This window comes from Actinoplanes sp. NPDC051494, from assembly GCF_044454705.1.
Taxonomy (GTDB): Bacteria; Actinomycetota; Actinomycetes; order Mycobacteriales; family Micromonosporaceae; genus Actinoplanes.
Genome location: NZ_JBITDZ010000007.1, coordinates 227348 through 285018 on the forward strand (window position 1 = coordinate 227348; position 57671 = coordinate 285018).

48 protein-coding genes and 2 pseudogenes (2 of these 50 running past the window's edge) are annotated in these 57671 nt (G+C 72.5%); 23 read left to right on the forward strand and 27 right to left on the reverse strand.

Annotated features, from left to right (window positions below; all coding sequences use genetic code 11):
• Together ACIA6A_RS24550 and ACIA6A_RS24555 are read left to right on the forward strand one after the other, a co-directional pair.
• Window positions 1-427 carry the 3' portion of a putative bifunctional diguanylate cyclase/phosphodiesterase gene (locus ACIA6A_RS24550; RefSeq protein ID WP_396100176.1) on the forward strand. Its footprint begins 1811 nt before the window's first position, so 427 of the gene's 2238 nt are visible here — the last part of the coding sequence; its start codon lies beyond the left edge, outside the window; its stop codon occupies window positions 425-427.
• A gap of 1 nt (window position 428) precedes the next feature.
• Entirely contained in the window at window positions 429-2702 is a 2274-nt protein-coding gene (locus tag ACIA6A_RS24555; protein ID WP_396100177.1) for a putative bifunctional diguanylate cyclase/phosphodiesterase, read from the forward strand.
• On the opposite strand, the gene ACIA6A_RS24560 is transcribed toward ACIA6A_RS24555, so the two are convergent.
• Window positions 2632-3909, reverse strand: a complete 1278-nt coding sequence (locus ACIA6A_RS24560; RefSeq protein WP_396100178.1) for an aspartate aminotransferase family protein — start codon at window positions 3907-3909, stop codon at window positions 2632-2634. The two genes, ACIA6A_RS24555 and ACIA6A_RS24560, sit on opposite strands and share 71 nt — an antisense overlap.
• Window positions 3910-3974: 65 nt before the next feature.
• Between ACIA6A_RS24560 and ACIA6A_RS24565 the strand changes: the two genes are divergently transcribed.
• Together ACIA6A_RS24565 and ACIA6A_RS24570 are read left to right on the forward strand one after the other, a co-directional pair.
• Window positions 3975-4892, forward strand: a complete 918-nt coding sequence (locus ACIA6A_RS24565) for a LysR family transcriptional regulator (protein ID WP_396100179.1) — start codon at window positions 3975-3977, stop codon at window positions 4890-4892.
• 7 nt (window positions 4893-4899) lie between these two features.
• Window positions 4900-5064, forward strand: a complete 165-nt coding sequence (locus ACIA6A_RS24570; protein ID WP_396100180.1) for a hypothetical protein — start codon at window positions 4900-4902, stop codon at window positions 5062-5064.
• A 4-nt stretch (window positions 5065-5068) separates the two neighbouring features.
• Here the strand turns inward: ACIA6A_RS24570 and ACIA6A_RS24575 are convergent, their stop codons facing one another.
• The gene (locus ACIA6A_RS24575) at window positions 5069-5731 is read right to left on the reverse strand and encodes an alpha/beta fold hydrolase (protein ID WP_396100181.1); all 663 of its coding nucleotides are present in this window, start codon (window positions 5729-5731) and stop codon (window positions 5069-5071) included.
• 18 nt (window positions 5732-5749) lie between these two features.
• On the opposite strand from ACIA6A_RS24575, the gene ACIA6A_RS24580 reads away from it, so the two are divergent.
• Window positions 5750-6811 carry a DNA glycosylase AlkZ-like family protein gene (locus ACIA6A_RS24580; protein ID WP_396100182.1) on the forward strand — a complete coding sequence of 354 codons (1062 nt, stop codon included), beginning with the start codon at window positions 5750-5752 and terminating at the stop codon, window positions 6809-6811.
• Here ACIA6A_RS24580 and ACIA6A_RS24585 read toward each other — a convergent pair.
• Window positions 6808-8277, reverse strand: coding sequence for an ATP-binding protein (locus ACIA6A_RS24585; protein WP_396100183.1), 1470 nt, complete (start codon window positions 8275-8277; stop codon window positions 6808-6810). The two genes, ACIA6A_RS24580 and ACIA6A_RS24585, sit on opposite strands and share 4 nt — an antisense overlap.
• A 50-nt stretch (window positions 8278-8327) precedes the next feature.
• Between ACIA6A_RS24585 and ACIA6A_RS24590 the strand changes: the two genes are divergently transcribed.
• The gene (locus ACIA6A_RS24590; protein ID WP_396100184.1) at window positions 8328-9746 is read left to right on the forward strand and encodes a sulfatase; all 1419 of its coding nucleotides are present in this window, start codon (window positions 8328-8330) and stop codon (window positions 9744-9746) included.
• Window positions 9747-9841: 95 nt separating this feature from the next.
• Here ACIA6A_RS24590 and ACIA6A_RS24595 read toward each other — a convergent pair whose 3' ends face one another.
• Window positions 9842-10555, reverse strand: coding sequence for a class I SAM-dependent methyltransferase (locus ACIA6A_RS24595; protein ID WP_396100185.1), 714 nt, complete (start codon window positions 10553-10555; stop codon window positions 9842-9844).
• A gap of 160 nt (window positions 10556-10715) precedes the next feature.
• Between ACIA6A_RS24595 and ACIA6A_RS24600 the strand changes: the two genes are divergently transcribed.
• A complete protein-coding gene (locus ACIA6A_RS24600; protein WP_396100186.1) occupies window positions 10716-11504 on the forward strand; it encodes a serine hydrolase domain-containing protein in 789 nt (262 codons plus the stop codon).
• 16 nt (window positions 11505-11520) lie between these two features.
• On the opposite strand, the gene ACIA6A_RS24605 is transcribed toward ACIA6A_RS24600, so the two are convergent.
• From ACIA6A_RS24605 to ACIA6A_RS24665, 13 genes are all read right to left on the reverse strand, one after another.
• The gene (locus ACIA6A_RS24605; protein WP_396100187.1) at window positions 11521-12561 is read right to left on the reverse strand and encodes an MSMEG_0565 family glycosyltransferase; all 1041 of its coding nucleotides are present in this window, start codon (window positions 12559-12561) and stop codon (window positions 11521-11523) included.
• The gene (locus tag ACIA6A_RS24610; protein ID WP_396100188.1) at window positions 12558-13394 is read right to left on the reverse strand and encodes a carbon-nitrogen hydrolase family protein; all 837 of its coding nucleotides are present in this window, start codon (window positions 13392-13394) and stop codon (window positions 12558-12560) included. The genes ACIA6A_RS24605 and ACIA6A_RS24610 overlap by 4 nt, the downstream gene beginning before the upstream one ends.
• Before the next feature lie 3 nt (window positions 13395-13397).
• Window positions 13398-14237, reverse strand: a complete 840-nt coding sequence (locus ACIA6A_RS24615; RefSeq protein WP_396100189.1) for a carbon-nitrogen hydrolase family protein — start codon at window positions 14235-14237, stop codon at window positions 13398-13400.
• Between the two features lie 27 nt (window positions 14238-14264).
• Window positions 14265-15620: an MSMEG_0567/sll0787 family protein gene (locus ACIA6A_RS24620; RefSeq protein ID WP_396100190.1), complete on the reverse strand. Its 1356-nt coding sequence runs from the start codon at window positions 15618-15620 to the stop codon at window positions 14265-14267.
• Window positions 15617-16669 (reverse strand): MSMEG_0568 family radical SAM protein, encoded by a 1053-nt coding sequence (locus ACIA6A_RS24625; RefSeq protein ID WP_396100191.1) that lies wholly within the window; start codon window positions 16667-16669, stop codon window positions 15617-15619. Before ACIA6A_RS24625 ends, ACIA6A_RS24620 begins: the two co-directional genes overlap by 4 nt.
• A 1-nt stretch (window position 16670) precedes the next feature.
• A complete protein-coding gene (locus ACIA6A_RS24630) occupies window positions 16671-17183 on the reverse strand; it encodes an MSMEG_0572/Sll0783 family nitrogen starvation response protein (protein WP_396100192.1) in 513 nt (170 codons plus the stop codon).
• 12 nt (window positions 17184-17195) lie between these two features.
• Window positions 17196-17996 carry an amidohydrolase family protein gene (locus tag ACIA6A_RS24635; protein WP_396100193.1) on the reverse strand — a complete coding sequence of 267 codons (801 nt, stop codon included), beginning with the start codon at window positions 17994-17996 and terminating at the stop codon, window positions 17196-17198.
• A complete protein-coding gene (locus ACIA6A_RS24640) occupies window positions 17989-19236 on the reverse strand; it encodes an MSMEG_0569 family flavin-dependent oxidoreductase (RefSeq protein WP_396100194.1) in 1248 nt (415 codons plus the stop codon). Before ACIA6A_RS24640 ends, ACIA6A_RS24635 begins: the two co-directional genes overlap by 8 nt.
• Window positions 19233-19511, reverse strand: a complete 279-nt coding sequence (locus tag ACIA6A_RS24645; protein ID WP_396100195.1) for an MSMEG_0570 family nitrogen starvation response protein — start codon at window positions 19509-19511, stop codon at window positions 19233-19235. Before ACIA6A_RS24645 ends, ACIA6A_RS24640 begins: the two co-directional genes overlap by 4 nt.
• A 195-nt stretch (window positions 19512-19706) precedes the next feature.
• Entirely contained in the window at window positions 19707-19970 is a 264-nt protein-coding gene (locus ACIA6A_RS24650) for a GlsB/YeaQ/YmgE family stress response membrane protein (protein WP_396100196.1), read from the reverse strand.
• 93 nt (window positions 19971-20063) lie between these two features.
• Complete coding sequence (locus tag ACIA6A_RS24655) at window positions 20064-20975, reverse strand: lysostaphin resistance A-like protein (RefSeq protein ID WP_396100197.1); 912 nt, start codon at window positions 20973-20975, stop codon at window positions 20064-20066.
• A 13-nt stretch (window positions 20976-20988) separates the two neighbouring features.
• Complete coding sequence (locus ACIA6A_RS24660) at window positions 20989-21924, reverse strand: alpha/beta fold hydrolase (RefSeq protein ID WP_396100198.1); 936 nt, start codon at window positions 21922-21924, stop codon at window positions 20989-20991.
• Window positions 21921-22070 carry a hypothetical protein gene (locus tag ACIA6A_RS24665; RefSeq protein ID WP_396100199.1) on the reverse strand — a complete coding sequence of 50 codons (150 nt, stop codon included), beginning with the start codon at window positions 22068-22070 and terminating at the stop codon, window positions 21921-21923. Before ACIA6A_RS24665 ends, ACIA6A_RS24660 begins: the two co-directional genes overlap by 4 nt.
• Before the next feature lie 521 nt (window positions 22071-22591).
• On the opposite strand from ACIA6A_RS24665, the gene ACIA6A_RS24670 reads away from it, so the two are divergent.
• From ACIA6A_RS24670 to ACIA6A_RS24695, 6 genes are all read left to right on the forward strand, one after another.
• A complete protein-coding gene (locus tag ACIA6A_RS24670) occupies window positions 22592-23467 on the forward strand; it encodes a helix-turn-helix domain-containing protein (RefSeq protein ID WP_396100200.1) in 876 nt (291 codons plus the stop codon).
• Window positions 23464-23871 carry a hypothetical protein gene (locus ACIA6A_RS24675; RefSeq protein ID WP_396100201.1) on the forward strand — a complete coding sequence of 136 codons (408 nt, stop codon included), beginning with the start codon at window positions 23464-23466 and terminating at the stop codon, window positions 23869-23871. The genes ACIA6A_RS24670 and ACIA6A_RS24675 overlap by 4 nt, the downstream gene beginning before the upstream one ends.
• 62 nt (window positions 23872-23933) lie before the next feature.
• Entirely contained in the window at window positions 23934-25193 is a 1260-nt protein-coding gene (locus tag ACIA6A_RS24680; protein ID WP_396100202.1) for a DUF222 domain-containing protein, read from the forward strand.
• A gap of 1479 nt (window positions 25194-26672) precedes the next feature.
• The gene (locus ACIA6A_RS24685) at window positions 26673-28832 is read left to right on the forward strand and encodes an MMPL family transporter (protein WP_396100203.1); all 2160 of its coding nucleotides are present in this window, start codon (window positions 26673-26675) and stop codon (window positions 28830-28832) included.
• Between the two features lie 8 nt (window positions 28833-28840).
• The gene (locus ACIA6A_RS24690; protein ID WP_396100204.1) at window positions 28841-29539 is read left to right on the forward strand and encodes a response regulator transcription factor; all 699 of its coding nucleotides are present in this window, start codon (window positions 28841-28843) and stop codon (window positions 29537-29539) included.
• Window positions 29536-30993, forward strand: a complete 1458-nt coding sequence (locus tag ACIA6A_RS24695) for an ATP-binding protein (RefSeq protein ID WP_396100205.1) — start codon at window positions 29536-29538, stop codon at window positions 30991-30993. The genes ACIA6A_RS24690 and ACIA6A_RS24695 overlap by 4 nt, the downstream gene beginning before the upstream one ends.
• Here the strand turns inward: ACIA6A_RS24695 and ACIA6A_RS24700 are convergent.
• Both ACIA6A_RS24700 and ACIA6A_RS24705 read right to left on the reverse strand, forming a co-directional pair.
• Window positions 30908-31591, reverse strand: a complete 684-nt coding sequence (locus tag ACIA6A_RS24700; protein WP_396100206.1) for a response regulator — start codon at window positions 31589-31591, stop codon at window positions 30908-30910. The genes ACIA6A_RS24695 and ACIA6A_RS24700 overlap by 86 nt on opposite strands.
• Window positions 31592-31904: 313 nt before the next feature.
• On the reverse strand, window positions 31905-33449 hold the full coding sequence (locus ACIA6A_RS24705) for a histidine kinase (protein ID WP_396100207.1): 1545 nt from the start codon (window positions 33447-33449) through the stop codon (window positions 31905-31907).
• Window positions 33450-33591: 142 nt separating this feature from the next.
• On the opposite strand from ACIA6A_RS24705, the gene ACIA6A_RS24710 reads away from it, so the two are divergent.
• The 4 genes from ACIA6A_RS24710 to ACIA6A_RS24725 all read left to right on the forward strand — a co-directional run bounded on the left by ACIA6A_RS24710 (window position 33592) and on the right by ACIA6A_RS24725 (window position 45182).
• Window positions 33592-35739: an MMPL family transporter gene (locus ACIA6A_RS24710; protein ID WP_396100208.1), complete on the forward strand. Its 2148-nt coding sequence runs from the start codon at window positions 33592-33594 to the stop codon at window positions 35737-35739.
• A 100-nt stretch (window positions 35740-35839) separates the two neighbouring features.
• Window positions 35840-38518, forward strand: coding sequence for a DUF2786 domain-containing protein (locus ACIA6A_RS24715; protein WP_396100209.1), 2679 nt, complete (start codon window positions 35840-35842; stop codon window positions 38516-38518).
• 218 nt (window positions 38519-38736) lie between these two features.
• Entirely contained in the window at window positions 38737-44895 is a 6159-nt protein-coding gene (locus ACIA6A_RS24720; RefSeq protein ID WP_396100210.1) for an RHS repeat-associated core domain-containing protein, read from the forward strand.
• Window positions 44895-45182, forward strand: a complete 288-nt coding sequence (locus ACIA6A_RS24725; RefSeq protein ID WP_396100211.1) for a hypothetical protein — start codon at window positions 44895-44897, stop codon at window positions 45180-45182. The genes ACIA6A_RS24720 and ACIA6A_RS24725 overlap by 1 nt, the downstream gene beginning before the upstream one ends.
• Window positions 45183-45264: 82 nt before the next feature.
• Here ACIA6A_RS24725 and ACIA6A_RS24730 read toward each other — a convergent pair whose 3' ends face one another.
• Window positions 45265-46815 carry a M1 family metallopeptidase gene (locus ACIA6A_RS24730; protein WP_396100212.1) on the reverse strand — a complete coding sequence of 517 codons (1551 nt, stop codon included), beginning with the start codon at window positions 46813-46815 and terminating at the stop codon, window positions 45265-45267.
• A 277-nt stretch (window positions 46816-47092) separates the two neighbouring features.
• Between ACIA6A_RS24730 and ACIA6A_RS24735 the strand changes: the two genes are divergently transcribed.
• From ACIA6A_RS24735 to ACIA6A_RS24745, 3 genes and pseudogenes are all read left to right on the forward strand, one after another.
• Complete coding sequence (locus tag ACIA6A_RS24735; RefSeq protein ID WP_396100213.1) at window positions 47093-47986, forward strand: acetyltransferase; 894 nt, start codon at window positions 47093-47095, stop codon at window positions 47984-47986.
• Between the two features lie 119 nt (window positions 47987-48105).
• A complete protein-coding gene (gene araD, locus ACIA6A_RS24740; RefSeq protein WP_396100214.1) occupies window positions 48106-48816 on the forward strand; it encodes an L-ribulose-5-phosphate 4-epimerase AraD in 711 nt (236 codons plus the stop codon).
• A gap of 178 nt (window positions 48817-48994) precedes the next feature.
• Window positions 48995-49679 (forward strand): annotated as a pseudogene (locus ACIA6A_RS24745) (class I SAM-dependent methyltransferase).
• Here the strand turns inward: ACIA6A_RS24745 and ACIA6A_RS24750 are convergent.
• Window positions 49654-50514: a DUF1932 domain-containing protein gene (locus ACIA6A_RS24750; protein WP_396100215.1), complete on the reverse strand. Its 861-nt coding sequence runs from the start codon at window positions 50512-50514 to the stop codon at window positions 49654-49656. The pseudogene ACIA6A_RS24745 and the gene ACIA6A_RS24750 sit on opposite strands and share 26 nt — an antisense overlap.
• 46 nt (window positions 50515-50560) lie before the next feature.
• On the opposite strand from ACIA6A_RS24750, the gene ACIA6A_RS24755 reads away from it, so the two are divergent.
• Window positions 50561-51346, forward strand: a complete 786-nt coding sequence (locus ACIA6A_RS24755; protein ID WP_396100216.1) for a phosphotransferase — start codon at window positions 50561-50563, stop codon at window positions 51344-51346.
• On the opposite strand, the gene ACIA6A_RS24760 is transcribed toward ACIA6A_RS24755, so the two are convergent.
• Together ACIA6A_RS24760 and ACIA6A_RS24765 are read right to left on the reverse strand one after the other, a co-directional pair.
• Window positions 51321-52445 carry a DinB family protein gene (locus ACIA6A_RS24760; protein ID WP_396100217.1) on the reverse strand — a complete coding sequence of 375 codons (1125 nt, stop codon included), beginning with the start codon at window positions 52443-52445 and terminating at the stop codon, window positions 51321-51323. The two genes, ACIA6A_RS24755 and ACIA6A_RS24760, sit on opposite strands and share 26 nt — an antisense overlap.
• 218 nt (window positions 52446-52663) lie before the next feature.
• A pseudogene (locus tag ACIA6A_RS24765) lies at window positions 52664-53497 on the reverse strand (DUF1028 domain-containing protein).
• 445 nt (window positions 53498-53942) lie between these two features.
• On the opposite strand from ACIA6A_RS24765, the gene ACIA6A_RS24770 reads away from it, so the two are divergent.
• Window positions 53943-54296: a hypothetical protein gene (locus tag ACIA6A_RS24770; protein WP_396100218.1), complete on the forward strand. Its 354-nt coding sequence runs from the start codon at window positions 53943-53945 to the stop codon at window positions 54294-54296.
• Here the strand turns inward: ACIA6A_RS24770 and ACIA6A_RS24775 are convergent.
• From ACIA6A_RS24775 to ACIA6A_RS24790, 4 genes are all read right to left on the reverse strand, one after another.
• Window positions 54243-54626 (reverse strand): hypothetical protein, encoded by a 384-nt coding sequence (locus ACIA6A_RS24775; RefSeq protein WP_396100219.1) that lies wholly within the window; start codon window positions 54624-54626, stop codon window positions 54243-54245. The two genes, ACIA6A_RS24770 and ACIA6A_RS24775, sit on opposite strands and share 54 nt — an antisense overlap.
• Entirely contained in the window at window positions 54623-55231 is a 609-nt protein-coding gene (locus ACIA6A_RS24780) for a GrpB family protein (protein ID WP_396100220.1), read from the reverse strand. The genes ACIA6A_RS24775 and ACIA6A_RS24780 overlap by 4 nt, the downstream gene beginning before the upstream one ends.
• A gap of 73 nt (window positions 55232-55304) precedes the next feature.
• On the reverse strand, window positions 55305-55895 hold the full coding sequence (locus tag ACIA6A_RS24785) for a LuxR C-terminal-related transcriptional regulator (RefSeq protein ID WP_396100358.1): 591 nt from the start codon (window positions 55893-55895) through the stop codon (window positions 55305-55307).
• A gap of 44 nt (window positions 55896-55939) precedes the next feature.
• Window positions 55940-57175 carry a sensor histidine kinase gene (locus ACIA6A_RS24790; protein ID WP_396100221.1) on the reverse strand — a complete coding sequence of 412 codons (1236 nt, stop codon included), beginning with the start codon at window positions 57173-57175 and terminating at the stop codon, window positions 55940-55942.
• A gap of 109 nt (window positions 57176-57284) precedes the next feature.
• On the opposite strand from ACIA6A_RS24790, the gene ACIA6A_RS24795 reads away from it, so the two are divergent.
• Window positions 57285-57671, forward strand: partial view of an ABC transporter ATP-binding protein gene (locus tag ACIA6A_RS24795; RefSeq protein WP_396100222.1) — the 5' portion only. 360 nt of this gene lie beyond the right edge of the window; 387 of the gene's 747 nt are visible here — the first part of the coding sequence; the start codon lies at window positions 57285-57287; its stop codon lies off the right edge, out of view.

Here is a 57671-nt window from a genome sequence, read left to right on the forward strand (position 1 = left end):
GCTCGCCTGGACCGGCCTGGGCGCCCGGCACCTGATCGTCGAGGTCACCGAGACCGCGGTGTTCGGCGGCGGCCAGGCCGTGCAGACCGTGCAGGAGCTGCACGACCTCGGGGTCCGGATCGCCCTCGACGATTTCGGCACCGGGCACTCGTCGCTCGGCCTGCTGCAGACCGTTCCGGTCGACATCCTCAAGGTCGACAAGTCGTTCGTCGACACCATCACCATGGCCGGCCGGCACGCGGTCATCGCCACCGCGCTGATCCAGGTCAGCAACGGGCTCGGGCTGATGGCGGTGGCCGAGGGCGTGGAGACCGCCGAACAGGCCGCCGAGCTGTACCGGCTCGGGTACCGCCTCGCGCAGGGCTACCACTTCGGCCGGCCGGTGGCGGAGCCGGACTTCCTCGGCGTACCCACCGTGGTGCGCTGAGGTGTGGCGGGAGCGGATCTGGCGCTGGTGGCTGGTCGTGGGCGCGGTCGCGGCGGGCTCGTACTACCTGCTGCCCCGCGACACCCTGCCGTCCCAGCTCGCCTACGACGCCATCGGCCTGACCTCGTCCGTCCTGATCGTGGCCGGGATCCGCCTGCACCGGGCCCACCGGCCGGCGCTGTGGTACTGGTTCGCCGCCGGACAGGTCACGTGGGTAGCCGGGGACCTGGTCTTCGAGTATCACAAGTACGTCCTGCACGACGATCCTTACCCGTCCGCGGCGGACATCTTCTACCTCAGCGCGTACCCGATGCTCGTGGCCGGGATGCTGCTGCTGATGCGCGGCAGGGACCGGAGCGGGCGCGACCTCGCGGCCCTGGCCGACGCGGCCGTCGTGGCGGTCGGGCTGGGCCTGACGTTCTGGGTGTTCGTGATGCACCCGGTCGCGACCAGCGCCACCGCGTCGCCCGCCGAGCGGATCGTCGGGGTGGCCTACCCGGCCGCCGACGCCCTGCTGCTGGCGATGCTGGCCCGCTTCTACACCACGTCGGGGCGCCGCCCGGCCAGCGTGCGGCTGCTCGGGATCGCGGTGGCGCTGCTGCTCTCGTCGGACATCAGCTACTCGCTGGTCGAGCTCTACGCCGAGACCACCGGCAGCATCCTCGACGCCGGCTGGCTGCTCTCGTACGTGTGCTGGGGTGCCGCCGCCCTGCACCCCTCGATGCGCACCGCCGGGACCCTGGTCCCGGAACGCGCCGGGGCCCGGGTCGGCCGGTCCCGGCTCATCCTGCTCGCCACCTGCACGCTGCTCGCCCCGGCCCTGCTGCTCGTACCCGGCATCGGCGGTGACCCGGTCGACCGGCTCGCGATCGCCGGCGGTGCGGCGCTGCTGTTCCTGCTCGTCCTGTTCCGCATGTCGGGCTTCGTCGGCCAGGTCCAGCGCCAGGCCGACCAGCTCGCCGGGCTCGCCATGACCGACGACCTCACCGGGCTGGCCAACCGCCGGCGCTTCGAGCAGGCGCTGGCCGGCGCGCTGGCCGAGGGCCCGGTCGAGGTGGCGCTGCTCGACCTGGACAACTTCAAGGGCGTCAACGACCGGCTCGGCCACGCCGTCGGTGACCGGCTCCTCGCGGTGGTCGCCGGCCGGCTGCGCGGCGCACTGCACGAGGACGTGCTGGTGGCCCGGATGGGCGGCGACGAGTTCGCGCTGCTGCTGCCCGCGGCGTCCGGCGCGGCCGCCGACCAGACGATGGCCCGCCTTGCCGAGACGCTGCGCGCGCCGGTCGTCGCCCAGGGCCACGAACTGCTGGTCGGCGCCAGCATCGGCGTGGCCGACAGCACGGGCACCACCGATCCGTACGAGGTCCTGCGGCGCGCCGACGTCGCCATGTACGCGGCCAAGGGCACCAGTGACGGGCGCCGCCGCTACCGGCCCGAACTGGACGAGACCGGCGAGCAGCAGGCGCGGATGGGCGCGGACCTGCGCACCGCCCTCGACGAGGGGCAGTTCCGGGTCGTGTACCAGCCGATCGTCGAACTGGCCTCCGGGCGCACCGTGGCGGTCGAGGCACTGGTGCGCTGGGACCACCCGGCGCACGGCCCGGTCCCGCCCGACCGGTTCATCCCGGCGGCCGAGCACACCGGGCTGATCGTCGAGCTCGGCGCCTGGATCCTGCACACCGCCTGCACCCAGGCGGTGGCCTGGCACGACGACCCGGACGCGGAGGCACCCGCCCGGATGTCAGTCAACGTGTCGGCCCGCCAGCTCGCCGAACCCGGTCTCGCCGGCACGGTCGCCGCGGTGCTGGCCTCGACCGGGCTGTCACCCGGCCGGCTGACCGTCGAGGTCACCGAGACCGCGGTGTTCGGCCGCGGCCAGGCCGTACAGACGGTCAAGGACCTGCACGCGCTGGGCGTGGCGATCGCCCTCGACGATTTCGGCACCGGCCACTCGTCACTGGGCCTGCTGCAGACCGTCCCGGTCGACATCCTCAAGGTCGACAAATCGTTCGTCGACACCATCACCATGGCCGGCCGGCACGCGGTCATCGCCACCGCCCTGATCCAGGTCAGCGACGGACTCGGCCTGGAAGCGGTCGCGGAGGGAGTCGAGACCGCCGAGCAGGCCGCGGAACTGCTGCGCCTGGGCTACCGATACGCCCAGGGCTACCACTTCGGCCGCCCAGCCGACCCGGCCGACCTGGTCAGGCCACCTCGCCGAGCGCCTGGTCGAGGATCTCCAGACCGAGCCCCAGTTCCTCGCGCGTCGCGGTGAGGGGTGGGGCGATGCGGAACGTGCCGCCCATGCCGGGCAGCTGAACAACGTTCATGTGCAGGCCCAGCTCCAGGCAGCGGGTGGTGACCGCCGCGCCGGCGCGTTCCTTGTCGCCGGTCAGTTCGACGCCCTGCATGAGGCCGCGGCCGCGGACGTCGCCGACGATCGGGTGGCGGCTCTGGATGGACAGCAGGCCGGCGCGCAGGAACTCGCCGTTCTCGGCCGCGCGTACCTCCATCTTGTCCTGCTGGAGCACGTCGAGCACGGTGTTGCCGACGGCCGCGACCAGGGGGTCGGAGACGTGCGTGGTGTAGAAGAGGAAGCCCCGGTCGTGGGCCCGCTGCTCGATCTCGGCGCTGGTGACGACCGCGGCGAGCGGCAGGCCGGCGCCGAGCGTCTTGGACAGGGTGAGGATGTCCGGCACGATGCCGTCGCGTTCGAACGCGTACCACGCGCCGGTGCGGCACAGCCCGGTCTGCGCCTCGTCGACGATCAGCAGCATGCCGCGCTCCCGGCACTTCCCGGCCAGTGCGGCGAAGTAGCCCGGCGGCGGTTCGATGATGCCGCCGGAGCTCAGGATCGGCTCGACGATGCAGGCCGCGAGGCTGCCCGACGACTGGGCGTCGATCAGGGCGAAGCCGAAGTCGAGCTGCTTGCGCCAGTCGAACTCACCGTCGGCGGTGGTGAAGTCCGGGTGGTACGCGTCCGGCGTGGGCAGGACGAAGTTGCCGGGCGGCGTGGGGCCGTAACCTTGGTGGCCCGCGCTGTAGGTGGCCGCCGCCGCGGCGTGGGTCATGCCGTGCCAGGACCGGGCGAACGCCACGATCTCGTGCTTGCCGGTCACCAGTTTGGCCATCCGGATCGCGGCCTCGTTCGACTCGGCGCCGGTGGTCAGCAGCAGCACCTTGCTCAGCTGCTCGGGCAGGGTCTCGGCCAGCCGGCGGGCGAGATCCACCACCGGGCGCGACAGCATGCCGCTGAACAGGTGGTCCAGGCCGGCGATGCCGCGCTGGACGGTCGCCACGATCGCCGGGTGGCAGTGCCCGAGGATCGCGCTCATCTGCCCCGACGTGAAGTCGAGCAGTTTGCGGCCGCCGGCGGTGTACACGAAGCTGCCCTCGGCCCGCTCGATGATCTCGGGCGTGAACGGGGCGCCGTAACGCACCAGGTGGCGGTCGGCGTCGGCCCAGAACTGTTCGGCGGTCATCCCCTCACCCTAGGGAGCCGTCGTTGTGCGTGAAAAGCTGCAATTCTTGTCTACGCTGTGCGGCTATGCCGCTCAACACCGCCCGCCTGGAGATGCTGAGCCTGCTCGACAACCTCGGCACGGTCCGGGCCGTCGCGGCGGCGCTGCACCTGAGCCCGTCCGCGGTCTCCGCCCAGCTGGCGGTGCTCGAGACGGAGGCGCACGCCGAGCTGCTGCGTCGCACCGGCCGCCGGGTCCGCCTCACCGACGCCGGCCACGCGCTCGCCCGGCACGCCCGGATCATCCTCGACCAGATCGACACGGCCCAGGACGAGCTGCGCGGCCTCACCGGACGACCCACCGGACGGGTACGGGTGGCCGCGTTCTCCAGCGCCGTCCGCCGCCTCGTCATCCCGCTCGGCACCCGCCTGCGCACCACGCACCCGTCGATCGACCTGGTCGTCACCGAACTCGACCCGCAGGCCGCCCAGCCCGCCCTGCGCCGTGGCGACCACGACCTCGTGGTGACCGCGGACTTCCTCGACGGCGCGCTGCCGGTGGACCCCGGCATCCGTACGGTCCCGCTGCTCACCGACGAGATCGTGCTGGTCACCCGGCCCGGGCTGCTCGCAACCGGCGCCCCCGCCGACCTCGCCGCCCTGGCCGGGTCCGCCTGGTCGATGGACCTGCCCGGCACCTACCTGGCCCACCTCGTGACCACGGCCTGCCGCCGGGCCGGCTTCGAACCGGCGGTGTCGGGCCGCTTCCCCAGCTACGAACTCCTGCTCGCCCACGTCGAGGCCGGCCTGTCGGTGTCGCTGCTGCCCGGCCTCGCCGTGGACGACCGCTACGACGTCGCGACCCACCCGCTGAGCCCACCGCTGACCCGCCGCGTCCACGCCGCGGTCCGCGGCCACTCCCCGCTGTCCACGGCCACCCGGATCGTCCTCGACGAGCTGCGCATCCTCGCGGATGACGACACAGCCGGGACGCGGGGTCCATAATTCAGCCATGCCCGTGGAGCAGCAGCAGGTCGTCACCGAGGTCCGCCCGGCCACCGAGCAGTGGCGCCGCCTGCCGGAGCGCGCCCGGCCCGAGCAACTGACCGAGACCGTCCCGCAGAGCCCGCCCTCGCCGCACGCCGTCTACACCGGGGACCCCGAGACCGCGGGCTGAGTGCCTACCGGGTGAGCAGGGCGGCCAGCTCGGCCGGGCGGCTCAGGGCGACCAGGTGGCCGCCGGGCAGCGTCTCCGGCGTGGCGCCGAGGCGTTCGCGGGCGATCCGGGCTTGGAAGCCGAGCGGGAAGAATCGGTCGTCACGGCCGCTCAGGACCCGGGTCGGCACGTCCGGCCAGGCGGGCAGCGGCCACGGGTCGCCGAACGGGGTGCCGGACTGCGGCAGGTCCACGGCCAGGGCCTGCTCGGTGACGTCGGCCGGGACGTCGTGGAAGAAGTGGGTGCGCAGGTCGAAACCGGTGCGGCCCGCGCGCTCGTCGAGCTCGCGCAGCGCTTCCGGTTGGCCGGTGTTCGGCCACCACTGGCCGCCGGTCTCGCCCGGGACCGGGATCATGGCGTTGAGCAGGACGAGGGCGGTCACCGGGAGCCGGCCGCAGACCAGTGGCGCGCTGAGGCCGCCCATGGACTGGGCGACCACCACCAGCTCCGGTCGCCCGGCCGCGGCGGTGACGATCGTTTCCGCGTACGCGTCGAGGCCCGCACCGTCGTCGGTGGCCGGCAGGTCCACGGCGACCGCGTCGTGGCCGTGGCGGTGCAGCTCAGGAACCAGCCGGTGCCAGTACCAGGCGCTGCCGCCGGCGCCGGGGACCAGCACGAAGGTCGTCATCACGGCAATATAGCCAGGATGGACGTCATCTCCCGGGAGCAGGCGCGGCGGATCGCCGTACGGGCGCAGTTGCTGGACCGGGCCCGTCCCGCCGGGCTGCACGAGGTGGTGCGGCACCTGACGATGCTGCAGGTCGAGCCGACGAGCGCGGTCGCCCCGAGCGCCGATGTCGTGGTGTGGAGCCGGCTCGGGTCGTCGTACCGTCCGGGGGAACTGGTGTCCGCGCTGGAGCGGGGGTCGCTGATCGAGCTCCGCGGCCGGGTCAGGCCGCGGGAGGATCTTGGGTTGTACCGCGCGGAGATGGCGGCCTGGCTGGACCGGGCGGACCTGACGGAGTGGGAGGAGGACCAGCGTGAGTGGATGTCGGCCAACGACGACTGCCGGCGCGACATCCTGGCGCGGATCCAGGCGCAGGGGCCGCTGACGCTGGCCGAGCTGCCGGACACCACCAATCTCCCGTGGCGGTCGTCGGGGTGGAACAACAACAAGAACGTGGACCGGCTGCTCGATCTGATGGTGCGCTGCGGGCAGGTCGCGGTCGCCGGGCGGCGCGGGCCGAAACGGCTGTTCGACCTGGCCGAGCGGGTGTACCCGGACGAGATCGTACCCGCGGACACGGCGCTGCGGCTGCGCGCCGAACGGTTGCTGGCCGCCCAGGGGATCATGCGCGGCGGCCCGGCCGGTGAGACCGTCACCGTCGACGGGGTCCGGGGCACGTGGCAGGTCGATCCGGCACAGCGGGACCAGCCGTTCGAGCCCCGGGTGGCGCTGCTGTCCCCGCTGGACCAGCTGATCTTCGACCGCAAGCGGATGGCGGAGATCTTCACGTTCGACTACACGCTGGAGATGTACAAGCCCGCCGCGAAACGCCGGTGGGGTTACTGGGCGATGCCGATCCTGGACGGTGACCGGCTCGTCGGCAAGCTCGACGCCACCGCCGACCGGAAAGCCGGGGTGCTGCGGGTCGACGCGATCCACGAGGACGCGCCGTTGCGCCGGGCGACCGCCGCCGCTGTGCGCCGGGAGATCCAGGACCTGGCCCGCTGGTTGCGGCTCGACCTGGACCTCCCGGGAGGCTAGCCGCGCAGGTCGGCGATGCTGGCCACCAGGTCGGCCTGGCTGATCGGGTCGACCAGGCCGCCGGTCCGGGCGTCCTGCATCGCCTTGGCCAGCTGGACCCGGCGCAGCACCTCCTTGATGTCGGCGCCGGTCATGCCGTGGCTGAGCCCGCCGAGAGCGGCCAGGTCGATGCCGTCGGCGAACATCGTGAAGCCGGGCCGTTCGTGCACGGCCGCGAGCTGCGCGATCATCTTGCGGAAGATCTCGGTACGGCTCGTGTCGTCGGGTTTGGGCACCGAGATCTTGACGTCGAAGCGGCCCGAGCGGATCAGCGAGTCGTCGACCCGGTGCGGGAAGTTCGTCGTGGCCACCACGATCACGTTCGGGTTGGCCTCGATCAGGTCGTTCATCTCCTGTTTGAAGATGCCCGCGACCGCGTTGATGGCCTGGCTGGCGGCGTCCCCGCCGGACCCGGCGTAACTGATGATCGAGTCGAACTCGTCGAACAGCATCAGCGTGGGCACCCGGTAGCGCCGGGCGTCGCGGAAGATCTGCTTGATGTTGCGTTCCGAGCCGCCCAGCCACTTGTCGAGGATCTCCGGCGTGCGGATCTCGCGGAAGTCGGCGCCGATCTCGTTGGCCAGGGCCCGGGACAGCATCGTCTTGCCGGTGCCGGGCGGGCCGTACATGAGGATGCCCTGCGGTCGCCGCGCCCCCCAGCGGGCCATCGCCTCCGGGTGCCGGAACGAGACCGCGATCTGGCGCAGCTCGCCGACCACCGCGGCGAGCCCGCCTACCTGGTCGAGCGTGACCTCCTGGGTGGTGGTGGCGACCTTGGGGATCGTCTCGCGGGCGACGACGAAACGGCGGCCGGCCAGCGGTTCCTCACCCAGCGTCGCCTCGCCCGGCGGCTGCAGGTCGACAACCGCCTGCAGCAGCAGTTTCACCATCGCCGCGAGGTGCTCCGGGGTGACGTCGTCGCGCGGGACCTCGGCGCGCAGCCGCACCAGCGTGCCACCGGCGTCGTAGCTCACGGTGGCCTGCAGGCCCGCGGCCGCGTCGGCGAGCACGCCGGGGCGCGCCTCCCGCTGCGGCGGTGGGTCGTTCGGACGGTCAAGACCGAGTTTCTTGTACGCGGCGACGGCCGCCGTTCCCACCCCGTCCACGATGCGGGTGGTGATCGGGTCGCCGGCCGCGATCCGCTTGGCCAACAGGACGCCGACCGGGTCGTTGCCGAGCACGACCGCCCGGATCCGGTCCCGTTGCGGCAGGTCGTCGCCGGCGACGGTGCTGATCTCCGCGGCGAAGACGTGCACCGGCCCGTCCGGGGTCTCCGCGCTGCTCACGGTCAGTCCGGCGCGGCGCACCGGCTCCGGGAACGTCGCCCGGCGCAGCAACTCCACCGGGTTCACCCGCGCCGCGGCGAGGATGGTGCCGGGCTCCACGATCTCGACCGTGGCGCCGGCGAACTGGAAAGAATCAGTCATCACTGCCTCACCTCCCGCCCCAAGAGTGACACGCGTTCTATGGTCGACGCATGGGTCGTCGCTCACTGATGGTGTTCATGGCGCTACTCGCGCTCGGCGGGTGCACCTCGATGTCCTCTCCTACCCCGGTAGCCCCGCGCGACACCCGGCCGAACATCGTGTTCGTGCTCACCGACGACCTGACCGAGAGCCTGCTGGCCTACATGCCGCAGGTCAGGGCGATGCGCCGGGCCGGGACGAGCTTTACGAACTACACCGTCACCGACTCGCTGTGCTGCCCGTCGCGGGCCTCGATGCTGACCGGGAAGTTCCCGCACAACACCGGCGTGTTCACCAACAGCGGGCCGGACGGCGGGCTCGGCGCGTTCAACCGGCACGGCAACCACCGTTCGACGTTCGCCACCGACCTGCAGAGCGCCGGGTACCGCACCGCGCTGATGGGCAAGTACCTCAACCGGTACCACCCGAGGGCCGGGCAGGCGGTGCCGCCGGGCTGGAGCGAGTGGGCGGTGGCCGGCAGCGCCTACTCCCAGTACGACTACGACCTGGCCGAGAACGACCGGATCGTGCACTACGGGCACCGGCCCGCCGACTACCTGACCGACGTCATCTCCCGCAAGGCACAGAGCTTCATCACGCGGTCGGCCGCCTCGGGCAGCCCGTTCCTGCTGGAGGTGGCGACGTACGCGCCGCACAGTCCGTACACTCCGGCGCCGCGCGACGCCCGCCGGTTCCCCGGGCTCAAAGCGCCACGGAACCGGGCGTTCGACGTGCTGCCCACCGGCGCGCCGGCCTGGCTCGCCGCCCGGACCCCGCTGACCGCGGCCAACCAGGCCCGGCTCGACGCGGTGCACCGGCTGCGGGCACAGTCCGTGCTGTCGGTGGACCGGATGATCGGCGCGCTGCGGGTGAGCCTGGCCCGGGCCGGGGTGGCCGGGAACACCCTGCTCGTCTTCGCCTCCGACAACGGCTACCACCTGGGAGAACACCGGCTTCGGCCGGGCAAGCAGACCGCTTTCGACCATGACGTACGGGTGCCTCTGGTGGTCTCCGGTCCGGGTGTGCGGGCCGGCGCTCGGGTCACCCGGCCGACCGAGAACATCGACCTGCGCCCCACGTTCGGCGACTTCGCGGGCGCGCGCGTCCCGGACGACGTCGACGGCCGGAGCCTGCGGCCGCTGCTGGCCGGCACGGTCCCCCGGGACTGGAAGACCGCCGCGCTGATCGAGCACCACGGCCCGGACGCCGACCGCGCCGACCCCGACTACGCGCCGGCGAGCTCCGGCAACCCGCGCACGTACGTCGCGATCCGGACCGCCGACTACACCTACATCGAGTACAACGACGGGTTCCGGGAGTTCTACGACCGGCGGATCGACCCGTACCAGCTGCGCAACACCGCGTCCCGGCTCCGGCCGGCGACCGCCGCCGCGCTGCACGCCCGCCTGAAGGCGCTGACCCTGTCCTGAGCCGGCGGTCTCCTTCACCGGGGTCGCGACGGTGCTCAACCGGGCGGGCGGTGTGGCTGCTCGCCCATCCGGGTGCGGTGCCGGTGGCGGACGCCTCACCGGTCCGCGGTGTCGCGGGCCCGGACCGCGGTGCCGCGGACGTGGGGTCCCGACGGCCACATGAACGGGGCGCGGGTGAACCAGCCGTGCTCCACCTCGAGCCAGCGGAACCCGGCTCCGGCCAGCCGCGCCTCGGTGTCGCGGGAGACATGGCAACCGCCGAAGAACCGCGGCCAGCCGCACCGGTCGGCGAGCCGCTGCAGTGCGGCCAGCACCCGGTTCCCCGACAGCGTGTGTTCCAGGACGCGGAGCTGTCCGCCGGTGCGCAGAATGCGGTCGATCTCGCGGACCATCTGAGCGGGATCGGCCGCACTGCAGAGCACCGCCGGGCAGACCACGAAATCCGCGGCGTCGTCGGCTATCGGCAGCACTCCCCCGGCACCGCCGTCGACGACCTCGACCGGCTGCGGCAACCCGGCCGCCACCGACCGGGCCTGCAACCGGCTGGCCCGGTCGGGCTCGATCGCGATGACCCGGCCGACCGTCGGCGGGTAGTAGCGGAACAGCAGACCCACCCCGCACCCTATTTCGACCACCTGGCCCCCGGTGCCGTCCACAAGAGAGCGGAACCACCGGTCGACGGTAGGGTTCCGCCCCAGCCGAGCGCGCCGGACGAGCCACTTCTGGACGATCGTCACCCCCTGGATTCTCGGCCGCCCCGCGCGCGGCGGGCAAGACCTTCGCCGGCATCGGGGTGGTGCTGTCTCCACCCGCCCTCCGGGGGTCAGCGGGATGGGAACCCGGCCGGTGTCTTCGTAGCGTCAAGGGCATGCGAAAACACCTTGTAGCCACCGTTCTGGCCGCCTCTCTCGTCGCCGGGAGCGCCGGGCCCGCCGCCGCTGCCACCATCGGGCATCGTGGCCGGGACCGGTGATCTCGAGCGGGCGGCAGGTGCTGCAGCACACCAGTGGTCTGCACAATTTCACCGACGACATGGCGGCGCTCGGGTCGTACGAGGAATTCCTGGTCCATCGATTCGACCACTACGACGCGGCCGCCCTGCTCGCGGCGGCGTTGGAGCACGAGCCCGGCTTCGCGCCCGGCACGCACTGGGACTATTCCAACACCAACTACGTCGTCGCCGGGATGATCATCGAGCGGGTGACCGGGCGGCCGTGGGCCACCGAGGTCCGCGACCGGGTCCTGCGGCCGCTCGGGCTGCGGCACACGTCGGCGCCGGGTGACCGGGCGGCCCTGCCGGACCCGCACGCCAAGGGCTACCAGCAGTGGGCGCCGGGCGGCGGGCTGACCGACACCACCGCGTTCAACCCGACCGCGGCGGACGCGGCCGGCAGCATGGTCACCACACCGTCCGACCTGGCCCGGTTCTGGCAGGCGCTGCAGCGGGGCCGGCTCCTGAAACCGCGGCAGATGGCCCAGCTGCACGAGACGGTGCTCGCCGAGACGTTCCAGCAGGACATGCCCGGAGCACGGTACGGCCTGGGCATCATGTTCGTCCCGAACCGCTGCGGTGGCTACTGGGCGCACGGCGGCGACGTGCCCGGCACGAGCACCGCGAACGCGGTGAGCGCTGACGGGTCCCGGGTGGCCGTGCTGTCGCTGACCACCCAGCTGGCCGATCAGGCGGCCGCGGCCGCCGTGCAGCGGCGCGCGTCGCGGCTCATGGATGACGTGATCTGCGGCCCGGTCGGCCGATGATCCGGGTGAGCGCCGGCTACGGGGTGAGGGTCGCGTAGAAGGCCAGGTGTGCCCGGGCCGCCGCTTCCCAGGTGTGGGCGGCGGCCAGTGCCCGGCCCGCGGCGGTGCGGGCCGGGTCGGGTTCCTCGACGGCCCGGTGCAGCGCCGCGGCGAGCGTTGCCGCGTCGGTGCCGTAGCCGACCGTGTCGCCGAACACCTCGCGCAGCACCGGGAGATCGCGGACCACCACCGGGACGCCGGCGGCCAGCGCTTCCATGGCGGCCAGGCCGAAACCCTCCTTGGTGGACGGGAACGCGAACGCCGCCGCGCCGGCCATGATGCCGGGCAGCTCGTCGTGGCCGACCGGGCCGAGCACGACCGGGGAGATGCCCAGCTCGGCGGCGCGGGCCTGCCAAGCGGCCCGGTAGTCGCGGTAGTCGAACAGCGTCTCGCCGCCGGCGATGACCAGCTTCAGGTCCGGCAGATCGAGCTTCGCGTACGCGTCGAGCAGCTCGATGGATCCTTTGCGGGGCTCGATACCGCCGACCGACAGCAGGTACGAGCCGTGCCGGGTGTCCGGGACGGCGGTGGCGAAGCGGGTGGCGTCCACCCCGTTGGGGATCACCGCCGGGGTCAGGCCCCAGCCGGCGGTGACCTCCGCCGCGACGGCCGCCGAGACGCAGAGATGGGCGTACGGCCGCACGATCGCCCGTTCGTGACAGGCCGCGAGCTCCGGGGTGGTGAACCGGTCGAGGTGGTGGATCGTGCGCACGCACCGGTCGGCCGCGTTGGCGCTGATGCAGTCCTGGGCGTGCACGATGTCGTACTCGCCCGGGGTGAACGCCTCGCGCAGCGCGTCGATCGAGCGCAGGATCCGCTCGCCGACCCCGGGCACGTCGGGGAACGGGACCACTTCCACCCGTACCGATGGATGCACGGGCCGGAAGAAACCGCCGCCGCGACCGAGCGTCCAGACCGTGACGTCCTGGCCCTGGGCCGCGAGGGCCTCGGCGAGCGCGAGCGTGTGCACCACTCCCCCGCGCGGCCGGGTCGAGTACGTGAGCAGCGCGATCCTCATGGCGCCGCGGTCCGGTAGCTGGCGGGTTTGAGTTCGTCGAGGTGGCGCAGCACCCGGCGGGCGGCGGTGACCTCGGCGGCGATGTCGAGCTCGGCCACCGCGAGGCCGGCCTTGGCCCAGGTGCGGGCCAGGATGTTGCCGCCCGGACCGACCACTTTGGCCTGGCCGAGGAAGCGCATGCCGCCGACCGCGCCGGTCTGGTTGGACGAGACGACCACGATCTGGTTCTCCGCCGCGCGGGCGCAGTCGTAGAGGTCGAACAGGCGGGACTGGCGGTCCTGGGACAGTTTCGGCGCCTGGTTGGTGATGCTGGCCGGCCAGGCGGACAGGCAGGCCACGATCTGGGCGCCGTCGAGCGCGAGGGTGCGCGCCGATTCCGGGAACGTCTTGTCGTAGTCGATCAGCATGCCCAGCCTTCCCACCGGGGTGTCGAACGCCGCGAACGTGTCCCCGGCGGTGTACGCGGTGACCTCGGCGGCCGGCAGGTGGACCTTGCGATGCCGGCCCAGCACCCCGTCGCCGGTGACGCAGACCGCCGCGTTGTACCGGTCGTCGCCGTCGGCCTCGCAGTAGCCGACGCAGACGACCATGTCCCGGGCCATGTGCACGATCCGGCCCAGCACCGGGTCGTCCACGGCGAACGCGGGCGGCAGCGCGTCCGGGTCGGGGCGCCGCAGGTCCGCCAGGTAGCCGCCGACCGCCGCGTCCGGGAGCACGAGCAGGCCCGCGCCCGCGTCCCGGGCGTCGGCGATGAGCTTGCCGATCCGCCCGAGGTCGTAGTCGAGGTCGCGGCCGAAATGGGCCGCGGCGGCGGCCAACCGGGTGACAGGCATGGGTTAGATGGTGGCCGATGCCAGCATCGGGTACGCGTCCGGGCGGCGGTCGCGCAGGTGGCCCATCGAACGACGTGCGGTGGTCAGTGCCTCGGTGACCGCGAGCTCCGCGACGGCCATGCCCGGGGCGGTGCCGGTGGTGGCGAGCACGTCGCCGCCCGGGTCGACGACCTTGGCGCTGCACACGAACCGCAGCGAGCCGAACGTGCCGGACTGGTTGGCCGACAGCCAGACGACCTGGTTCTCCAGCGCGCGGGCCCGGTCGAACAGGTCGAAGCGGCGGGTCCAGCGGTCGTCGGCCAGGTCGGCGGGGGCGTCGGTACGGCTGCCCGGCCAGGCCGAGACGCAGACGATGATCTCGGCGCCGTCCAGGGCCAGCGACCGGGCCGATTCCGGGAACGCCTTGTCGTAACAGATCAGCAGCCCGAGCCGGCCGACCGGGGTGTCGAACGCGGCGAACCCGTCACCGGAGTCGTAGCTGGCGTTCTCCCGCAGCGGCTGGTGCACCTTGCGGTGGTTGCCGAGCACCTCGCCACCGCCGACGCAGACCACGCTGTTGTAGCGGCGGTCGCCGTCGGCCTCGCAGAACCCGGCGCAGACCACCATGTCGCCGGCCAGATCCACGAGCCGGGCGATCTCCGGGCCGTCGAGGCGCAGTGCGGGCGGCTGCTCGGCGGCCCCGTCGAGGTCGGCGAGGTAGCCGCCGAGCGCCGCCTCGGGCAGCGCCAGCAGCTGGACCCCATCGGCGCGGGCGGCGGCGATCAGCGTCTCGACGCGGGCGAAGTCACCCTCGAGGTCGCGGTCGAACGCCTCCGCGACCGCGGCCATCCGAATGCGGGTCATGCTGAGCCCTCCTGATCGTCGTGGTGGTCATGCCGGGCCCAGGCCGGTGACGGCGGCGCTGATCGCCGGTGTGGTCTCGCCGTCCGGCCAGCGCAGCCGGACGCCCTCACCGGCCACGAGTTCGCCGCACCCGGCGGTGACCGCGGGGCCGGGGTCGCCGGTGCCGCGCAGCTCGCCGGCGGTGAGCATGGCGTAGCCGGGGAAGCACGTGAGCCAGTCGCCCATGGACGCCGCCGCCGGGCGGGGCACGGCCGCGACGTCGAGCACCGCGCCGCACCCGCCGGCCTCGGCGAGCATGCCGAGCGTGCCGGCGATGCCCGCCATGGAGACGTCCTTGGCCGCCGCCGGACGCGCCCGGGCCACGAAACCGGTCATGGACCGTAGTTCCGCGCCGGTGCGGTGGCTGGTCGAGTCCCACTGCCGGCCGTGGTAGCCGGGACGCCAGCCGCCGCCGAGGTCCGCGGTCAGCCGCAGCCGGTGGCCGGGCCGTCCGCCACCGCCGGGCACCGGGTCGGCGGCCCGGCCCAGCGCCGTCGCGGACAGGGCAGCGTTCACCCCCAGCTGGGTGTGCCCGCCCAGGACCGGGATCCCGTACGCCGCCGAGCCGCGTCGCAGGCCGGCCAGGATCCGCGCGGCGAACGCCGCGTCGCGGGCGGCCACCGCGTTGAGCAGGCCCACCGGGCTCGCCCCCATCGCGGCGAGGTCGTTGACGTTGACCAGCACCGCGCACCAGCCCGCCCACTCCGGGTCGCGCTCCACCATGGACGGCAGGATCGCGTCGCAGGCGGCGATCAGATCGCTGCCGGGTACGGGCGCCCCGTCGTCCCCGGCGAACCCGGCCGGGGCCAGGTCACGCACGAGGTCGCCGAGCGCGCTCTTGGCCGCCGTGGCGAGCGCCTGCAGGCGCCCGACCGGCCACCGCATGAGCGTGTGGGGCTGGTCCGCCACGGTGGTGTCGCGGACCCGGGTCCAGCCGAGGCGGCGGAACATGGGCTCCCAGCGGCGCTGGACCGTGGCGTCGAAGCGCAGCGCCCCGGCGTGCTCGGCGTAGGCGCAGGCGGCCCGGACCAGCGCCGGCCCGATGCCCCGCGCCCCGCGCACCCCGGGGTCGACGACCAGCCGGCCGCCCACCCACCAGCCGAGGTCCGGTCCCGGTCCGGCCGGGCCGAGCCGCACCCCGCCGAGCACGGTGCCGTCGGGGGCGCGGGCGACCAGCACGACCGTACGCGGATCGGCGTCGCGGTCGTCGCGGTCGCTGACCCGGAACAGGGCCTGCTCCTCGACGAACACCCGCCGCCGCAGCCGGTGGTAGTCGCGCAGGTCGTCGGCCTGCTCGATGAACCAGGGCGGCGCACCCAGCAGCGCCGGGACAAGATCGGTCATCCGCCGGCCGCCTGGAGGATGCCGCACGCGCCGCACGCCGCGCAGCCGGCCTTCTGGTCGGCGCCGAGCATGCCGGCGTCGCGCAGCAGCGTCGCGACCCGTTCGCTGACGTCACGGACCACCGACGGCGGCGGGGCGGTGACGCCGTCGCGGCGGGCGAGGGTGCCGGCCATCGGGCGCAACGGCACCACGAACGGATAGACACCCCGCTCGATCAGCCGGGCCGCCCCGGCGACCAGGTCGCCGGGTTCCTCACCGAGGCCGATGAGCAGGTACGTGGAGACCTGGTTGCGCCCGAACACCGCGACGGCGCGGTCCCAGGCGGCCTCGTACTCGGCCATCGGCACCGAGCCCTTGCCCGGCATCCAGCGGCGCCGGATCGCGTCGTCGAGCGCCTCGACGTGGATGCCGATCGAGCTCGCGCCGGCCGCGTACAGGTCGTCGATGACCACCAGGTCGCCGGGCGGTTCGATCTGCACCTGGATCGGCAGGCCGGGGACCGCCTCGAGGACGGCGCGCACCGAGCGCACCAGGTTGCGGGCGCCACGGTCCGGACCCGTGGTGGTGCCGGTGGTCATCACCATCTGCCGGACGCCGTCGAGCCGCACCGCCGCCTCGGCCACCTCGGCGAGCTGGGCGGGCGTCTTCGCGGCCACGGTCGCCCCGGCCCGCAGCGACTCCTCGATCGTGCAGAACCGGCAGCGCTGCTCCTCCGCGTACCGGATGCAGGTCTGCACGACGGTCGTGGCCAGCACATCCTTGCCGTGCAAGCGGGCGATCTGCTCGTAACCGACGCCGTCGGCGGTGCTCAGGTCGTAGAACGCCGGGCGGCGCACGACCTGCAGGGACAGCCCGGTGTCCTGCTCGCCGAGCCAGATCTTGTCGTCGCGGATCTCATAGGGACTGTGCGGGTCGATCGGCAGCGCCGCGTTCCCCCCGTCGATGACGAGGTGACCGTCGTCGCTGGGCCCGGCGCCGGCCGGGCGGCGTACGGGTGTCGCCACCCGTACGCCCCGCACTGCGATATCGGCGCGGATACCGACAGTCATGTCAGAGCATGTAGGTCGAGTTGATGATCGCGCCCTTGCGGGCGTAGTGGATCAGCGCGTCCTGCACATCGAGCGGGTGCGTCGGGATGACGCCCTCGATCAGGTCCTCCTCGCGGGCACCGTGCAGCGACAGCCCGAACCGGCAGCAGTACACCTTGCCGCCCTCGGCGATGAACGTCTTCAGCGAGTTGTTGATGTTGTGCTCGCCGGGGAACGCCGAGCTGCCGGTGGTCGGGAACCCACGGGTGGCCAGCGCGTTCAGCGAACCGGGGCCGTAGAAGTAGATCGCCGACTCGAAACCCTTGCGCAGCGCCCGGGTGGCCTGCAGCACGGCCACGAAGCTGACCGACGACTCGTGCGCGATGCCGTGCACGAGCGTGAAGTAGCTCTCGCCGTTCTCGGCCTGGTAGTCGGGGAAGACCTTGGTGCCGCCGTAGATGCTGGAACCCTCGGGCAGCGACGGGTGCGGGATCTCGTTGAGGCTCTGGGTCTCGAGTTCGCTGAGGTCGGTCATGACTCTCTCCTCTTATCGGTAGAGCTTGTCGAACGTGTCTTGCAGAACGAGTTTTTCCAGTTCACGGCCACCGACGGCGGCGCGCACGCGGGCCAGCTCGCCGGCGTGGTCACCCCACGGCTCGTCGCTGGCGAACAGCACCCGGTCATGGCCGAGGCCACGCCGGTCGATCTCGGTGACGAGCCAGCGCGGGGCGAACCCGATGGCCCAGGACAGGTCGGTGTAGACCTGTTTGCCGGCGGCGATCCAGTCGAAGAACCGCGAGCCGATGAGCTTGATGTGCCCGCTCATCCCGCCGCCGAAGTGCACCAGGTGGATCTTGACGTGATCGCCGTACCGGTCCACCAGCTCACCGACCCGGTCGATGTCGGAACCGGCGCCGGGCGAGGTGTGCACGTGCACCACGAGGTCGTGCTGCCGGGCCGCGTCGAACACCGACCGCACGCCGGGATCGTCGACCGTGCCGCCGAGCAGGAAGCTCATCTTCAGCGCACGCACGCCCGCTTCCGATGCCAGTTCGAGTGCTCTGTCCGTACGGTCCCGGTCCTCGGCTTTTCCGGAGACCCAGAGCCCGCAGCGGATCCGGTCGTCGCGCTGGGCGGCCTCGACCACCAGCTCGTTGAAGCCGAACGCGACGTCCGGGTCGGGCACCCCGTAGTTGGGCAGGATCAGCGCGCGCTCGGTGCCCTCGGCGTCGAGGTCCGCGAGCAGCTCGTCGATGGTCGCGCGGGCGGTGACGTCCGGGTTGACCGGCGGCCCACCGTAGAACGGGTACGCGGGCAGCACCCCCAGGTGCCGATGCGAGTCATTCACGCTGAGCCACCTGGCATGCCCGGCGGGTGGCCATGATCCGGTCGGCGAGGTGGTGCGCGTCCCGGGAGACGCCGGCGAAGCGTCCCGATCCCCACGTGTGCTGCCAGGGGAGACCGAGGAAGTACAGCCCCGGGCAGTTGGTGACGCCCCGCTCGTGCGTCGGGTAGCCGCGCCCGTCGAAGACCGGCACCTGCACCCATCGGTGATCACGGTGGTAACCGGTCGCCCACACGACCGCGCCGAGATCGCCGGTGTCCAGCTGTCCGGCCCGGACGTCCGGCTCCCAGACGGGAACGTAGCGGGCCTCTGCCGGCGCTGCGATCCCTCGCGAGTCGATGTAGCGGTCGATGGCGTCCTTGATCCCCTCGGCCACCGCGTCGGCGCGGTCCAGGTTCACCGCCAGGTCGTCGTCGAAGGTGATGATGCCGTTCCCGATCGCGCGCAACCGGCCGTACAGCCGCATGCCCTGCCGGGCGAAAGCCCGCAGATCCAGGTCCCGCCCGCCGTCGCGTCCGGTCATGTAGTGGTTGGCCCGCAGCCGCACCGCGTCGGCGTCGTCGAACTCCTCGATGCCCCTGGTGTAATGCCCCATCTCGTCCAGCCAGGCCAGGGTGTCCCGGCCCCGGTAGCGGCGCGCGGCCCGCGGCGCGCTGCCCACCGCGAGGTGCACGCGCCGGCCGGCCAGGTGCAGGTCCTCGGCGATCTGGGCGCCGGACTGACCGGTCCCGACCACCAGCACCTCGCCCGCGGGCAGGCGCTCGGCGTTGCGGTACTGCGACGAGTGCAGCTGGGTGACACCGGCCGGCAGCCGTTCGGCGAGCCGGGGCACGGCCGGGTTGTGATACGGCCCGGTGGCGACCACGACCTGGTCGGCGGTGTGGTCCCCGGCGGTGGTGGCCAGGGCGAAGATCCCCGCGGGGGTACGCCGCAAGCCGGTCACCGTGACGCCCTGCACCAGCGGAGGACCGAAGCTGGCGGCGTAGTCCTCGAGGTAGCCGACCACCTCGGCGCCGAGCATGAACCCGTCCGGGTCGTCCCCGGCATAGGGGAAACCGGGCAGGTCGCACTGCCAGTTCGGGGTGACGAGGCAGAACGAGTCCCAGCGCCGCTCCCGCCACTCGTGGCCGACCGAGTGCCGCTCGAGGACGATGTGGTCGATGCCGCGCTGCCGCAGGTACCAGCTCATGGACAGGCCGGCCTGACCGCCACCGATCACCGCGACGGTGTGGTGCGGGGTCACGCCACGATCCCCTCGACCGTGACGTCACCGTCGGCGTACCGGGCGGCGTGCGCCTCGACCGCGGCGATCGAGCGGGCGGCGTTCGAGCAGGGGAAACCGTACGCGGCCCGGACCCGGTCACTGGCGATCGTGAGGGCTTCCCGGCTGCGGACGAGGAAGTCGGCGACCGGCAGTGTCTGCCCGGCCTGGAAGTAGTCCTCGACGACCGTCGAGGGCGAGTAGATCCGCTGCTGCGGCCCGTCGGGCCAGCGCACCAGCACGTACCGTTCCGGCATGACGCTCACCTGCCGCATCTGTGGTGTGGTGGCCACAGTCAAGGCAGCGGGCGTTTCCGCGAAGTTTCACCCGGAACAAGCGAGCGTTAGATAGTCCTCACTTCAACGACGAGGGCCGCCCTCCTTCTCGGAGGACGGCCCACATCGGTCTTCGCTCAGCGGCTGCGCTCGAAGGTCAGCGGCTGCGCTCGAAGGTCAGCGGCGCTTGTAGGTGCCGGCGACGATGGCGACACCCACCGCGGCGAACGCGACCTGGATGAGCAGCTCGATCCAGTCGATGCCGGCGGTGTCGGCAACGCCGAGCGCACCGGCGACGAGCGTGCCGAGGAACGCGGCCACGACACCGATCACCAGCGTCAGCCAGATGGGGATGTTCTGCTTGCCGGGTACGACGAGCCGGCCCAGCGCGCCGATGACGAGACCGATGATGATGGCGGTGATGATGCCGGTGACTTCCACGACAGCTCCTTGGTGCGGGGTGGGCTTACGCCACCAGTCATGCCCCCCGCGGTCGCGTCGCCAAACGGGCCCGGCCGGAAGGTCATGAAACTGTCATACGACCTTCTTGAAGCGCCCCAGCCGCCACGCGAGGAACAGTGTCACCAGGCCCACCGCCGTGCAGACGACGAGCGCGACCAGGGAAGCCTCCGGGCCGAACCCGCCCCCGGTCAGCACCTCCGGCGCGCCGGAGCGGGCGGTGCTCGTCGCGATCGACGGCCCGGTGTCCCCACCGGAGACCGCGGCGCCGAACAGGTAGCCCTGGGCGAAGTTCCACGCCATGTGGACACCGATGGAGACCCACAACCGCCCGGTGAGCGCATAGAAGGCACCGAGCATGACGCCGGCCTCCAGCGCGACGCAGAACGCGGCGAACAGCGAACTGCCGTCGTTGCTCAGATGCCCGGCCCCGAACACCACCGCGGAGACCACGAACGCCACCCACGGCCCGAACGCCCGCCAGATCAGCCGCAGCAGGATCCCCCGGACGATCAGCTCCTCCACGACCCCGGCCTGGATCGCCAGCCCGGCGGCCCGCCACGCGGGAGCCCAGCCCACAACATCGACGCGGTACAGCCCGGTGGCGGTCAGGATCGCCATCACCAGGCTCATCATCAGCAGCCCGAGCAGCAGTCCCACCGCCAGCCCGGGCAGGCCCCGGGGGCCGAGCTCGGTGGGCCGGCGTCCCTCGACCAGCCACACGAGCAGCCCGTACACGGTCAGGGCCAGCACCGCGCCGGCCCCCTTCGCGGCGAACTCACCCGCGTCGGTGGTGGGCAGCACCGCGGGCGAGGCGTCCAGCCACAACCCGAACACCAGCGCGACGGCGAAGACCAGCCCGACCATCCACACCAGGGCCCGGAGCCACCGCCGCCGCCCCGGATGCAGCACCCGCCGGTCCCCCAGGACCACCGGGATGCCACCGCGCACGGTGGGAAGCATGGGTGGCCGCTCGATCTTCGTCATCACGCAGCGCACCCTACGGCCGGGCCGGACTCCCCCGGCCCCAGCCCCAGCCCCGACCCCGGCCCGGCTGCCACGGTACGGACGCGACGCGGATTCCGTACCGTGGCAATGCCCTGCTTTCCCGGGCCGTGATCGCGTGCGAGCTGGTGATCTCCGACGTGCGGGCCCTCATCCGGGCCGCCATCACCCGCTCGGCCTCCGGCGGGATGGTCCTGTCGTCGCGCGCCACCAGGTACCAGGACGGGATCGTCCGCCAGGCCGGCTCCCCGGACGGCTCGCCCAGCGAGATCAACGTGCCGGGCCGCTGCCCGGCCGCCATCGCCCCGGCCGTCGCCGCCGGGACATCAGCGTCGAAGAGCTGACGAAAGGCAGACTGCTCGATGTACGCGTCCAGGTCGGCGAACCTCCGGATGAACGACAGGGCGGTGTCGCAGACCTCACGCCAGCCGCTGTCGATGGTGATGGAATGTCCGCGGCCGGCGAGGGAAGCGATCTCGGTGACGCCCTCGTTCTCCGACTGCAGCTTGTACGCCGCCCGGTTGATCGCCGGCGGCGACGTGTTGTCCGCCAGCCCCTCGATCACCAGCAACGGCCCGCGCTCCAGGTTCTGGTCGTCCGCCTTCGCCTCGGTCCAGGGGTCGAGGTTGGCGGCCGCCGCCTGGAACAGCGGGGTGCCGGACGCGGGGACCGCGAACGTCCGGTACAACTCGTGTGCCTCGTCCTCACCGACCGCGCTGGCGAACGCGAACCGGAACTGGTCGTAGGTCAGCGGGACGGCCCGGTGCCGGTTCAGCGGGTTGCCGAGCACCGGCGCCGATGCCTTCAGCGCTGACAACGGCAGCGGCAGCGCACCACGGAACGGCGCCGAGTCGATGGCCACCGACGCGGCGGCCAGCCCTCGCCTGGCGACGATCATCGTGAGCAACCCACCGAACGAGTGCCCAATCACGGCCGGCTTGCGGTCCAGCCCGGCGACACCGGCGCGTACCCGGCCTCGGCGAACACCCGGGCCCAGCGGTCCCAGCTGGACGGCAGCAGCCACAGCCCGTGGATGAACACCACCGGCCGCACCCGGACTTGGGGTAGGTCAGACATTCAGGTGCTCCGGTCAGCGCCCCGGGCCAGGCCCAGCACATGCTCCCGGACCAGTCGTGCACCGGACTTGCGGGAAGCCGCCGCGCCGCCGCACGCATTAGGTCCGGAGCCAGCCCCAGGGCGGAACAATCCACATTGACCGCATACGTCGAGCCGTCCCCGAACCGGCCGAACGCGTACGGTGCCGCCTGGTCGACCGTCAGCACACCCCAGCCCGGGGTCTGCTCCCGGCGCTGCTCCGGGCCCTGTTCGAACCTCCACCGGCCGGGACCGAGCACCACGAACCCGAAGCGCTCCTCGGCGAGCACCCGTACCTGCCGGGGTGTCCGCCGCTGTGTCAACCCGGAGCTGGTGCGGTGCAACAGTGTCGTGCCGCCACCGGAGTCCCAGCCTCGGCCCGCTCCCCGGGCGCGATCGTCGCGGTGTCCAGCACAAGCCCCATCGGTTCAGAGTGGCAGGCTGGTCCTCGCAGTACCAGTTTCGGCCCTCCCCCACAACGGGTGCCGCGGCACAATCACGGGGTGGAGCTGAACGCGGACCTGAGAGAATTCCTGCGCTCGCGGCGGGCCCGGATCCGCCCCGAGGACGCCGGGCTGCCCGTCCCCACCCGCGGCCGCCGCGTACCCGGCCTGCGCCGCGAGGAGCTCGCCCAGCTCGCCGGCGTCAGCGTCGACTACTACATCCGCCTCGAACAGGGCCGCCCGCTGAACCCGTCGGCCACCGTGCTCGACGCGCTCGCCAGGGCCCTGCGCCTCGACGACACCGAACGGGGCCACCTGTTCGACCTCGCCCGCACGCGCCGCATCGCCCGCCCCCGTCCCCAGCGCGTCCCCGCCACCGTGTTCCAGCTGCTCGAGACGCTCGACGCGGCAGCGTCCCCGGCCCTCGTCGTCGGCCGCCGGATGGACATCCTCGCCACCAACCGGATGACCCGCGCACTGATCCGAGACTTCAACGCCCTGCCCGCCGCACGCCGCAACAAGGCCCGCTACCTTTTCCTCGACCCGGCCGCCCGCGACCTGTACGCCGACTGGCCCAAGGTGGCAGCGGAAACGGTAGCCGTCCTGCGCCTCGACGCGGGCCGCCACCCCGGCGACGAGACCCTGTCCGCCCTGGTCGACGAACTGGCCACGAAATGCCCCGAGTTCCGCACCTGGTGGGCCGACCATCAGGTCCTCGTCCGCACCTCAGGAGCCCAGAGCTACCGTCATCCCGTGGTCGGCGACCTCACCATCGACTTCCAGGCCCTGCAGCTGCCCGAGGACCCCGAACAGACCCTCTTCGTCTACACGGCGAAACCGCTGTCCCCGTCCCACGAGGCCCTGAAGCTCCTGGCCTCCTGGAGTCTCACACCGCCGGGCCCGGGCTTGCACGCAGGCCATAGATTCGCTCCATGATCGCTGGTCGCCGCCGGATCGCGGACCTGCCCCTGACCCTGTGGGTCCTCCTGCACACCGTGGCCTACCTGGCCGTGACATCGGTGGGCCTCGCCCTGTGGGGGTCAGCGGAACGAGGCAGCGACCTCACCCGCTCCATCGGCATGGTCCTGGTGAGCGTCGTCTGGGCCATCCCCCTGGTGATCACAGCAGGCATAGCGGCGACCGCCTTCCCGAGCATCCTCAAACTCCGCGGCGGGACCCGAGGGTACGGGCTCAGACTGACAGCGGTCCTCGTGTTCGCCGCCCCGCTGCCCCTGTTCCTGCTGACCACAGGAACCCCGGCCGACGCCCTTCTGATCGCTCTCATCCAAACCGCGACCGCCCTGATCATCGTCCAGCCCGTCCCCCGAGCGGCCGACTGATCCATCTCCACAGCCCTTGATCAATTTCAGAATAGTCGTACGCATGTTCTAAATTGATACTCGTGTTGGTCGACGTGCAGCAGCTGGTTAAGGAAGCGGCGGAGTTCGCCGCGGCCCCGCTGCGCTCACCGCTGGACCACGAGATCGTCGGCCTGCTCCGCGCGGCGCATCACCTGGAGCAGGTCGCGATCGTCCTGCAGACCCGCCTGGCCCATGAGGCCGACAGTCGTAAGCTGCCCCAGACCCAGGGCGCCCGCTCCCTCAGTGGTTGGTTGCGCCACGTCCTGCTGCTGGACCCGCACCAAGCACGTGAACTCGCTGTTAAGGCGACCCCGGTGATCGAGCAGGCTGTCCTGGACGGCCACCTCAACATGCGCCAAGCCGCAGTGATCACCACCACCGTGCAGGCCATCCCCGACGACCTCGCCGCCATCCCTGGTGCCGTGAATGTTCCGAAGGTCGTGCAGGACGCCGAGACCGTCATGCTCGCCTACGCCGGGCAGTTCCCCGCCTACCAGCTACGCCGTATCGGGGAACGTATCCTCGCCCACGCCGCTCCCCACCTCGCCGACCAAGCCGATGAGGCAGCCCTGATCCGCCAGGAAGCCCGCAACCACCGCCGCCGCGGCATCACCCTCTCGTTACCGGTGGAGGGCCTTGTCCGGGTTTCCGGCCTGCTCGGCGCCGAAGACGCCGCCACCATCAACGCCGCCCTGCACCCGTTGTGCACACCGGTCCCGGATGACACCCGCACCCCCTCCCAGCGGCGTGCCGATGCCCTGATCAGTGTTTGCACCCTCGCTCTGCGCACCACCGAGCTTCCCGATGACGGCGGCGAACCCCCACAACTCGCGGTCACCGTCGCTTACCACCCGCTCACGTGTGCCTTGGGCGCGGCTACCACTGACACCGGTGAGCGCGTGTCCGCCGCCACGGCCCGCAGGCTGGCCTGCGATGCCCGGATCCTGCCCACCATCCTCGGCAGTGCTGGGCAGGTCCTTGACATGGGCCGAAGCAGCCGAACAGCCGGCACAGCCCTACGACGCGCCCTGCACCTCCGTGATCGTGGTTGCGCTTTCCCCGGCTGCGACAAACCACCACGCTGGACGGACGCGCATCACATCAAACACTGGATCAACGGAGGCACCACGAGCCTGGACAACATGGTCCTGCTCTGCCGGCACCACCACCGGCTCATCCACCACCCGACCGCCGACTGGACCATCCGACTCGGCACCGATGGGCACCCCGAGTTCGTTCCCCCGTTCACGATCGACCCGACCCAGCGACCCCGCCGCAACCTCTACCACCTGCGCATCTGAGCAACTGATCGGCACGACCGATGCGCCGCCGCCCCTCGGGTAGGCCGCCTAACGCACAGCGACAAGACGTCTCGTGCGCCGAGAAGCCGTGGCCTAAACACCCGGCGCCGCAGATCGATTGATGACACCTGCCCCGCCGAGGCCCAGCCGAGAGAAGCCCGATCCACGACAACCTCCGGCCGGCCGGCCCGCACCCATACGACCCCCATCGCGCCCGCTCGTCCTGCTACGACCGCTCGCCCTCCACCGCCTGACCGGCCTGCCGCACCTACCCCGCCGTCCCATAACTGCCCGCCGCCCCGCAGCCACCCGGCCTGCCACACCCGCCCACCCTGGTACAGCTGCATGCCCCGGTACGCCTACCTGGCCTGGGACACCTGCCCGCCCTGGGACGCCCGCCCTGGGACGCCTGCCCGCCCTGAGACGCCCGCCCTGAGACGCCCGCCCTGGGGCTCCTGCTCGGCCTGGGACGCCTGCCCGCCCTGAGACGCCTGCCCGCCCTGAGACGCCTGCCCGCCCTGAGACGCCTGCCCGCCCTGAGACGCCTGCTCGGCCTGCCCGTCGGCCCATACCTGCCCGCCATCCCTCGGCTACCCGGCCTGCCACGCCCGCCGGGCGCGCTGCTACCCGCCGTCCCGCTCTCTCGCGACTTCCCAGCCTGCCGCACCCGGCCCGCCGTCCCGCGGCTCTCCGGCCTCCCGCACCTGGCCGTCCTCCCGTTTTCCCGCGGCCGCACCGGCTCGCCGCGACTGGCTGCCCTACCGCACCTGCACGACCTTCCGCGGCTACCCGACCTTGAGCTCTCGGCTTGGGCAGCCTCAGGATCATGGGGAAAGTGCCGCCGCGGGCCGGCCTGGCAGACTTGCTAAGGGCAGTGCGCCCGACGCCTTCACCTGCACCGCCGACCCGTCCGCCACTCTCGGCGTGCCGGCCTACTTCACTGGGCGGGCACGGTGCTTTGTGGACGTCAAGGCCGAACGTTGGCTGTCTGCGAAATTCGGATCAGCCGCAAGAGGTGAACAAACGGGAGTTACCCGACCCGCCTTGCCCCACCTCACCTTGCCCTGCGGCAGCCCCGCCATGCGCTGGCCAACCCTGCGTTGGCCGCCAGCCGCACCACCCACCAGCCGCACCACCCACCAGCCGCACCACCCTCCAGCCGCACCGCCCTCCGGGTCGGGCAGCTTCCGATACCGGCCCGACCCCGCCGGGCCGGATCGGTGGTGCCGGCAAAGGCGTCGTGGCGGGGGCTCGGCGGGCCGCGGGGCACTTCGGCGTTCTTGTCGTTTGTGGTGTGCCGGGCGTCACCGGGGTGCTGGACGATGCCGCCCGTTCAGCCTCGCCGGACCGTGCGGGCGGGACGGGAACGGAGTCTGGGTGGGACCGTCAGGGGATCGTCAGGTGTGGGGGTGCCTGGTCGTCAGGTGGGGGCGGTGGAGTGGGACCCGGTTCGATCCCGAGTTCTAGGAGTTCGCTGTCATGGCCGCACTGCTGTACCGGCTGGGTGCCTTCGCGCATCGGCGCCGACGTTCTGTTCTGGTCGCGTGGCTGGGGGTGCTGATCGCGGTCGGCGGGGTGGCGGCCGTTGCCGGTGGGGCATACCAGGATAATTTTACGATTCCCGGCTCTGGTGCTCAGGCGACGCTCGACACCGTGGGGGAGGTTTTCCCGGCCTCGTCGGGGGTCACGGCTCAGGTTGTGTTCGTGGCGCCGGAGGGGCACACGATCGCTGAGCAGAGTGGCGCCGTTCAGCGGGCGATGGCCGCCGCGAAAGAGGCTCCGCAGGTCGACGGCGTGGTTGATCCGGCTACCGCGAAAATTGTGTCACCGGATGGGCGTACCGCGCTCGGGCAGGTGCTCTATCAGGAGAAGAAGGCCGACCTGGAGGATGGGACGCTGCCCGCTCTCGAGGCCGCGCTGCAGCCCGCGCGGGATGCCGGGATGCGGGTCGAGGTCGGCGGATCCGCCTACGGGGACACCGTCGGGGAGGGCAATCATCTCACCGAGGTCCTGGGGCTGGTCGTGGCGCTGGCCGTGCTGCTGATCACGTTCACGTCGCTGGCCGCGGCGGGGATGCCGCTGCTCACCGCGCTGCTCGGGGTCGGGGTCACCGCGGCCGGGCTGACCGTCGTGGCCGGGGTGACGTCGCTGCCGCCGACCGCGCCGACCCTGGCGATCATGCTGGGGCTGGCGGTCGGGATCGATTATGCGCTGTTCATCGTGGCCCGGCACCGGTCGCAACTGGCCGGTGGGATGACGGTCGCCGCTTCAACCGCACGATCCATCGGTACGGCCGGCAGCGCGGTCGTCTTCGCCGGTCTCACCGTGATCATCGCGTTGGCCGGGCTGACCGTGGTGGGGATCCCGTTCCTGACCGCGATGGGGTTGTCCGCGGCCGCCGCGGTGCTGGTCGGGATGCTGGTCGCAATCACCCTGTTGCCCGCCGTGCTCGGCTTCGCCGGGGAGCGGATGCGCCCGAGGGCGGGGTCCCGGGCCGCGCGGCGCGAGGAGCACGCCGACGACCGGCCGGGTGCCGGCACCCGCTGGGCCCGGCTGGTCACCCGTCATCCGCTGATCACCACGGTCGCGGTCGTCGTCGTGCTCGGCATCATGGCGGTGCCGGCGGCCGGGCTGCGGCTCTCGCTCACCGACAACGGGTCCGCACCCCAGGGCAGCACGCAACGGGAGGCGTACGACCTGACGGCAGCCGCGTTCGGCCCCGGCTTCAACGGCCCGCTGCTCGTGCTGGCCGACCTGAACGAGACCGGTGCCGATCCCGCGGGGCTGGCGACGGCGATCGGTGCCGTGGACGGGGTCGCGGTCGCCACCGCTCCCCAGCTCTCCGCGGACGGGCGGTACGCGCTCATCCAGGTCATCCCGTCGACCGGGCCGCAGGACGTGGCGACCGAGCGGGTGGTCCAGGACATCCGCGACGTGGGCGGTGCCGGGGTCGGGGTCACCGGGCAGACCGCGATCGGCATCGACATCTCGGAACGGCTGGCCGATTCCCTCGTACCCTTCGCATCGGTCGTGGTGGGCCTGGCCGTGTTGCTGCTGATGGTCGCGTTCCGGTCGCTGGTGGTGCCGGTCAAGGCCGCGCTGGGGTTCCTGCTGTCGATCGGGGCCACGCTCGGCGCGGTCGTCGCGGTGTTCCAGTGGGGGTGGCTGGCCGACGTCATCGGGGTCGCGCGCACCGGGCCGGTGATCAGCTTCATGCCGATCATCCTGATGGCGGTGCTGTTCGGGCTGGCCATGGACTACGAGGTGTTCCTGGTGTCGCGGATGCACGAGGAGTACGCGCACACCCGTGACCCGCTGTCCTCGGTGGTCAACGGTTTCCGGGACTCGTCACGGGTGGTCGGTGCCGCCGCCCTCATCATGATCTCGGTGTTCGCCGGCTTCGTGCCGGGCGGCAACGCCACGCTCAAACCGATCGCCTTCGCGCTGGCCGTGGGCGTACTCGTGGACGCCTTCCTGGTCCGTATGACGCTGGTGCCGGCGGTCCTGGCCATGGCCGGGCGCGGTGCCTGGTGGCTGCCCCGATGGCTGGACCGGATCCTGCCGAACCTGGATCTGGAAGGCGCCCGCCTGGCCGCACCGGTGCCCGATGCCGAGGATGAGCGGGCCGTGATGGTCTGATGGTGCACGTGGATCGCATTCTCGTGGTGGACGACGACGCCGGGTTGCGGGAGCTGCTGCTCTCCGCGTTGCGGTTCGCGGGTTTCGAGGTCGAGGCGGTCGGCGACGTGCCGGCCGCCCTGGCCGTGATCGGCGCCCGGGCCCCGGACGCGATCGTGCTGGACGTGATGCTGCCCGGCACCGACGGTTTCGACCTGCTGCACCTGCTGCGCACCAGGGATGTGGACGTGCCGGTGATGTTCCTGACCGCGCGCGACGAGCTCGACGACCGGGTCAAGGGTCTACGCCTGGGTGGCGACGACTACCTGACGAAACCGTTCAACGTGGTCGAGGTCGCGGCCCGGCTGGAGGCGCTGCTGCGGCGCTCCCGGCGTGGTGCCACCGCCCCGGCGCCGGACACCGTGCTGCGCTGCGCCGACCTGGCGATGGACGAGTCCCGGCACCTGGTCAGCCGGGGCGGGCGACCGGTGGAGCTCTCCCCCACCGAGTTCCGGCTGCTGCGCTACCTGATGACCAACGCGGGCCGGGTCGTGTCCAAGGCACAGATCCTCGATCACGTGTGGCAGTACGACTTCGGTGGCGACGCGGGCGTGGTCGAGCGGTTCGTCTCCAACCTGCGCCGCAAGATCGACTTCGGCGGCCCGTCGCTGATCCACACGGTCCGCGGATTCGGGTACAGCCTGCGTTCCCCGGACACGCAACCGTGATCAGGTCGATCCGGGGGCGGCTCACGCTGGTGCTGGTGCTGCTGCTCAGCGCCGGACTCGTCTTCGTGTCGGTGGGCAGCGTGGTGCTGGTCCGCCGCTACCTGTCCGAACGGGTCGGGTCCAGCCTGGCCACGGTCGCGTCCCGGGTGACCGCCGGGCTGGCCGGCCAGACCGGCTACGAACTGGACGTCGCCCAGCTGCAACTGCTCATCCCGGTCGGCAACACGGCCGTCCTCGTCGACACCGGCGGGCAGGTCGTGCTCACCCTCGGCACCGGGCGCGCCGACGCCGGCACGCTGGTCGCCGCGGCGGCCGGCCTGACCGCCGGGCACACCCGGGTGATCGAACGGCCGGAACCCATGGTGGTCGCGCTGATCGACACCCCGGGGCTGGTCGTCGACCGGGTCACGCCGGCGGGCACCGTACACGCCGAGCGCATGGTCGTGGCCGCACCGGTCGCCGGCGACCGCGGCACCGTACGGCTGATCACGCTCGTCACCACGAGCGGCACGCTCATCGCGATCACCCTGATGGGGCTGCTCGCGTCGCTGCTCATCCGGGTCGGGCTGCGGCCGCTCACCCGGATGGCCCACACCGCCGACGCGATCGCGGCCGGGCACCGTGACCTGCGGCTGCCGGTCGGTGGGACCGGGCCCGAGACCGAGAAACTCGCCGCCGCGGTGAACAAGGCGTTCGACGCCCAGCGCCGGGCCGAGGACCGGCTGCGGACCTTCGTCGCGGACGCCAGCCACGAGCTGCGTACGCCGCTGGCCACGGTCAACGGCTGGATCGATCTGTACGTCCAGGGTGGCCTGCGCGATCCCGAACAGCTGGACCACGCGATGGTCCGGGTCGAGGCCGAGGTCGGCCGGATGCGCCTGCTCGTCGACGAGCTGTCGCTGCTCGCCCGCCTGGACGCGGCCCGGCCGCTGGCCCGCGACGAGGTGGACGTGGTCGGGCTGGCCGCCGAGGTCGTCGACGACGCCCGGGTGGTCACCGCCGACCGCGGCATCGAGCTCACCGGTGCCGCCCGCGCGCCGCTGCACGGCGACGGGCCGCGGCTGCAGCAGGTGCTGCGCAACCTGGTCGGCAACGCGGTCCAGCACACCAGGCCGGGCACGCCGGTCACGGTTTCGATCACCGTACGGCCGGAGCACGTCGACATCGAGGTACGCGACGAGGGCGACGGGATAGCACCGGAGCACCTGGCGCACGTCTTCGAACGGTTCTACCGCGCCGACCCGAGCCGCAGTCGTGACGGGGTCGGCTCGTCCGGCCTCGGCCTGGCCATCGTCGAGGCGATCGTGGCCGCGCACGGCGGCACGACCGGGGTCACGTCGGCCGTCGGTGCCGGCACCACGGTCCGGGTCACTCTCCCGGCAACGCGTCCCCCTGCCGCACCAGACCGCTCTGGTACGCCAGCACGACCAGTTGCGCCCGGTCCCGTACGTTGAGCTTGGTCATGGCCCGGTTGACGTGGGTCTTGGCGGTCAACGGCGACAGGTAGAGCCGCTCGGCGATATCGTCGTTGGACAGCCCGTGCGCGACCAGCACCAGGATCTCCCGCTCCCGTTCGGTGAGCAGGCCCAGCCCCGGCAACGACCCGGCCGGCTCGGCGCGCAGACTGCTCAGGAACCGGCTGACCAGCCCGCGGGTGGCTTTCGGGGACAGCAGCGACTCGCCGCCGGCCACCACCCGGATCGCGTGCAGCAGATCCTCGGGAGCGACCCCCTTGCCCAGGAACCCGCTGGCCCCGGCCTGCAACGCGAGCACCACGTTGTCATCGTTCTCGAACGTGGTGAGCACGAGCACCCGTACCCCGGCCAGGTTGTCGTCGGCCCCGATCCGCCGGGTCGCCTCGAGCCCGTCCATCCGCGGCATCCGGATGTCCATGAGCACGACGTCGGCCCGGGCGGTCCGAGCCAGATCGACCGCCTCCCGCCCGTCCCGCGCCTCGGCCACCACCTCGAACCCCGGCTCAGAATCAATGATCATCTTGAACCCGGCCCGAATCAGCGCCTGATCATCGGCCAACAGCACCCGAATGGTCACGCCATGCCCCTTTTGCGCCAGCGAATGACGGAGCGCAGGGTCAAAACAGCCACGCCAGGACCGCTGGCAGCGGCGGCTGGCGCGACGGGCACGGCTGGCACGGTGGCAGCAGGCAAAGGCGCGGCAGGCGCGGGCGCGGGCGCGGCAGGCACCGCTGGCACGGCTGGCACGGCTGGCACGGTGGGAGCAGGCAGAGGCGCCGCAGGCGCGGGCGCGGGTGCGGTAGGCGCGGGTGCGGTAGGCGCGGGCGCGGGCGCGGTGGCGGGGGTGGCGAAGGCCGCGGTGGCGGGGGACGCGGCTGCGGGGGTGGGGGTCATGGGTGTTCTTCGCGGGGTGGGACGGCGCAGGATCGCAGGCCGTTCATCAGGGTGGTGGTGCGGCTCAGGGCGGCTTCTACGTCGTTGAAGCCGGTTACCGCGTGCAGGACGCGGACCGGGAGGTCGGATCCGGGGCCCGCGCTGTCCGCGGCGGGGAGGCGGGGCCGGAGGCAGGCGATGGATGGGCCGGGGAGAGCAGCTGCGCGACCGGCATCGGCGGGGAGGGCTGCTCCTCCGCAGCCGGCGGCATCGGTGGGGAGGGCTGCTTCTCGGCCGGCGGCCCGGGTGGGGAGGGCTGCTTCTCGGCCGGCGGCCCGGGTGGGGAGGGCTACTCCTCGGCCGGCGGCGGCATCGGCGGGGAGGCTGGGCGACTGGGCTGCGGGGTCGGCGGCGGGCAGGACGGCGTGTACTCGGAAGCGGCCGTCGCCCAGGGGGCCGGTGGTGACGTCGCCTCCGGCTGAGGCGGCTCGTTCTCGCATGCCCAGCAGACCGTAGCCGGAGCCGGGGCTGACCGGGGCCGGGCGGATCTCGTTGGTCACCTCGATGACCACGCCGGCGGGGGCGTACTCGACCAGCAGGCGGATCGGGCCGCAGCCGTGTTTGTGGGCGTTGGTCACCGCTTCCTGCACGATCCGGTACGCCGCCAGGTCCACGAGGGCCGGCAGCTCGCGGGGCCTTCCGCGCTGCTGCGGGCGTACCGAGAATCCTGCCTGCTCCAAACCTGACAGCAACTCCGGCAGCCGGGCCATGCCCGGCGTGGGCTCGGTACTCTCGGCCTCGTCCTCGTTGCGCAGCACGCCGACCACCGACTGGATCTCGCGCAACACGGTGTCGGAGGCCTCACGGATGTGCGCGAGCACCGGGCCGACCTGGTCCGGGCGGCGTTCCAGGACGTGGGCGGCGGCCCCGGCCTGCACGCTGATCACCGCGATGTGGTGGGCGACGACGTCGTGCAGCTCGCGGGCGATGCGGACCCGTTCGTCCATGACCCGGCGGCGGGCCTCTTCGTCGCGGGTCTGTTCGGCGCGCTGGGCCCGGTCCTCGACCTCGCGGATGTAGGCGCGATGGCTGCGGACCGCGTCGCCGACCGCCGCGGCCAGGAAGATCCAGGCGAAGATCCCGATGGTCTCGAACTTCCACCAGTCGTCGACCGCGACGATCAGCCCGGTCAGGTAGATCACCGCGGACGCGCCGAGCGCGCAGAGCATGCCCTTGCGCCGGTCGGTGTGGGCCGCGATCGAGTACGTGATGACGCCGATCGCGACGAGCTGGCCGGGGTTGCTGACGCCGTGCATGATGGCGCCGATCGAGGCGACGGTGGCGACGGCCAGCGCGAGCATCGGGTGGACCCGGCGCAGCAGCACCGCGATGAACGCGACCAGGGCGACCAGCCCGTCACCGAGCGCCGGGGTGGCTCCGTCGACGGTCGCCTTCTTCATCACGGCCCACGACAGCACCAGTGCCAGCAGGACATCCAGCAGCAGCGGCTTCTCCGCCGCCTTCTTGAACGCCTTGATCCGGGCGAGGTCCCTGGTTTCCATCACCATGCACCGTACGCGGGAGCGGGCCCCCGGACGTCCTCCCAGCGCAGTACGCGGCGGCACGCACGGTTACCACGATCATGGTACGCACCGCCTGCGCACGGACGACGCTTTCCGATCCGCCGCACGGGACCGTTCTGGGGTGGCTACCTACCTGTACCGGCTCGGCAAGCTGAGCTTCCAGCGACGCAAACTGGTCCTCACGTTGTGGCTGGCACTTATCGCCGCCCTCGGCGTGGGGGCGTTCACCCTCAGCGGTCCCACCTCGGACAGTTTCTCCATCCCCGGCACCGAGGCGCAGCAGGCCCAGGATCTGCTCGCGGAGCGGTTCCCGCAGGCTGGGGCCGGGGGCGCCCAGGCCCGGGTGGTGTTCGCCGCCCCGGAGGGCACGAAACTCACCGACGCGGCGAACAAGGCCGCGATCGAGGAGACCGTCGCCGAGCTGAGGACCGGCGGCCAGGTCGTGAACGTCTCCGACCCGCTCGAGGGCGCGGTCAACCCGGCCGGCACCGTCGGGTACGCCACCGTCTCGTACAAGGTGCAGGCCGACGAACTGACCGCGGCCGACCGGGAGGCGGTGCTCGACGCGCTCGGCACCGGGCGCGACGCGGGCCTGACCGCCGAGGCCGGCGGGGACGCCATGCAGGAGCCCGGTGAGCAGGGCGCGGGTGAGGTGATCGGCTTCGGGGTCGCCGCGATCGTGCTGCTCATCACGTTCGGTTCGCTCGTCGCGGCCGGGTTGCCGCTGCTCACCGCGCTGCTCGGGGTGGGCGCCGCGATCGCCGGCGTGCAGATCGTCTCCGGTTTCGTCGGGCTCAGCAGCACCACCCCGACGCTCGCGCTGATGCTCGGGCTGGCCGTCGCCATCGACTACGCGCTGTTCATCGTCTCCCGGTACCGCCACGAGATCGCCCGGGGCCGCACCGGCGTGGAGGCGGCCGGGTACGCGGTCGGTACGGCGGGTTCGGCGGTCACGTTCGCCGGCCTGACCGTGGTCATCGCGCTCGCCGCGCTCGCCGTGGTGAACATCCCGTTCCTGACCCAGATGGGCCTGGCCGCGGCCGGTGCGGTCGTCATCGCCGTGTTCATCGCGCTGACCCTGCTGCCGGCCATGCTCGGCTTCGCGGGCGACCGGATCGTCTCGAAGCGCAGCCGCACCCGGGACCCGGAGTCCGCCGGCAGCGCCGGGCGCCGCTGGGCCGCCCTGGTCACCCGCCGTCCCGCGCTGACCGTCGCCGTGGCCGTCCTGGGCCTGCTGGTGATCGCGATCCCCGCGCTCGACCTGCGCCTCGGCCTGCCCGGCGACGGCACGATGGCCGCCGACACCACCCAGCGCAAGGCGTACGACCTGCTCAGCGACGGCTTCGGCGCGGGCTTCAACGGGCCGCTGATCGTGGTCGTGGACGCGGCCGCCGGCGCCGATCCGAAGGCCGCCGCGGACACCATCGGGGCCCTGCCGGACGTGGCCGCGGTCAGCCCCGCGATCCTGAACCCGGCCGGTGACACGGCCATCATCCAGGTCGTCCCGGCCAGCGCGCCGGACAGCGAGGCGACCGTCGGCCTCGTCACCGCGATCCGTGACCTGGACCAGCCACTCTCGGTCACCGGTACCACCGCGGTCAGCATCGACATCTCGGACCGGATGGGTGCGGCGCTCATCCCGTACCTGGCGGTGATCGTGATTCTGGCCTTCCTGCTCCTGACCCTGCTCTTCCGCTCGGTGCTGGTGCCGCTGAAGGCGATCCTGGGCTTCCTGCTCAGCGTGGCGGCGACGTTCGGCGCGGTGGTCGCGGTGTTCCAGTGGGGCTGGCTGTCCGGCCTGCTCGGCGTCGCGGAGACCGGCCCGATCGTGAGCCTGATCCCGGTGCTGCTCATCGGCATCGTGTTCGGCCTGGCCATGGACTACGAGGTCTTCCTGGTCAGCCGGATGCGCGAGGAGCACGTGCACGGGGCGGAGTCGAAGCAGGCGGTGGTGAACGGTTTCAGCCACGGTGCCCGGGTGGTGACCGCTGCGGCGATCATCATGATCAGCGTCTTCTCGGGCTTCATCCTCGCCGACGACACCATCATCAAGTCGATCGGTTTCGCGCTCGCGGCGGCCATCCTGCTCGACGCGTTCGTGGTCCGGATGACGCTGGTCCCGGCCGTCATGACGCTGCTCGGGCGCCGGGCCTGGTGGCTCCCCCGCTGGCTGGACCGCGTCCTGCCGGATGTCGACGTCGAGGGTGACAAGCTGCGGGCCACCCCCGAGCCGCAGGCCCCCGTCCGCGAACCGGTCCCGATCGGCTGACCCCCACGGCCTGACCCCCACGGCCTGACCCTTTTCGGACCGGTAGCCCGCGCGCTGGGTTGCCGGTCCGATCCATGCGTATTCGTGGTGGAATGAGGCGATGAGCGGACCTGGTCCCTGGCCCCGTGGTGGGGCCTGGATCATCGCCGGCACGTCCCCGGGCGTGGACTGGCAGGTCGCGGCCGCCGCGCTGGCCGCCGCGGCGAGCGTGCGGGTGGCCCTGGTGCTCGTCGGGCCCGCGCCGGAAGCGGTGCGCGCCGAGCTGCGGAAGCGGGTCGCGACCTGGGTGGACGTGCGGGATGGCGGGAGTTCACCGGCCCCGGCGCAAGAGACCGGGGCGCGGGAGGCCGGCCCGCGGGAAGCCGGGGCGCGGGAGGCCGGGGCACGGGAGGCCGGGGCGCTGGTGTCGGCGTTGCTGACGGGGCACGGGCTGGTGCTCGTCGCGTCGGCGGTGGGATTCGCGGCGCCGGTGGGCCGGGGTGGGTGGACGCTGACGGACCTTGCGCGCGGGCTCGGGGCTCCGGCGATCGTCGTCACCGGCGGACCCGGCGCAGTCGAGGACACGACCCTGGCGGTGACCGCGCTGGGTGCGCACGGCGTCGCCACCGCGGTGCTCACCGTCGGTGACGACGAGGGGTACGCGGACCTGCCCGTCCCGCCGGCCGGACGGATACCCGCCGTGCTGCCGCCGGACGTCGCAGCGGTGGCCTGGCAGTGGCTGGATCCGATGCTGCGGGCCGGTGCCGGCGTCCCGGCGCCGGCACACGGGAAAGCGCACCGGCGGACCCCCGGCCGGCGGCGGATGCTGATCACCCTGGCCGGGATCGCCGTGGTCCTGGTACTGGCCGCCGCCGGTCTGACGATCGTCGGTCTCGGGCTGAGCCGCACGTTCATCGTGCAGGGGATCATCCCCGGCAGCGCCGAACCGGTGCCGGAGGTCACTGTGGCGCCCCGGACAGCAGCGCCCACGAGGCCGAGCCGGGAGGCCTGCCCCCGGAACGCCGCCGGGGTCACGCCGGCCCGGGCGGACGCCGCGACCGTCGCGCGGGTCGGCGCCGCGTGGCAGCGGATCGAGGACTGGCTGGCCGGGCATGCCCCGGTGACGCGCCGGACGTTGCGGGCGCCGGCCCCGGCCGAGCTCGTCGAACGGACCCAGCGCCGGATGTCGGTGAGCTTCCCGGCCGATCTGGTCGCCTCGCTGCGCCGGCACGACGGCGCGACCGGGGCCGGGGCCGGGGCCGGTTTCACGCTGCCGCCGTTCTTCCAGCTCATCGGCGCCGGCGAGATCGTTGCCGAGTGGGCGCTCACCTGCCAGGTCCTGGGGAACGCGCCGGACAGCGGGGTGGAGCGGTGGTGGGACCGCGGGTACGTGCCGTTCGCGACGTTCGTGGGCGGCGGATACCTGGTGGTGGACCGGACCACGGGCGGGAACGGGCGGGTCGGCGAGTTCGACCCCGAGGAGGGGACCCGGTTCGAGGGGTGGCCCGGATCACTCGCCGAACTGCTCGAGAAGACGGCGACCGCGCTGGAGACCGGGCACCCGTACGAGAATCGCTACCGGCCGGTCGTCACCGCCGGAGCTCTCGATTGGGAGATCGTCCGACCTGGTCACTACGCTGGGCCGGTGAAATCGGTGCGGGAGACGGTCACGGCCGTCGTGGGTGGTCGGCTCGGGTACGAGGACGGGCTCGATGTGCTCACCGTCGCGCCCGCGGCCGAGGTGGATCCGGTGCTGGCCGGGATGCTGTTCGACGGGGCCGCGCGCCTGCTCGGCCGCGGGTGGCAGCCCGCCGAGCTGCACCGGGTCGTCGCGCGGCGCGGTGATCCGGCGTGGGCGCACCTGGCCGTCGACGCGATCGCCGCCCACCTGCGCGGGTTCAAGGTCAAGAATGTCGACCCGCGGTGGCGGGCGCAGACCGACGAGCTCGGCGCCAAGCCCTGGTGGGGCGCCGACAACGAATACCTCACCCAGGTGCTCCGGCACCGGCGCACCGACCGGGTGACCCTGATCGACGCGGTGCTCGGGGTGCTGCGGGTCTTCGCCGTGCTGCCGTCGATCGAGACGCTGGTGCCGCCGCCGGGTCAGGTCGCGGCGCCGGCCCGGACGGCGGGCTCCGAGGCGATGCTCACCCGGGTGCGCGCGCTGCTGGCCAAGGCGGAGTCGACGACGTTCCCCGCCGAGGCGGAGGCCTACAGCGCCAAGGCCCAGGAGCTGATCTCCCGGCACAGTCTCGACGAGGCGCTGATCGGGGCGGCCGGGGACACCGTCGTCACCCCGTACGCCCGGCGGATCGGTCTTGACCACCCCTATGAGAGCGAGAAGGCGTCGCTGCTCAGCGCGGTCGCCGGCGCCAACCGCTGTCAGGTGGTCTGGTCGCCGGAGTTCGGTTTCGCCACGCTGTTCGGCTTCGACGCCGACCTCGACGCGGTCGACCTGCTGCACGCGTCGCTGCTGGTCCAGGCCCATCGCGCGATGGCCCGCGCCGAGCCCCCGGGCGGCAAGGCCGGGCGGGGGCGCCTCAAGACGTTCCGGCAGTCGTTCCTGGTCGGGTACGCGGTCCGGATCGGCGAGCGCCTCGGCGAGGCCGCCCGCGCCGCCCTCGCCGAGGCCGACGACCGTACCGCGCTGGTCCCGGTGCTGCGCTCCCGCGAGGTCCAGGTGGTCGAGGCCCGGGAGAAGGCCTTCCCGCGTACGGTCCGTGGGCGCGGTTTCCGCGTCGACAACGAAGAGGGCTGGGAGTCCGGCCGCGACGCCGCCGACGCCGCGACGCTGAGCTGAATCCGGGCTGATCCCCCCGTCGCGTCTCCCCCCGTCGCGTCCTGAGCGGACGGTCGCCGGTCAGGCAAATCGGACGGGGCAGCACGACGGGGCCGCGCATGGCATTCTCCCTTTCCGGATCACCGAAATCGGTCGTGGTCCCCCTTCGGAGCGCGCGCGCCCCAAAGATCATCCAGTGATGAGGTTCCATGCTTCGCACCCCTTTATGGTCACGCAGAGTGACCATACCACCACGGTCCACTGTGATCGCGGCGGTTCTTCCCTTCACCGTCGTCGCCGGGATGCTGGCCAACCCGGCCGCACCGGCCGTGGCCGCACCGGCGCCCGCCACCACCACCGCCTGTCCCCCGTCCGCGGCTGACGAGGCCGCGGCGCTGATCAGCGCCCGGCTCTGCGGCGGGAACGTCGCGATCGCCGGTGCGACGACCGAGACGAGCACCGCCGTCGCGCTGCCGACCGGCCAGGTCGAGCAGACCATCAGCGCCGCCCCGGTGCGGGTCCGGCGCGGCGCCGGCTGGGTGCCGGTCGACCTCGATCTGGTCCGCAACGCGGACGGCACGGTCTCCCCCAAGGCGGCACCGTCCGATCTGGTGCTGTCCGGGGCCCAGGCCACCGACACCGCGCACCAGCTCGCCGCCGTCGGCGTCGGGGACAACCGGATGTCGATCGGCTGGACCGGCGCGCTCGGCGCACCGGTGATCGAGGGCAGCCGAGCGACGTACCCGGATGTCATGCCCGGCGTGGACCTGCAGGTGCAGGCCACCCGGACCGGCGCCGAGACGTTCTTCGTGGTGGAGTCCCCGGAGGCGGCCACCCGGCTCGACGGCGTGCAGCTGCCGGTGACCGGCGTGAAGGTCGCGTCGCACCGCGTCGACAAGGCGGGCAACACCACCCTGCTCAACGCCGCCGGCACGCCGCTGGCCACGGTGCCGGCTCCGGAGATGTGGGACGCCGGGACCGAGGCGGGCACCGACGGTCCCGCCGAGACCGCGAAGGTCCCGGCCGGCATCACCAGGAAGAAGAGCGGCCGCAGCACCGGCGTCACCGTGACGGTGGGCACCGACGACGCGTTCTTCACCGATCCCGCCACCGAGTACCCGGTCGTCGTCGACCCGCAGGTCAACCCGCTGTACACCACGTTCGACACATACGTGAAGCAGGGCGACACGGTCGACCGCGGTGGGGCCAACGACCTGCAGCTCGGTCTCGTCAGCGGGGACATCGCCCGGTCCTTCGTGCACTGGGACAGCACCAAGCTGGCCGGCAAGCAGATCACCGCGGCCACGGTGAACTTCTACAACTTCTGGTCGCAGGTCTGCACCGCCACCAGCTGGGAGATCTGGTCCACGGGCCCGGCCAGCTCGGACACCCGCTGGGGCAGCCAGCCGGCCTGGAAGACCAAGGAAGCCACCTCCACGGCCACCAAGGGCAGCACGTCCTGCGCCGACGGCTGGGTCGCGGTCAGCGGCACCTCGTTCTTCCAGCGCGCCGCCACCGCCGGCCAGTCCCGTGCGTACATGGGGATCCGGGCCACCAGCGAGACCGACGGCAACGCGTTCAAGCAGTTCCGCTCGCGCAACGCCGACATCTCCGCCCAGGTGCCGTACGCGGTCGTCACGTACAACTCGTACCCGGTGGTCGGTGCCCGCTCCACCGCGCCGGCGACCTCGTGCGTGACCGGGACCGGGCGGCCGTACGTCAGCTCCGCCACCCCCACGCTGAAAACCGTCGTCACCGATGGTGAGGCCAGCCCGGTCAAGGGCGTGTTCGAGTGGTACAACGCGGCCGGCACCAAGATCGGTGGCGCGACCACCGCGAGCGCCGCGTCCGGGGCCACCCTCAGCACCGTGGTCCCGTCGGGCGCGTTCGCCAACGGCTCCACCTACAAGTGGCGGGTCCAGGGCAACGACGGCACCGTCGGCGGCGCGTGGTCCGGTTACTGCGAGTTCACGGTGGACACCACCGCGCCCGCCGCCGCACCCACCGTGTCGTCGTCGACCTACCCGGCCGGCGGCACCGGGGGCAGCACCGGCACCGCGGGCACGTTCAGCTTCGGGTCCAACGGTGTCACCGACGTCGCGGCGTTCCTGTACGGCTTCGACGTGAACCCGCCGGCCACGGCCGTCAACGCCACGTCGGTCGGGGGCAGCGCCTCGGTGTCGATCACCCCGGCCACCGCGGGTTCCCACACGCTGTACGTACGCTCCCGCGACCGGGCCGGCAACCTGTCCGCGATCAAGGCGCACACGTTCACCGTCGACTCCCGCATCGGTGAGGTCAGCTCCCCCGAGGACGGCGACCTCAGCGCCGGCAAGGTCCTGCTCGCCGGCAAGGGCGCGGGCACCACGACCGGGGTCACGTACCAGTGGCGCCGCGCCGAGACCGACGCCTGGCTGACCGTCCCGGCGGCCGACGTCACCCGGGTCTCCGGATCCGGCGCGGTCACCTGGCCGCTCGCCACCACCGGCGCCGGCGGGTTCCCGGGGCTCACCTGGAACACCGAGACGACGGTCAACGCCGCCGAGGCGGGACCCGACGCGCTCGACGGCCCGCTGCAGGTCCGCGCGTCGTTCACCGGCGGCACCGCGGGCACCAGCAACACCGTCGACTTCTCGCTCGACCGCAACCGCGCCGGTGCGCCGACCGCCGATCTCGGCCCCGGCGAGGTGAACCTGCTGACCGGCAACCTGACGATCGGCGCGACCGACGCCGAGACCGCCGCCGGGCTCGGGGTCACCCGGGTCCTCAACACCCGCGAGGCGGGCGCCCCCGATCCGCTCTTCGGCACCGGCTGGGTCTCCGGGACCATCGTGACGACCGCGGACACGTTCCGGGCGCTCACCGTCACCGGCAGCCTGGTGCAGGTCGGCACCCCGGACGGCGACACGTTCGACTTCACCAAGAAGGCCACCACGTCCACCGGCGCCTCCTTCACGCCGCAGCTCGGCAGCGAGGAGTACCGGCTGGAGTACCTCAGCTCCGGGCCCGGTTACCTGCTCACCGACGCCCAGGGCAACGTCACGACGTTCACCCGGGGCGGCACCGACCCGGCCGGCGTGTTCAGCCCGACCTCGTCGGCCGCGGTCGGCACCGGGGACACCACCGCCGTGTCGTGGGAGAAGGTCACCGTCGGCGGCACGGACATCGTCCGCCCGACGAGGGCCATCGCCCCAGCACCCTCCGGTGTGGACTGCAGGACCGCACCGGCGACCACCACCGGCTGCAAATCCCTGACCTTCGGGTACGGGACCACGGCCACCGCCGGTGACTACCCCGGCCGCGTCAAGGAGCTGGCGTACACGGCGTTCGACCCGGCGAAGAACGCCATGGTGACCACCGTGCTGGCCCGGTACAGCTACGACAGTGCCGGCCGGCTCGCGTCCGCGTGGGATCCCCGCCTGGACTTCAACGGCGGTCAGCACCTCGCCACCGGGTACACGTACGGCGCCGACGGTCTGCTCGCCACGATCACCCCACCCGCCGAGGAGCCGTGGCGGCTGGCGTACACGACCGTCCCCGGCGACCCGGGCAAGGGCCGGCTGGCGAACGTCAGCCGGTCCGCGCTGAGCGCCGGCACGGCGACCAGCACGGTCGTGTACCGGGTGCCGCTGACCGGCACCGGCGCGCCGATGGACATGGCGGCCGGCCAGACCGCCCGCTGGGGTCAGAACGTCGCCCCGGTGGACGCGACCGCGGTGTTCCCGGCGACCCAGGTGCCCGACGGCGACCAGGCCAGCGGCACGACGCCCACGGACTACCGCCAGGCCACCGTGACCTACCTCGACGGCAACGCCCGCGAGGTCGACACCATGGACCCGGGCTGGCACGTCTCCGCGACGTGGTACGACATCTTCGGCAACGAGACGCAGCACCTCACCGCCCGCGCTCTGGAGCAGGCGCTGTGGACCAGTGACACCGACAGTGCCACCACCGAGGCGGCGCTGGCGTCGGCACTGTCCACCGTCACCCGGTACACCGCGGACGGGTCCCGGGCGACCGACACGTTCGGCCCCGAGCACGACGTCTCGCTGTCCGACTGGAGTGTCGTGCGCGGGCGCAACCACACCGCGTTCCGCTACGACGAGGGGGCGAAGGACGCCGACACCCGGTACGACCTGGTCACCTCGCGGACCGAGTCGGTCCAGCACTGGACCGCGGCCGGGGTCAGCGCGGAGGCCGGCAGCCGGACCACCGCCACCCGCTACGACTGGGACCTGCGGCAGCCGGTCGCGGTCGTCGTCGACCCGCAGGGCCTGGCGCTGACCAGCAGCACCGAGTACGACAGCGCCGGTCAGGTGGTCACGACCACCACCCCGGCCGGGGACGGCACCACCGCCGCGACCATGACGTACGCGTACTACCGGGCCGGCACCGGCTCGGGTCACGACGAGTGCGACAACCACCCGGAGTGGGCCGGGCTGCTCTGCCGCACCGCGCCGGCCGCCCAGCCGGGATCCGATCCGGAGATCCCGGAGTCGTTCACCGAGTACACGATGTCCGGTCAGCCGTCCGGCACCGTCGAGAAGAACAGCGGTGGCGTGGTCCGCCGGTCCACCACCACGTACGACGCCGCGGGCCGGGCGGTGACGGTCTCGATCACCGGCGGATCCACGTCCGGCGAGCAGGTCAGCACCCAGCGATCGGTGTACGACCCCGCGACCGGCGCACCGGCCCGTACGGAGCAGGTCGACGCGTCCGGCACGGTCACGGCCGTCATCAGCCGCAGCTACGACACGCTGGGCCGGGTCACCGGATACGTCGACGCCGGCGGCAACACGGCGAGCGCGACATACGACATCGCCTCGCGGACCCGGACCGTCAGCGACGGCAAGGGCACCCGGACCATCGGGTACGACGACACGGGCGACGGCCACGGGCTGCCGAACCAGATCGTGGACAGTCAGGCCGGCACGTTCACCGCGAGCTACGACGCGAACGGCAACGTCACGTCGGAGAACTGGCCCAACGGCCTGAGCGTGTACCACTACTACGACGAGCAGGGCGCCCAGACCGGCGTGCAGTACCTGCGTGGCTCGACGACCGTCTACGGCAACTACGCCGGCTACGGCGCCGACGCCAAGGTGCGGTGGACCAGCAGCGACCTCGCCGACAGCAGCTACGGGTACGACGCGGCCGGCCGTCTCACCACGGCATCGCTGAACACCGCCACCAGCGGGTGCGTCGTCCGCGACTACACGTTCGACAAGGCCAGCAACCGGACCGGCCAGGTCACCCACGACCCGGCCGCGGACGGCGGCTGCCAGGACGGTACGGCGGGCCGGACGCGCACCTGGAGCTACGACACCGCCGACCGGGTGGACGACGCGGGGTACACGTACGACGACCTGGGCCGGACCCTCACCCTGCCGGGCGCCGACGCGCGGGGTGGCGCCGACGCGAGCCTGACGTACTACACCAACGACATGGCCCGCAGCATCACCCAGGGCGGCGAGGTCACGACGAAGACGCTCGACGTGCTCACCACCCGGTACTCGGCGTACAGCACCACGGCCGCGGGCGTGACCACCACGACCGGCAACCACTACGCCGACGACTCGGACAACCCCGCGTGGATCAGCGAGGGGAGCGTCTGGAGCCGTACGGTCTCCGGGGCGAGCGGTGTCGCGGCGACCTACAGCAGCGCGACCGGGCGGCTGGAGTGGATGATCACCGACCTGCACGGTGACGTCGTGGCCACCACGGCGGACCCGGCGGCCGGCCTGACCGCCACGTATGTCTACGACGAATACGGCAACCCCGTCACCGGCGGGACCGGGCCGCGGTACGGGTACCTCGGTGAGGCCCAGCGCTCCGCCGACAACACCGCCGAGCTGATCACCATGGGGGTCCGGCTGTACAACCCGGGCACCGGCCGCTTCCTGTCCGTGGACCCGGTCTACGGCGGGAACGCCAACGCCTACGAGTACTGCACCGCGGACCCGGTCAACTGCCGGGACTTCGACGGGCGCTATTCGTACTCGTACTCGTACGTGGTGGGGTACAACCCGTTCATCAGCTCGAAGAAGGTCATGACGGAGTGGAAGAACCACTTCCAGTCCTACTTCCCCTTCCCGAACAACTGCAAGAAACTCGTCAAGGGCAAGATCTGCAAGCTGACCGGCGCCGGTCCGGTCAAGGTGCAGGACATCTGGGGCAACGGGTTCCGGTTCCAGTCGATGCCGGGTCACGTCGAGGGGGCGAACAAACTGATCACGTTCTCACTGACCCGCAAGTACGGCGTGCACTGGCTCAGCGTGGTCGCCTCCGGGCCCAACACCACCTGGTGCAACAAGAACAAGGCCTGCCGGGCGGCCAACTACGCCGCCGCGTGGGCGTCCTGGGCGGCGCTGGCGGGCAACCTGGGATACATCCTCTGATGCCGTCACCGGCACAGCGGTGGTGGGGCCTCGGGGCCGCCGCGATCCTCGACGTCCTGCTGGGCGCCTACCTCGGTATGCGCCTGTACAGCGACCTGCGGGAGGCGGCACCGGAGAACCACGCGTACCTGAAGGTGGTCGTGGCCGTGACGATCGGCATCGGGGTGCTGACCCTGGTCCCGTTCCTCAGCGGCCGGCTGCTGAAGGGCGCGTGGCCCCTGGTGACGGCGGTCGCGCTCGGCTGGCCGTTCGTGGGGTTCCTCGTCTCGGCGCTGCTCGGCGTCTGACGCGGACCTGAAAGAAGGGGTGGTGCCCGGCCGGGCACCACCCCTTCTCGTGCGTCAGTGCTCGTGTGTCAGTGCTCGTGCGTCAGTGCTCGTGCATCAGGGCGTGCCCCTGCTGGATCCTTATCAGCGAGACCGGCTTCTCCACGGCGGCGGCGGCCTTGCGGGCCGTCGTCGCGCCGGTGAGCTCCGGCTTGGACGGGGTGTACAACCACGTGTCGAACAGGTCGTCGAGCTCCAGCCCGGAGATCTGCTCCGACAGCGCGACGAACTCGGCGGTGGTCGCGTCGCCGTACCGGTGCTGAGCGGTCCAGGTCCGCAGGATGGCGATGAAGTCGTCGTCGCCGACCGCGTGGCGCAGCTGGTGCAGCGTCATCGCCCCACGGTCGTAGACGGCACCGTCGAACAGCAGCGGGGCGCTCGGGTCACCGGGCTCGACCGTCCAGAAGTCGGCGGGCTCGGTGGCGTACAGATAATCGAAGATCTCATCGGCCGTGCCCTCGCCCTCCTTCTCGGACCACATCCACTCGGCGTAGCTGGCGAAGCCCTCGTTGAGCCAGATCTCCTTCCACTGGGCGACCGAGACCGAGTCGCCGAACCACTGGTGGGCGTTCTCGTGGACCACGACGTACGGGTTGGCGCCGGCCCGGAAGAACGCCGACGAGTAGTTCGGGCGGGTCTGGTTCTCCAGCGCGAAGCCCAGCGTCGACGGCGGGGTGACCACCCCACCGCGCGCCGTGAACGGCCACGGCCCGAAGACGCCGGCCTCCCAGTCGGTGATCTCCGCGGTCCGCTCGACACTGGCCCGCGCCGCGGCGTCGAAGTCGTCCGGCAGCAGCTCCGAGTACGCGTTGATCACCGGGGTGCCGTCGGCGGTGACATCACGGGTGATGTCGTACTGGCCGATCGTGATGAACGCCAGGTAGGTGGCCTGCGGCTTGGCCGACCGCCAGTACCACCGGCTCCAGCCCAGCAGCTCCGGCGTCGGGTTGCGCGGCTGGACGCCGTTGCTGATCACCTCGACGCCGTCCGGCACCGCGACCGAGACGTCGAACGTAGCCTTGTCGGACGGGTGGTCGTTGCTCGGGAACCACCACCACGCCTCCTCCGGTTCCCCGACCGCCACGGCACCGTCCGGGGTCCGGATCCAGGCCGTGTACCCGGCGGCGACCTTGTTGGACGGCACCCCCGAATACGTGACCACGACGGTCAGCGCCGACCCGTCGGCGACCGCCCGGGCCGGCGTGACCACCAGCTCGTGGTCACCCACCCGCTTGAACGTCGCGGGCCGGTTGTTCACCTGGATCGAGGCCACGTCCAGGATGAAATCGAGGTTGAACGAGCTGAGGTCCTGCTGCGCGGTGGCCAGGATCGTCGTGGTCCCGGTCAGCCGGTCCTGCTCCGGGTAATACCGCAACCGGATGTCGTAATGGGACACGTCGTAGCCGCTGTTGCCGTAGTCGGGGAAATACTCGTCCCCCAGTCCGGCGCCACCGGGCGCGGGCGCGGCAGCGGCGGGGGCGGCCGTCCCGGCGAGAGCCAGCACTGTGGCGGTAATCGCCACCAGTAGTCGTCGCACGGTCGAGCTTCCTTCCTTCGGCGGACCGGGAACCCCGGCCCGACGCGGATGAGTCATCAGCGAACCTATCGAAGAGCATCGACATGTGCCCGCATTTCCGAGTTCATCCTTGTCAACACCTGACGACGATCGCGGGCTTTCCCGGATCGGCCCACCCTTACGGGCCGCGGACAGCCGGTGATACGTTCTCGGGTACGCCGTCGAGCTGGGAGGAGGTCAGAACAATGTCCGATGTTCTGCGCCCCGCCCGCGTACCGGCGTCCACGCGGCCTTGATCGTTCGGCTTGATCAAGAGGTACTGATCCGGGGCGTTCCCTGCCGGAGGTAATGCCTTATGACCGCTGTGGTCATCCGCCCGCTCGTCGCGGGCGAGGAAAGTCTGTTCGAGTCCATGACCGATCCGCTCCCCCAGGTCCGCACGATGCCGTACGCCGACGGGCTCGCGGCCGGCGGGTTCCGGCCCGAGCACACCTGGGTCGCGCTGGACGACGGCCGGGTGGTCGCCCGGGCCGCCTGGGTGCTGCCGCCCGGTGCGGTCGGCCGGCCCCGGCTGGAGCGCTTCGATCTCGAGGCCGGCCCGGAGGTCGGGGCCGCCCTGCTCGACGCCGCCCACGAGGCGCTCGGCGCCCGGATGGTTTACCACATGGCGCTGCCCGCGTACTGGCGGAACCAGCCCGGGGTGCGGGAGCTGGGCGAGCGCCTGATGGCCGCGGCCCGGCTGGCCGGGCTGGTCGAGGGACGGGAACGCTACCGCTGCTCCTGGACCGGTGGCACGCTGCCCGAGCCCTCCGGCCGGCACACGGTCCGGCCGGCCACCGGTACGGCGGAGATCCGTGCGCTGGTCGCCACGATCGCCGGGCCGGAGGTGCTGACCGGGGCGGAGACGGCCCTGGTGGTGGGCGGCGTGGACCTGGCCACCGACCCGCTCGCCTGGACCGGTGAGACGCCGGACGACTGGCGGGTGGCGCTGCGCGACGGGGTGCCGGTGGGGCTGGCCGGCACGGCCGGTGACGCCTGCTTCCCCCAGCTGGTCTACCTGGGCTTTCCCGGCGAGCGGGCGGAGTCACGGGCGGACCTGCTCGCCGACGCGGTGACGGCGCTCGCCGGCGGTGGGGCCCGGGAGGTGGTCGCGGACGTGGACGCGTACCGGGTCGCGGTGCTCGCGGAGCTGGAACGGACCGGTTTCCGCCGGTTGCGCTCGCGCATCACGTTCGCACCGGCCGGCTGACAACGATCGACCGCGGCGTGCCCCCTGGGCCCGCCGCGGTCCCCACCTGCCCGGCGACCAGCGGCGTTGGATAGTTTTTGGCTGCGGTTGTCCAACCGACGGCGGAAGGTGATGGAGACGTGACGACATACGGGTCGGATGAGCTGCGGCAGGCTGTGCTGCGGGCGAACCTGGTGATTCCGAAGGCCGGGCTGGCTCAGCTGACCTGGGGAAACGTCAGCGGAATCGATCGGGAGGCCGGGCTCTACGTGATCAAGCCGTCCGGGGTGGCCTACGACGACCTCACCGCGGACATGCTGGTGCCGGTCGAGCTGGCGACCGGGAAGGTGCTCGGGGGCGACCTGCGCCCGTCGGTGGACAGCGAGAGCCACCGCGCGTTCTACCTGCTGTGGCCGTCGGTCGGGGGTGTGACGCACACCCACTCGGCCAACGCGGTCGCGTTCGCCCAGGCCGGGATCGACATCCCGGTGCTCGGCACGACGCACGCGGACTCGTTCGACGGCCCGGTCCCGGTGGCCCGGCAGCTGACCGTCGAGGAGTGCGCGCACGACTACGAGCTGAACACCGCGAAGGCGATCATCGAACGGATCGGCACCGACGAGGACGCGGTGAGCATGCCGGCCGCGCTGGCCGCCAACCACGGGCCGTTCACCTGGGGCGCGACCCCGGGCAAGTCCGTCGAGTACGCCGTGATCTGCGAGGCCGTCGCGGAGATGGCGCTCAAGACGCTGGCGCTGAACCCGGCCGCCAGCACGCCGCGGCACCTGCAGGAACGCCACTTCAAGCGCAAGCACGGCCCGGACGCGTATTACGGCAACGCGCGCCCGTAACGATCCGGCGCACCGCCTCCGCACGGGGTGGTGCGCCGGACTTTCTCAGTGGGCGTGCGCCCATTAGAGTGGGCGCATGCCCACTTCAGCGGAACCACACCGTCACCGCAACGCCGCCGAATCCTTCGGTACGGACGCCGAACGGTACGACCGCAGCCGCCCGCGCTATCCCGCCGCCATGATCGAGCGGATCATCGCCGCCTCCCCCGGCCCCGACGTGCTCGACGTCGGTGTCGGCACCGGCATCGCCGCCCGGCAGTTCCAGGCGGCCGGCTGCACCGTGCTCGGCATCGACCCCGACGCCCGGATGGCCGCGCTGGCCCGGGATCACGACCGAGGTGGCCACGTTCGAGGACTGGGGCCCGGCCGGGCGTACCTATGATCTGGTCACCGCGGCGCAGGCCTGGCACTGGATCGACCCGGTCGCCGGCCCGGCCGCGGCGGCCCGGGTGCTCCGGCCCGGCGGCAGGCTGGCCCTGTTCTGGAACGTCGGCGACCCACCACCGCAGACGGCGGCCGCGTTCGCCGAGGTCTACCGCCGGGTGCGGCCCGACCTGCCGGCGTTCCCGGCGGGGCAGTCCGCCCTGGCCGCCTACGCGGCCGGGTTCGACAAGGCGGCCGGCGACATCCGCCGCTCCCAGGCGTTCGACGAACCGGAGCAGTGGCGCTTCACCTGGGAACACACGTACACCCGCGACGCGTGGCTCGACCAGGTCCCGACCACCGGCACGCACACCACGCTCCCCCGGGCCGACCTCGACACAATTCTCACCGGCCTCGGTGACGTCATCGACGCGGCGGGCGGCAGCTTCCCCATGCATTACACCGCCGCGGTGGTCACCGCCCGCGTGCGGCCGCGCTGAGCAGCGCCACGGTCTCGGCCGGTGTACGGGAGCGGACCGACTCCGGGTCGGCGTCCGCGAGCTCCGTCGTGGCGATGTCCGCGTAGACGGCGGCGAACGCCTCGAACAGCGCCGGGGTCAGACCCGCGCCGGACTGGGTCGCGGCGATCTCGCGCATCTCGCCGACGAAACGGTGCGCCTTCGTCGCGGAACGGGGCACCGACGCGGAGCTGTCCAGGCCGTTGCGGGCCAGGTCGGCCAGGACCTCGTCGAGGACGCCGTGCCGGTCCGCCGTACGCATCGCCTGGGTCACCAGCGCGGTCAGGCCCTTGTAGACGCTGGCCGTACACATCTTGAGCGCACTGGCCGCACCCGGGTCGCCGGGCAGGACCACCGGCTCGACCTGGTCCGCCCAGGGCAGTGCGGCGACCTCGGCCGCCCGCGGCCCGGACAGGTAGATCCGCGCGCCGGGAGTCGCGGTCGGCGGCGGCCCGGAGATCGACCCGTCGACCAGCGGCAGACCGTCGAGCCGGGCCATGACCCCGGCCAGGGTCAGCGGCGAGACCGCGTTCAGGTCGGCGACCAGCGGGGTGACACCGGCCTCCCGGGCGGCGGCCGCGATGCTCCCGGCGGCGGCGAGGGCCCGGTCTGGTGGGGTCACCGACAGCAGGACGTCGGCGGCGCGGACCACCTCGGTGAGCGTGGGCAGCATCTCCAGCCCGGCCCCGGCGGCGAGGCGCCCGGTGCGCGCCGAACGGCCCTCCAGCGTGGCCACGACCCGGGCGCCGCCCTTGAGCAGCGCCCAGCCCAACCCGGCGCCCATGTACCCCGGACTCACGATCCCGACAGTGACCATCCCCCGATTCTGTCACCACGGCGCGGGCCGACTAGTTTCGCGAGGCATGGAGCAGGAGAACCGGCTCGCCGGGGGCAACACCGGTGGGGCCGTCCGGGTCGGGGACACCGTGCGGCGCGAGGCCGGGGCCTGGTCGCCCTCGGTGCACGCGGTGCTTCGGCATCTGGAGGCCGAGGGGTTCACCGGGGCGCCGGTCGCCCGGGGGTTCGACGAGCGCGGCCGGGAGGTGCTCGGTTACCTGGACGGGGAGACGGTCGGCGAGACGAGACCGTGGCCGGCGTGGGTGCACAGCGATGATGCCTTGCGGCAGGTCGGCGTCTGGCTGCGGGACTACCACGCGGCGGTGGCGGATTTCGTACCCGCCGGGGACGCGGTCTGGCGCGATGGCGGGCGGTGGGCTCCCGGGATGATCATCGGGCACAACGATGCCGGGCCCTACAACGCGGCGTGGCGGCACGGGCGCCTGACGGGGTTCTTCGACTGGGATTTCGCCGGGCCGGTGACCCGGGAGTGGGATCTGGCCTTCACCGCGTTCGCGTGGGTGCCGCTGCACGCCCGGCACGTCGTGGCCGCCGAGGGGTTCACCGCGTTCGGGGACCGGCCGCGCCGGTTGCGGCTGCTGCTCGATTCCTACGGGTGGGCCGGGCCGCTCGATGCGTTCGTGGCGATCGTCCGGGAACGGGTCAGCGCGTCGGCGGCCGGGATCCGGCGGATCGCCGACACCGGCGACCCCGCGTTCACGATGATGCGGGACCGCGGGGTGGACACGGATCTGGAGACCGCCGTACGCGAGATGGGCAGCCTGCTCAGGCCGGCAGAAGCTGGGGAATGACGGCCTGCAGCGCGGGGGCGCAGCGGTGGGCGTCGGCCGCGGTGATCCAGGCGACCTCCTCGATCTCCGAGGTCGGCACCGGCTCCCGGTCGGGCACAGCGTCCGGTGGGGCGGTGAAGCAGACCAGCCGCACGTTGGTGCCGGGCCGGCCGTACGCGGGCAGGACCGTCTCGAGGACCTGGGTGAACCGGCCGGCCGGCACGCGCAGGCCGGTCTCCTCCTCGACCTCGCGCGCGGTCGTCTCGGCGAGCGTCTCCCCCGCCTCCGGGGTGCCGCCGGGCAGGAAGAACGCGTCCTGCCCGGCGGGCCGCACCACCAGCAGCCGGCCGTCGCGCACCCACGCCCAGGTCGCGGCCACGACCACCGGGGTCAGCACGGCCAGGTCCCGCTCGGCGAACGTGTGGTGCTCCCACTCCTCGTTGAGGATCGTGGACAGGCAATCGCGTACCGAATAGCTCTCCGGCTCGGGGTATCCGGGCTCGGTCACCGGCTCGGTCGAGCTGTCCAGTTTCTCGTCGGTGAGCTCCGCGAGGACCCGGCGCATCGTGGCCGTCCGGCCGGCCCGCACCGCCAGGACCTCGTCGAGCGACGGCCGGGCATCGCGGTCGCGGGGCACGCCCGGGGAGTCCGGCATGTCGTCGTGCGGCAGGTCGAGCGGATGCCACGGCACGGCCTCGCCCAGCACCGCCCGCACCACCCAGGCGTCCGTCGCGAACGACAGGTGCCGCAGGGTCTCGATGAAGGACCACTCCCCGTCGACCCGCTCGTGCAGCAGCGGCTCGGGCAGCTCCCGCGCCCGGTCGACGGTCTGTTGCCAGCGTCGTTCCAGGATCTGCCAGGCCCGGCGGAAACCGGCCGGGTCGCTGGGGCGCATCGCGGCCCGGTCCGGATCGCGCCGGTTCAGCTCGGCCTCGACCAGCGGCATGACGTCGACACCGTTGACCAGCAGCTTCCCGAAATCCCCGGCGAGCTCCAGACTGCTCGCGTAGGCGCCCCGGATCACCGCACCGGACAGATCCACCTCGTGGAAACGGGCGTCCCGCAAGCGTACGAACCGGAACCGGGCACCGGCGAGATCCTGCTGGTTGAAGTCGGGCATCGGATCACTCTCTCCCCGCGACGGCGATCAGTTGGTCGAACGTGCGCTCAAGAACCGCACGGCGCGACCCATGCGCGAGACCATAGCGGGACCCTCCGACAAAAGTACGACCGATGCCCGGGCCCCGGTCCACACGCGACCCGGCTGCGACCCCACCCGGGTGCCGCCACCGCCGGGCTGACCTGCCACCCGAGCTCAGGGCCCGCCCCCACCGGCGGTCAGCGACCTGCTCGCAGAACGTCGAGGACCAGCGGGTCGATGGATCCGGCCACGACCCGCTCCTCGAGGTTCTCGATGCCCGCCCACGAGGCCAGGTCGGCGTCCAGGTCACCGGTGTGGTGCCCGGCCGCCTTCAGCCGGTCGCGGACCTCGGCGCCCAGGTCACCGTCGAGCGGGAGCAGCGTCGCCGGATCCGGGCGCTCGAAGTACAACGTGTGCATCTCCAGCAGCCGGGCCAGTTCGGTGACCGGTGCCGGGTGGTCGTCGACGCGCAGGTCGACGACGACGTCGCTCGTCCCGCCGTACCCCATGCCCTTGGCGACCACCAGCAGAGCCGCGCTCTGCCGCCCCCGCCGGTCACCGCCGGCCTCGTCCCCGGCGCGCAGCGCGGCGAGCAAGCGGTACGCGAGCCGGTCCACCCCCGCGTTCGCCAGCCACGTGTCCCGCATCCCGTCCACGACCTCCGGCCCGGTCAGCATGTTGCCCTGGATCGCGTAGCCGTCCCCGGCCGCGCCACCGGCCCAGTCATGACAGGCGCCGCCGGTGAACGTGGCACCGTCGCCGCTCACGCCGACCATGCCGACCTGGCGCTGGTCCACCGGCCCGGCGTCCCCGGCGATCAGCGCCGCCACGGTCTGCTCCGCCGCCACGCCCGTACCCAGCAGGGCCAGTGCCTGCGGGCGGTAGGCGAGGTTCGCTTACGACTGGGTCGCCACCGCGCCCACCTCGGCGAGCGCGGCCGGCACCGCCGCGCCGGCACCCAGGAACTTGCTCGCCACGGCCACTCCCAGCGCGCTGCCGTCAGCCGAACGCGCCACGATCGAGAACGTCATGGGCGCACGGTAGCCCAGCTGTACCACGGCCGGGGAACACTGCAGGTCATGCGGTGGATACCCATCGCCGCCGACGCCGGGGTGGGCGCCCGGCCGGCGTGGTCCTGCTCCGGGCTCTCCCGGAGTTTCCTGGCCCGGCCGTGACAGGCCGCGCGCGGGTACGCACATGGTGCCAACGCCCTTGGACAATGCGCCCCCGAGGAGCAGATTTGACCGGGGCGGACCAGACCTCGTCACCGCCGCGCCCGCCGCCGCCCTCGGCGTAGCCGGCGACGGATCGGGGCCCCGCGTCCTGCGGTGACCCCGGTCGGTGCCGCGGGCGGGACGGGTGGTTGCCGTCCCCCGCCCGCCCGCGGTCCCGCCCACGATCGTGTTCCCGCCCGGGATCCGCCGCCGTGGGTGCGATGATGACCGGACCTCCCCATCTGAGCGGAAGTCCCAGGTCATGAACAAGATGTACGCCCTCGCCGCGGTGGCTTTCGGTCTGCTGGCCTGGTCCGGGGCCGGTGCTCTTGACGACCGGGTCCCGGGCCTGGCGGTGCCGTTCCTCGTCGTGGGCCTGGGCGGTTGCGTGGGTGCGACGGCCCTGCTGGCCGCGGCGCGGTGGCGGGCGGTGGCGGTCCGGCTCGTGGTGCGCCTGGTCATGGGCGGCGCCGCGGTGGTCGCGTTCGTCGCGGGTGCGGTCCTCGCCCCGCTGGGTGACGAGCGCGTTTTTGTGCTCGTGGTCGACGCCGTCGTGGCGGGCTCACTGGCCGCGTTCGCCCTGCTCTCGGGGCGTCGCCTGCCCGCTGCCGTCTGAGCCGGCGACCTGCAGCAGGGCTCGCAGCCGGCGGGTCACGTCGGCGGTGGTGTGCCCGTCCCACCCGGGTGCTGTCGCGGCCTCGGGCACGCCGTCGAACAACGACCAGCTCGCGGGCCGGTAATGGTTGCTGACCTGGCCGGTGGGAAGCTGCGCCACGACGATGAACCAACCGCCCCCGAAACATGGTTCACCGTCGTGGTGCCGCCAGGATCGGACCACGGGATACCCGGCGGCCAGCCAGGAACGGACGGCGTACGCGTGGTAGAGCCGCCTGAACTCGTACAGCTCGTCGAAGGTGTGGAATCCGTCGGAGACGCTGCCGGTCATCGCCGGGCTGCCCTGGCCCGGGTCTTGATCGCGTGGATGACGTCGTTCTTGGCGTCGGCGTAGTCGTTCATGTCGTCCCACCGCCGGCTGATCAGGTCCCGTTTGACCTGCTCGTACAGGGCCCGGTCGTCCGCGTCGGCGCGCAGGTGGTCGCGGAGCAGGAGATAGTCGTGCACCGCCGCGGCCCCCCGCTCGTACACGTGCACGTGGACGTCGCGGGCCGGCGTGCGCACGAGCCGGTGCCCGGGCTCGCGGACCCGCAGCTCGTAACCGGCGGCCAGCAGCCCGTCGAGGTAGTCCTCCTCCGCGGTGATGTCGGGCACCGCGACGACGATGTCGACGATCGGCTTCGCGGCCAGTCCGGGCACCGAGGTGGACCCGATGTGCTCGACCTCGGCGTCCACCGCCGCGAGCGCGTCGAGGATCAGGCGCCGGTGCCGGAGGTATTCCTGGGCCCACCGGGCGTCATGGTCCCGAAGGCCGGTCTCGAGCGCTTCCGGGCCACCGATGATCTCGACCGTCGTGACCTCCGGCCGGCGCGGCTCACCGCTGTTCGTCTCACCGCTGTTCGTCTCGCCCCTGTTCGTCTCATCGCTGTTCGTCACCAGCACATCCTTCTCTGTTCGTGAGGTGGGCAGCCGACGAACATAACTCCCGCCGGACCACACCGCAAGCGGTTCAGCCGGCGCGGAGGTAGGCGAGGACGGCCCGGACGCGACGGTGGTCGTCGGCGTCCGGGGGGAGGTCGAGTTTCGCCAGGAGGCTGCCGATGTGTTTGGCCACCGCGGCTTCCGTGACGACCAGGGTGCGGGCGATCGCGGTGTTGGAGCGGCCCTCGGCCATGAGGCCCAGGACCTCGCGTTCGCGGGGGGTCAGCCGGCGCAGCGGGTCGTGGCGGCGGCCGAGGAGCTGGCGGACCACGTCCGGGTCGACGACCGTGCGGCCGGCGGCCACCCGTTCGAGCGCCTCGACGAATTCCTCGACCTCGCCGATGCGGTCCTTGAGCAGGTAACCGACGCCCGCCGAGCGGCCCGAGTCGAGCAGTTCCGCGGCGTAGGTCTGCTCGACGTACTGGCTGAGGACCAGGACCGGGAGGTCCGGGTCGGTGGCGCGCAGCGTGATCGCCGCCTGCAGGCCCTCGTCGCTGAAGCCCGGTGGCATCCGGACGTCGGTGACCACCACGTCCGGTTTCGTGCCGGCGACCGCGGTCATCAGGGCCGGGGCGTCGCCGACGGCCGCGACCACGTCGTGGCCGAAGCGGCGGAGCATGCCGGCGATGCCCTCACGGACGATGACGCTGTCCTCGGCGATCACTACCCGCACGGGATCTCCACGTGCACCAGGGTAGGCCCGCCGGGTGGGCTGGACAGCGCCACCGTGCCGTCGACCGCGGCGATCCGGTCGGCGAGGCCGATCAGGCCGGTGCCGCGGCCCGGGTCGGCGCCGCCGCGGCCGTCGTCGCGGACGTCGACGTGCAGGCGTCCGTCGTGGATCGACGCGGTGACCGCGGCCCGGGTGGCCGCGCTGTGCTTGGCCACGTTCGCGAGCGCCTCGACCACGACGAAGTACGCGGCCACCTCGACCGGGTCCGGCAGCCGGCCGGTCACCCGGAGATCCAGGTCGACGGGTACGGGGGCATGCCCGGCCGCCTCCCCCACCGCGGCCGTGAAACCCCGGTCGGTCAGCACCTTGGGATGCACGCCGCGGATCAGTTCGCGCAGCTCGGCCAGGGCTTGCCGGGCGAGGTCCTGCGCGGCGGCCAGCGACGCCGCGGCGCTCGAACCGGGCGCCACCTCGAGACGGGCCAGACCGAGCTGCATGCTCAGGGCGACGAGCCGTTGCTGGGCCCCGTCGTGCAGGTCGCGTTCGATGCGCCGGCGTTCCACCTCGAACGCGTCGACGAGCCGGGCGCGGGAGCGGGTCACCTCGACCAGTTTCGCGTCGGTGTCGTCGCTGCGGGGTTCGAGGATCGCGCGGGCCATCGCGGCCCGGGCCCCGGCCCAGGCGGTGACCGGGTACGCGGCGATGACCAGGGCGAGCGGGGTCACCAGGGTCAGCGGCAGGGTGACGCTCAACGGGCGGTCGTCGACGTAGAGCGGGGCGAACAGGAACGACGTCGGGATGAACAGGGCCGCGGCCACGATCGTGGCGTCCATCCAGCACAGCACCAGCGCGGACACCGTGGTGTAGCCGAGCTCGCGCCAGGTGGACTGCTCGCGGAGGCGGAACATGAGCCAGGTGCGCAGGCCGGGACCGGGTGGCCGGCGGTGCGGGTCGGGCAGCGGGTCGTGGTCGATGAGGCGCATCCGGCGCCGTTCCAGGCGGCCGACCGCGATCCCGGACAGCAGCGTCGCCACGTAGCAGATCAGGCCGACGACCACCACGGACAGCACGAGGCCGACGGTGAGCAGCCCGATCACCACGAAGATGGTGGCGAAGCCGATCAGCGCGCCGCCGGTCAGGTAGGCGAGCGAGCGCCACGGCCAGGACGACACCAGGAACCGGGTCGGGCGCATGGCCAGCGCTTCGAGGGCGTTGCGGGCCGGCATGACCGCGACGCTACCCGGGCCCGGCGGCCCCCACATTAGTGCTGGATATACCTTTTACCCTCGCCCTGGCGCGACTGTGCCCGGGCCGGCCGGCGACCAGGCTGGCGGCATGACCATCACGAGTATCCGGACCGCGGTCGAACTGCGGTCCGTCTCCCGGACGTACGGGCACGGCCCGGCCGCCGTCACCGCCCTCGACCGCGTCGACGTGACGATCGCCCCGGCCAGTTTCACCGCGGTGATGGGCCCCTCGGGGTCCGGCAAGTCCACTCTGCTGCACTGTGCGGCGGGCCTCGACCGGGTGACCAGCGGCGAGGTGGTGATCGACGGGGTGCCGTTGGGCGGGCTCTCCGAGCGGGCGCTGACCCGGCTGCGGCGCGACCGGGTCGGTTTCGTGTTCCAGGCGTTCAACCTGATCCCGGCGCTGAGCGCGGAGCAGAACGTGGAGCTGCCGCTGCGCCTGGCCGGCAAGCGGCCGGACCGGGACGAGGTGCGC

Bases quoted from the DNA above. Each gene is read 5' to 3' on its own strand.
- ACIA6A_RS24705 (WP_396100207.1), bottom strand. From the start codon at position 33,449: ATGGAAACCAGGGACCTCGCCCGGATCAAGGCGTTCAAGAAGGCGGCG.
- ACIA6A_RS24790 (WP_396100221.1), bottom strand. From the start codon at position 57,175: ATGCCGGCCCGCAACGCCCTCGAAGCGCTGGCCATGCGCCCGACCCGG.
- ACIA6A_RS24775 (WP_396100219.1), bottom strand. From the start codon at position 54,626: ATGACCGGCAGCGTCTCCGACGGATTCCACACCTTCGACGAGCTGTAC.
- ACIA6A_RS24610 (WP_396100188.1), bottom strand. From the start codon at position 13,394: ATGCCTGTCACCCGGTTGGCCGCCGCCGCGGCCCATTTCGGCCGCGAC.
- ACIA6A_RS24565 (WP_396100179.1), top strand. From the start codon at position 3,975: ATGCCGCTCAACACCGCCCGCCTGGAGATGCTGAGCCTGCTCGACAAC.
- ACIA6A_RS24575 (WP_396100181.1), bottom strand. From the start codon at position 5,731: ATGACGACCTTCGTGCTGGTCCCCGGCGCCGGCGGCAGCGCCTGGTAC.
- ACIA6A_RS24625 (WP_396100191.1), bottom strand. From the start codon at position 16,669: ATGACTGTCGGTATCCGCGCCGATATCGCAGTGCGGGGCGTACGGGTG.
- ACIA6A_RS24770 (WP_396100218.1), top strand. From the start codon at position 53,943: ATGAACAAGATGTACGCCCTCGCCGCGGTGGCTTTCGGTCTGCTGGCC.
- ACIA6A_RS24585 (WP_396100183.1), bottom strand. From the start codon at position 8,277: ATGACTGATTCTTTCCAGTTCGCCGGCGCCACGGTCGAGATCGTGGAG.
- ACIA6A_RS24620 (WP_396100190.1), bottom strand. From the start codon at position 15,620: ATGACCGATCTTGTCCCGGCGCTGCTGGGTGCGCCGCCCTGGTTCATC.
- ACIA6A_RS24665 (WP_396100199.1), bottom strand. From the start codon at position 22,070: ATGTCTGACCTACCCCAAGTCCGGGTGCGGCCGGTGGTGTTCATCCAC.
- ACIA6A_RS24785 (WP_396100358.1), bottom strand. From the start codon at position 55,895: ATGCTCCGCCGCTTCGGCCACGACGTGGTCGCGGCCGTCGGCGACGCC.
- ACIA6A_RS24590 (WP_396100184.1), top strand. From the start codon at position 8,328: ATGGGTCGTCGCTCACTGATGGTGTTCATGGCGCTACTCGCGCTCGGC.
- ACIA6A_RS24755 (WP_396100216.1), top strand. From the start codon at position 50,561: ATGGAGCAGGAGAACCGGCTCGCCGGGGGCAACACCGGTGGGGCCGTC.
- ACIA6A_RS24735 (WP_396100213.1), top strand. From the start codon at position 47,093: ATGACCGCTGTGGTCATCCGCCCGCTCGTCGCGGGCGAGGAAAGTCTG.
- ACIA6A_RS24630 (WP_396100192.1), bottom strand. From the start codon at position 17,183: ATGACCGACCTCAGCGAACTCGAGACCCAGAGCCTCAACGAGATCCCG.
- ACIA6A_RS24655 (WP_396100197.1), bottom strand. From the start codon at position 20,975: ATGACGAAGATCGAGCGGCCACCCATGCTTCCCACCGTGCGCGGTGGC.
- ACIA6A_RS24580 (WP_396100182.1), top strand. From the start codon at position 5,750: ATGGACGTCATCTCCCGGGAGCAGGCGCGGCGGATCGCCGTACGGGCG.
- ACIA6A_RS24615 (WP_396100189.1), bottom strand. From the start codon at position 14,237: ATGACCCGCATTCGGATGGCCGCGGTCGCGGAGGCGTTCGACCGCGAC.
- ACIA6A_RS24685 (WP_396100203.1), top strand. From the start codon at position 26,673: ATGGCCGCACTGCTGTACCGGCTGGGTGCCTTCGCGCATCGGCGCCGA.
- ACIA6A_RS24725 (WP_396100211.1), top strand. From the start codon at position 44,895: ATGCCGTCACCGGCACAGCGGTGGTGGGGCCTCGGGGCCGCCGCGATC.
- ACIA6A_RS24715 (WP_396100209.1), top strand. From the start codon at position 35,840: ATGAGCGGACCTGGTCCCTGGCCCCGTGGTGGGGCCTGGATCATCGCC.
- ACIA6A_RS24605 (WP_396100187.1), bottom strand. From the start codon at position 12,561: ATGAGGATCGCGCTGCTCACGTACTCGACCCGGCCGCGCGGGGGAGTG.
- ACIA6A_RS24675 (WP_396100201.1), top strand. From the start codon at position 23,464: ATGATCGCTGGTCGCCGCCGGATCGCGGACCTGCCCCTGACCCTGTGG.
- ACIA6A_RS24750 (WP_396100215.1), bottom strand. From the start codon at position 50,514: ATGGTCACTGTCGGGATCGTGAGTCCGGGGTACATGGGCGCCGGGTTG.
- ACIA6A_RS24560 (WP_396100178.1), bottom strand. From the start codon at position 3,909: ATGACCGCCGAACAGTTCTGGGCCGACGCCGACCGCCACCTGGTGCGT.
- ACIA6A_RS24760 (WP_396100217.1), bottom strand. From the start codon at position 52,445: ATGCCCGACTTCAACCAGCAGGATCTCGCCGGTGCCCGGTTCCGGTTC.
- ACIA6A_RS24730 (WP_396100212.1), bottom strand. From the start codon at position 46,815: ATGACTCATCCGCGTCGGGCCGGGGTTCCCGGTCCGCCGAAGGAAGGA.
- ACIA6A_RS24570 (WP_396100180.1), top strand. From the start codon at position 4,900: ATGCCCGTGGAGCAGCAGCAGGTCGTCACCGAGGTCCGCCCGGCCACC.
- ACIA6A_RS24645 (WP_396100195.1), bottom strand. From the start codon at position 19,511: ATGCCGGAACGGTACGTGCTGGTGCGCTGGCCCGACGGGCCGCAGCAG.